The sequence below is a fragment of the Parabacteroides sp. AF14-59 genome (assembly GCF_003479515.1).
GTDB lineage: Bacteria > Bacteroidota > Bacteroidia > Bacteroidales > Tannerellaceae > Parabacteroides > Parabacteroides faecis.
On the sequence record NZ_QUHH01000018.1, the window covers coordinates 1 to 57671 of the forward strand.

General features: G+C 42.7%; 48 protein-coding genes and 5 tRNA genes (1 of these 53 running past the window's edge). 27 read left to right on the top strand and 26 right to left on the bottom strand.

What is annotated here, in order from left to right; all coding sequences use genetic code 11:
- From DWW23_RS17825 to DWW23_RS17845, 5 genes are all read left to right on the top strand, one after another.
- Positions 1 to 1086: BamA/TamA family outer membrane protein (locus DWW23_RS17825; protein ID WP_370449297.1), on the top strand; the 1086-nt coding region annotated here is incomplete at its 5' end.
- 124 nt (positions 1087 to 1210) lie between these two features.
- Positions 1211 to 1726: an OmpH family outer membrane protein gene (locus tag DWW23_RS17830; RefSeq protein WP_122354701.1), complete on the top strand. Its 516-nt coding sequence runs from the start codon at positions 1211 to 1213 to the stop codon at positions 1724 to 1726.
- Between the two features lie 69 nt (positions 1727 to 1795).
- A complete protein-coding gene (locus tag DWW23_RS17835) occupies positions 1796 to 2299 on the top strand; it encodes an OmpH family outer membrane protein (protein ID WP_122354703.1) in 504 nt (167 codons plus the stop codon).
- A 79-nt stretch (positions 2300 to 2378) separates the two neighbouring features.
- A complete protein-coding gene (murI, locus tag DWW23_RS17840) occupies positions 2379 to 3212 on the top strand; it encodes a glutamate racemase (protein WP_122354705.1) in 834 nt (277 codons plus the stop codon).
- Positions 3213 to 3223: 11 nt separating this feature from the next.
- Positions 3224 to 3892: a M15 family metallopeptidase gene (locus DWW23_RS17845; RefSeq protein WP_122354707.1), complete on the top strand. Its 669-nt coding sequence runs from the start codon at positions 3224 to 3226 to the stop codon at positions 3890 to 3892.
- Here DWW23_RS17845 and DWW23_RS17850 read toward each other — a convergent pair.
- Together DWW23_RS17850 and DWW23_RS17855 are read right to left on the bottom strand one after the other, a co-directional pair.
- Positions 3889 to 4257, bottom strand: coding sequence for a YccF domain-containing protein (locus tag DWW23_RS17850; protein ID WP_122354709.1), 369 nt, complete (start codon positions 4255 to 4257; stop codon positions 3889 to 3891). The two genes, DWW23_RS17845 and DWW23_RS17850, sit on opposite strands and share 4 nt — an antisense overlap.
- Before the next feature lie 86 nt (positions 4258 to 4343).
- Complete coding sequence (locus DWW23_RS17855; RefSeq protein ID WP_122354711.1) at positions 4344 to 5606, bottom strand: M23 family metallopeptidase; 1263 nt, start codon at positions 5604 to 5606, stop codon at positions 4344 to 4346.
- 186 nt (positions 5607 to 5792) lie between these two features.
- Here DWW23_RS17855 and DWW23_RS17860 point away from each other — a divergent pair, with 186 nt between their 5' ends.
- Both DWW23_RS17860 and DWW23_RS17865 read left to right on the top strand, forming a co-directional pair.
- A complete protein-coding gene (locus tag DWW23_RS17860) occupies positions 5793 to 6218 on the top strand; it encodes an META domain-containing protein (protein ID WP_122354713.1) in 426 nt (141 codons plus the stop codon).
- Positions 6219 to 6223: 5 nt separating this feature from the next.
- Positions 6224 to 6667, top strand: coding sequence for an META domain-containing protein (locus tag DWW23_RS17865; protein ID WP_122354715.1), 444 nt, complete (start codon positions 6224 to 6226; stop codon positions 6665 to 6667).
- A 56-nt stretch (positions 6668 to 6723) separates the two neighbouring features.
- Here the strand turns inward: DWW23_RS17865 and DWW23_RS17870 are convergent, their stop codons facing one another.
- The 5 genes from DWW23_RS17870 to DWW23_RS17890 form a co-directional block, all read right to left on the bottom strand.
- Positions 6724 to 7356, bottom strand: coding sequence for a hypothetical protein (locus DWW23_RS17870; protein ID WP_122354717.1), 633 nt, complete (start codon positions 7354 to 7356; stop codon positions 6724 to 6726).
- Positions 7357 to 7462: 106 nt separating this feature from the next.
- Positions 7463 to 8206 carry a hypothetical protein gene (locus DWW23_RS17875; RefSeq protein WP_122354719.1) on the bottom strand — a complete coding sequence of 248 codons (744 nt, stop codon included), beginning with the start codon at positions 8204 to 8206 and terminating at the stop codon, positions 7463 to 7465.
- A gap of 19 nt (positions 8207 to 8225) precedes the next feature.
- Positions 8226 to 10208, bottom strand: a complete 1983-nt coding sequence (locus tag DWW23_RS17880; RefSeq protein ID WP_122354721.1) for a RagB/SusD family nutrient uptake outer membrane protein — start codon at positions 10206 to 10208, stop codon at positions 8226 to 8228.
- Positions 10209 to 10231: 23 nt separating this feature from the next.
- Positions 10232 to 13501: a SusC/RagA family TonB-linked outer membrane protein gene (locus DWW23_RS17885; protein WP_122354723.1), complete on the bottom strand. Its 3270-nt coding sequence runs from the start codon at positions 13499 to 13501 to the stop codon at positions 10232 to 10234.
- A 180-nt stretch (positions 13502 to 13681) separates the two neighbouring features.
- Positions 13682 to 14449: a DUF4469 domain-containing protein gene (locus DWW23_RS17890; protein ID WP_122354726.1), complete on the bottom strand. Its 768-nt coding sequence runs from the start codon at positions 14447 to 14449 to the stop codon at positions 13682 to 13684.
- A gap of 531 nt (positions 14450 to 14980) precedes the next feature.
- On the opposite strand from DWW23_RS17890, the gene DWW23_RS17895 reads away from it, so the two are divergent.
- The gene (locus DWW23_RS17895) at positions 14981 to 15748 is read left to right on the top strand and encodes a hypothetical protein (RefSeq protein ID WP_147382627.1); all 768 of its coding nucleotides are present in this window, start codon (positions 14981 to 14983) and stop codon (positions 15746 to 15748) included.
- Between the two features lie 69 nt (positions 15749 to 15817).
- On the opposite strand, the gene DWW23_RS26775 is transcribed toward DWW23_RS17895, so the two are convergent.
- The 3 genes from DWW23_RS26775 to DWW23_RS17915 form a co-directional block, all read right to left on the bottom strand.
- Complete coding sequence (locus tag DWW23_RS26775; protein WP_233564381.1) at positions 15818 to 18481, bottom strand: MG2 domain-containing protein; 2664 nt, start codon at positions 18479 to 18481, stop codon at positions 15818 to 15820.
- 66 nt (positions 18482 to 18547) lie between these two features.
- On the bottom strand, positions 18548 to 20806 hold the full coding sequence (locus tag DWW23_RS17910) for a sensor histidine kinase (RefSeq protein WP_122354730.1): 2259 nt from the start codon (positions 20804 to 20806) through the stop codon (positions 18548 to 18550).
- 151 nt (positions 20807 to 20957) lie between these two features.
- Complete coding sequence (locus DWW23_RS17915) at positions 20958 to 22169, bottom strand: exo-beta-N-acetylmuramidase NamZ domain-containing protein (protein ID WP_122354732.1); 1212 nt, start codon at positions 22167 to 22169, stop codon at positions 20958 to 20960.
- A gap of 155 nt (positions 22170 to 22324) precedes the next feature.
- Here DWW23_RS17915 and DWW23_RS17920 point away from each other — a divergent pair, with 155 nt between their 5' ends.
- The 3 genes from DWW23_RS17920 to DWW23_RS17930 all read left to right on the top strand — a co-directional run bounded on the left by DWW23_RS17920 (position 22325) and on the right by DWW23_RS17930 (position 25980).
- A complete protein-coding gene (locus DWW23_RS17920; RefSeq protein WP_122354735.1) occupies positions 22325 to 22507 on the top strand; it encodes a hypothetical protein in 183 nt (60 codons plus the stop codon).
- A gap of 79 nt (positions 22508 to 22586) precedes the next feature.
- Complete coding sequence (locus DWW23_RS17925) at positions 22587 to 23129, top strand: HDIG domain-containing metalloprotein (RefSeq protein ID WP_122354737.1); 543 nt, start codon at positions 22587 to 22589, stop codon at positions 23127 to 23129.
- 118 nt (positions 23130 to 23247) lie between these two features.
- The gene (locus tag DWW23_RS17930) at positions 23248 to 25980 is read left to right on the top strand and encodes a putative LPS assembly protein LptD (RefSeq protein WP_122354739.1); all 2733 of its coding nucleotides are present in this window, start codon (positions 23248 to 23250) and stop codon (positions 25978 to 25980) included.
- 62 nt (positions 25981 to 26042) lie between these two features.
- Here DWW23_RS17930 and ung read toward each other — a convergent pair whose 3' ends face one another.
- The gene (gene ung, locus DWW23_RS17935) at positions 26043 to 26705 is read right to left on the bottom strand and encodes a uracil-DNA glycosylase (RefSeq protein WP_122354741.1); all 663 of its coding nucleotides are present in this window, start codon (positions 26703 to 26705) and stop codon (positions 26043 to 26045) included.
- Between the two features lie 4 nt (positions 26706 to 26709).
- Positions 26710 to 27747, bottom strand: coding sequence for an aspartate--ammonia ligase (asnA, locus tag DWW23_RS17940; protein ID WP_122354743.1), 1038 nt, complete (start codon positions 27745 to 27747; stop codon positions 26710 to 26712).
- A gap of 228 nt (positions 27748 to 27975) precedes the next feature.
- Here asnA and DWW23_RS17945 point away from each other — a divergent pair.
- Positions 27976 to 28048, top strand: a tRNA-Arg gene (locus DWW23_RS17945).
- A 750-nt stretch (positions 28049 to 28798) separates the two neighbouring features.
- Entirely contained in the window at positions 28799 to 29239 is a 441-nt protein-coding gene (locus DWW23_RS17950) for a DoxX family protein (RefSeq protein WP_122354745.1), read from the top strand.
- 23 nt (positions 29240 to 29262) lie between these two features.
- Here DWW23_RS17950 and DWW23_RS17955 read toward each other — a convergent pair whose 3' ends face one another.
- Positions 29263 to 29661 carry a hypothetical protein gene (locus DWW23_RS17955; RefSeq protein ID WP_122354747.1) on the bottom strand — a complete coding sequence of 133 codons (399 nt, stop codon included), beginning with the start codon at positions 29659 to 29661 and terminating at the stop codon, positions 29263 to 29265.
- A 194-nt stretch (positions 29662 to 29855) separates the two neighbouring features.
- Between DWW23_RS17955 and DWW23_RS17960 the strand changes: the two genes are divergently transcribed.
- A complete protein-coding gene (locus DWW23_RS17960; RefSeq protein WP_122354749.1) occupies positions 29856 to 30236 on the top strand; it encodes a helix-turn-helix domain-containing protein in 381 nt (126 codons plus the stop codon).
- 3 nt (positions 30237 to 30239) lie between these two features.
- Here the strand turns inward: DWW23_RS17960 and DWW23_RS17965 are convergent, their stop codons facing one another.
- A complete protein-coding gene (locus DWW23_RS17965; RefSeq protein ID WP_122354751.1) occupies positions 30240 to 30476 on the bottom strand; it encodes a hypothetical protein in 237 nt (78 codons plus the stop codon).
- A gap of 185 nt (positions 30477 to 30661) precedes the next feature.
- Here DWW23_RS17965 and DWW23_RS17970 point away from each other — a divergent pair, with 185 nt between their 5' ends.
- The 7 genes from DWW23_RS17970 to DWW23_RS18000 all read left to right on the top strand — a co-directional run bounded on the left by DWW23_RS17970 (position 30662) and on the right by DWW23_RS18000 (position 44586).
- Positions 30662 to 31222 carry an RNA polymerase sigma-70 factor gene (locus DWW23_RS17970; RefSeq protein WP_122354753.1) on the top strand — a complete coding sequence of 187 codons (561 nt, stop codon included), beginning with the start codon at positions 30662 to 30664 and terminating at the stop codon, positions 31220 to 31222.
- A gap of 116 nt (positions 31223 to 31338) precedes the next feature.
- A complete protein-coding gene (locus tag DWW23_RS17975; protein ID WP_122354755.1) occupies positions 31339 to 32331 on the top strand; it encodes a FecR family protein in 993 nt (330 codons plus the stop codon).
- Positions 32332 to 32551: 220 nt separating this feature from the next.
- A complete protein-coding gene (locus tag DWW23_RS17980; RefSeq protein ID WP_158583210.1) occupies positions 32552 to 35824 on the top strand; it encodes a TonB-dependent receptor in 3273 nt (1090 codons plus the stop codon).
- Between the two features lie 27 nt (positions 35825 to 35851).
- Positions 35852 to 37537 carry a RagB/SusD family nutrient uptake outer membrane protein gene (locus tag DWW23_RS17985; protein WP_122354759.1) on the top strand — a complete coding sequence of 562 codons (1686 nt, stop codon included), beginning with the start codon at positions 35852 to 35854 and terminating at the stop codon, positions 37535 to 37537.
- Between the two features lie 126 nt (positions 37538 to 37663).
- Positions 37664 to 39664: an FAD-dependent oxidoreductase gene (locus DWW23_RS17990; RefSeq protein ID WP_122354761.1), complete on the top strand. Its 2001-nt coding sequence runs from the start codon at positions 37664 to 37666 to the stop codon at positions 39662 to 39664.
- A gap of 50 nt (positions 39665 to 39714) precedes the next feature.
- Positions 39715 to 42717: an FAD-dependent oxidoreductase gene (locus tag DWW23_RS17995; protein ID WP_122354763.1), complete on the top strand. Its 3003-nt coding sequence runs from the start codon at positions 39715 to 39717 to the stop codon at positions 42715 to 42717.
- Positions 42718 to 42723: 6 nt separating this feature from the next.
- Positions 42724 to 44586, top strand: coding sequence for an FAD-dependent oxidoreductase (locus tag DWW23_RS18000; RefSeq protein ID WP_122354765.1), 1863 nt, complete (start codon positions 42724 to 42726; stop codon positions 44584 to 44586).
- Positions 44587 to 44666: 80 nt separating this feature from the next.
- Here DWW23_RS18000 and DWW23_RS18005 read toward each other — a convergent pair.
- The 3 genes from DWW23_RS18005 to DWW23_RS18015 form a co-directional block, all read right to left on the bottom strand.
- Positions 44667 to 44741, bottom strand: a tRNA-Val gene (locus DWW23_RS18005).
- Positions 44742 to 44769: 28 nt separating this feature from the next.
- Positions 44770 to 44844: transfer RNA gene (locus tag DWW23_RS18010), tRNA-Val, on the bottom strand.
- A gap of 28 nt (positions 44845 to 44872) precedes the next feature.
- Positions 44873 to 44947 (bottom strand) — tRNA-Val (locus DWW23_RS18015).
- A gap of 237 nt (positions 44948 to 45184) precedes the next feature.
- Here DWW23_RS18015 and purB point away from each other — a divergent pair.
- From purB to asnS, 3 genes are all read left to right on the top strand, one after another.
- Positions 45185 to 46528: an adenylosuccinate lyase gene (gene purB / locus DWW23_RS18020; RefSeq protein WP_122354870.1), complete on the top strand. Its 1344-nt coding sequence runs from the start codon at positions 45185 to 45187 to the stop codon at positions 46526 to 46528.
- A gap of 62 nt (positions 46529 to 46590) precedes the next feature.
- A complete protein-coding gene (locus tag DWW23_RS18025) occupies positions 46591 to 48078 on the top strand; it encodes a pseudouridine synthase (RefSeq protein ID WP_122354767.1) in 1488 nt (495 codons plus the stop codon).
- Between the two features lie 67 nt (positions 48079 to 48145).
- A complete protein-coding gene (asnS, locus tag DWW23_RS18030; RefSeq protein ID WP_122354769.1) occupies positions 48146 to 49552 on the top strand; it encodes an asparagine--tRNA ligase in 1407 nt (468 codons plus the stop codon).
- Positions 49553 to 49630: 78 nt separating this feature from the next.
- Here the strand turns inward: asnS and DWW23_RS18035 are convergent, their stop codons facing one another.
- On the bottom strand, positions 49631 to 50101 hold the full coding sequence (locus DWW23_RS18035; RefSeq protein WP_122354771.1) for an Lrp/AsnC family transcriptional regulator: 471 nt from the start codon (positions 50099 to 50101) through the stop codon (positions 49631 to 49633).
- A gap of 145 nt (positions 50102 to 50246) precedes the next feature.
- On the opposite strand from DWW23_RS18035, the gene DWW23_RS18040 reads away from it, so the two are divergent.
- The gene (locus tag DWW23_RS18040; RefSeq protein ID WP_122354773.1) at positions 50247 to 50798 is read left to right on the top strand and encodes a GNAT family N-acetyltransferase; all 552 of its coding nucleotides are present in this window, start codon (positions 50247 to 50249) and stop codon (positions 50796 to 50798) included.
- 69 nt (positions 50799 to 50867) lie between these two features.
- On the opposite strand, the gene DWW23_RS18045 is transcribed toward DWW23_RS18040, so the two are convergent.
- The 8 genes from DWW23_RS18045 to DWW23_RS18080 form a co-directional block, all read right to left on the bottom strand.
- Positions 50868 to 51335, bottom strand: coding sequence for a biopolymer transporter ExbD (locus tag DWW23_RS18045; protein ID WP_122354775.1), 468 nt, complete (start codon positions 51333 to 51335; stop codon positions 50868 to 50870).
- 2 nt (positions 51336 to 51337) lie between these two features.
- Positions 51338 to 51925, bottom strand: coding sequence for a biopolymer transporter ExbD (locus DWW23_RS18050; RefSeq protein ID WP_122354777.1), 588 nt, complete (start codon positions 51923 to 51925; stop codon positions 51338 to 51340).
- Between the two features lie 32 nt (positions 51926 to 51957).
- Entirely contained in the window at positions 51958 to 52431 is a 474-nt protein-coding gene (locus DWW23_RS18055; RefSeq protein ID WP_122354779.1) for a hypothetical protein, read from the bottom strand.
- Between the two features lie 9 nt (positions 52432 to 52440).
- The gene (locus tag DWW23_RS18060; RefSeq protein ID WP_122354781.1) at positions 52441 to 53187 is read right to left on the bottom strand and encodes a MotA/TolQ/ExbB proton channel family protein; all 747 of its coding nucleotides are present in this window, start codon (positions 53185 to 53187) and stop codon (positions 52441 to 52443) included.
- Between the two features lie 80 nt (positions 53188 to 53267).
- A tRNA-Ser gene (locus DWW23_RS18065) sits at positions 53268 to 53355 on the bottom strand.
- Between the two features lie 150 nt (positions 53356 to 53505).
- On the bottom strand, positions 53506 to 54291 hold the full coding sequence (locus tag DWW23_RS18070; RefSeq protein WP_122354783.1) for a TatD family hydrolase: 786 nt from the start codon (positions 54289 to 54291) through the stop codon (positions 53506 to 53508).
- Between the two features lie 3 nt (positions 54292 to 54294).
- On the bottom strand, positions 54295 to 55269 hold the full coding sequence (locus tag DWW23_RS18075; RefSeq protein WP_122354785.1) for a polyprenyl synthetase family protein: 975 nt from the start codon (positions 55267 to 55269) through the stop codon (positions 54295 to 54297).
- An 81-nt stretch (positions 55270 to 55350) separates the two neighbouring features.
- Positions 55351 to 56040 (bottom strand): energy transducer TonB, encoded by a 690-nt coding sequence (locus tag DWW23_RS18080; RefSeq protein ID WP_122354787.1) that lies wholly within the window; start codon positions 56038 to 56040, stop codon positions 55351 to 55353.
- 219 nt (positions 56041 to 56259) lie between these two features.
- Here DWW23_RS18080 and porQ point away from each other — a divergent pair, with 219 nt between their 5' ends.
- Positions 56260 to 57261 carry a type IX secretion system protein PorQ gene (porQ, locus tag DWW23_RS18085; protein ID WP_122354789.1) on the top strand — a complete coding sequence of 334 codons (1002 nt, stop codon included), beginning with the start codon at positions 56260 to 56262 and terminating at the stop codon, positions 57259 to 57261.
- A 21-nt stretch (positions 57262 to 57282) separates the two neighbouring features.
- On the top strand, positions 57283 to 57671 hold the 5' portion of the coding sequence (gene cmk, locus DWW23_RS18090) for a (d)CMP kinase (protein WP_122354791.1). 301 nt of this gene lie beyond the right edge of the window; the window shows 389 of its 690 coding nt (coding positions 1-389); its start codon is at positions 57283 to 57285; the stop codon falls past the right edge of the window.

Sequence of the window (57671 nt, forward strand, 5' to 3'; positions counted from 1 at the left end):
ATGGACCCGTGGTTCGGAGGCAGACGCCCGAATACGCTTTCCGTAAGTGCTTACTTCTCTAAACAGACTGATATCAGTAGTAACTATTATAATAATAGTATGTCTAATTATTATAGCGGTTATCCATATTATGGAGGTTACGGTGGTATGTATGGAGGTTACGGCGGTAGTTATGGTTATGGGTATAACAACAACTACGAATTGGCATACGACCCGGATAAGTCGATCATGATGTTCGGACTTTCTGCCGGTTACGGTAAACGTTTGAACTGGCCGGATGACTACTTCCAGTTCATGGCTACATTGAATTATCAGTTGTATATGATGCACGACTGGGCATACTTCCTGGTACAGAATGGCAATTGCCATAATATAAACCTGGAATTGATGTTGCAGCGTAACTCTATCGACAACCCGCTGTATACTCGTCGTGGTTCACAATTCTCTTTGTCTGTCAGTGCAACTCCTCCTTATTCTTTATGGGATGGAAAGGATTATGCAAACATGAGCGATAATGACGAAAGCAAGTTTAAACTTATTGAATACCATAAGTGGAAGTTCAAAGCAAAGATCTTCTCTCCGTTGGCTCCTACAGCAGTTAAGCGTACACCGGTATTGATGACCCGTGTGGAATACGGCTTCCTGGGATCTTACAACAAACATAAACGTTCTCCGTTCGAAACCTTCTATATGGGTGGTGACGGTATGAGTGGATACTCCAGTACATACGCAACGGAAACGATTGGTTTGAGAGGTTACGAAAACGGTAGTATCGCCGGTAACGGTGGATATAGTTCTTACGGTTATGCTTACTCCCGCCTGGCCATGGAGTTACGTTATCCGTTCTTGCTGGAACCGTCTTCTACGATTTACGGTCTTGTATTTGCTGAAGCCGGTAATGCTTGGAGAGATTTGAAGAGCTTTAATCCGTTTGACTTGAAACGTTCTGCCGGTGTCGGTGTTCGTATCTTCCTTCCGATGATCGGTTTGATGGGTATCGACTGGGCATACGGTTTCGACAAGGTCGATGGTTCACGTAGTGCTGGTGGTAGTAACTTCCACTTCATTATTGGACAGGAGTTCTAATAAAAAACAATGGATTAATCTAAATTTAACAATTCATCGTCAAGCGTTAACCATAATTCGTTGGAACAAAGTAAACCCTCCGCTATATTTGTAGTCAGAGAGTGAAACTATAAAAAGAAAGCGTATGAAGAAGATTATTGTTTTGAGTTGTATGATGCTCCTCTGCTCTTTTGCCGGTATGGCGCAAAAGTTTGCTTTGATAGATATGGAATATATTCTTAAAAATATTCCGGCTTATGAAATGACAAACGAACAGTTGAGCCAGGTGTCGAAGAAATGGCAGAACGAGGTGGAAGCTATTCAGCAGGAAGCGCAAAATATGTATAAGACCTATCAGAGTGACCTGGTGTTTCTTTCTGCCGAGATGAAAACGAAGCGTGAAGAGGAAATTGTGAAGAAGGAACAGGAAGCACAAGACTTGAAACGTCAGTATTTCGGGCCGGAAGGTGAGTTGTATAAGAAGCGTGAAAGTCTGATGAAGCCTATTCAGGATGAGATATACAACGCAGTGAAAGAAATTTCGGATGACAAAGGATATCAAATGGTTGTTGACCGTGCTGCTGCTATGAATATTATTTATGCTTCTCCGAAGATAGATATTAGCAATGAAGTGCTGTTAAAGTTAGGATATTCAAAATAAATGCTTACATTTGTGCGCTTTATGCACAAAAAAAATGATTGATTAATAACAAGTAATATTTTATAGAAAATGAAGAAACTGATTATTTTTTTGTTGATGATCCTCCCGTTAGGAGTTTTTGCTCAGGAAATGAAAGTAGCGATCGTAAATTCTCAGGAAATTATGTCTGTAATGCCGGAAATAACGGCTATGCAGGAAACGTTAAAGCAAATGAATGACAAATATGCCGGCGAGATGAAAACGATGGAAGATGAATGGCAGAAAAAATATGCTGATTATATCGCCCAACAGGACTCAATGACTGAAAATATCAAAGTAAGAAGAATGCAGGAATTGCAGGATATTCAGCAGAGAGTGGATAACTTTACTCAGGTTGCACAACAGGATATGAGTAAAAAACAGCAGGAACTGCTGGCTCCGATCCAGGAAAAGCTCAGAGCTGCTATCAAAGCTGTAGGAGATGAAAAAGGCTATACATATATGCTTGATAACAATCCTGGCATCGTTCTTTATACTGGTAATTCAGCAATCGATGCAACTCCGCTGGTAAAAGCTAAATTAGGTTTGAAATAATAATTCTAATTAGATATATAATAAAGGATGCCTTTCTATGGAGGGCATCCTTTGTTGTATTATAAAAGAAGGAAGAAATATGTTTTCACAACAAACAGGACCGATAGGGATTTTTGATTCCGGTTATGGCGGGTTGACTGTCTTCGATAAAATCCGCCAGGCAATGCCTGAATATGACTATATTTATTTAGGTGATAATGCACGTGCCCCGTATGGGCAACGTTCGTTTGAGGTCGTTTACCGGTTTACCCGTCAGGCTGTATTGAAGTTGTTTGAAGAAGGATGCCAATTGGTTATTTTGGCTTGTAACACTGCTTCGGCAAAAGCGTTGCGTTCCATTCAGCAGCTAGATCTTCCTGAATGGGATGCAGAACGCCGTGTGCTGGGGGTTATTCGTCCGACAGTGGAGATAATGGACCAGATCAGTACAACAAAGCATATCGGCATTTTAGGTACTTCCGGTACGATCTCTTCTCAATCTTATTCGCTTGAGATTGGTAAAATGTTTCCACATATTAAGGTGACGGGGGAAGCATGTCCGATGTGGGCCCCTTTGGTTGAGAATAATGAGTTCGATTCTCCGGGGGCAGACTATTTTGTAAAAAAGCATTTGGATCATATTTTATCTGTGGATCCCAGGATAGATACTCTGGTATTGGGATGCACGCATTATCCTCTTTTAATTGGCAAAATCAAGCAGTATTTACCGGCCGGGATCACAGTGCTCCCTCAGGGCGAATACGTGGCGGAGAGCCTGATAGATTACTTAAACAGGCATCCGGAAATGAACCGGCGGCTTACCCGTGGTGGAGAATGCCGGTTTCTGACAACGGAATCGGCTGCAAAGTTTTCAGATGCCGCCTCTGTCTTCCTGAATGATCCTATAGAGGTAGAGCAGATTTCTATAGATTAAAAAGATTTCCAATGAGTTGGCAAAAACATATTTTCCTGTTGGTAGTATTCCTTTTTTGTGCTCGCGGTAGTGCGGAGGAATTGGATACTTATTTACATAATAAGGGATTGGTGGATATTGCTACATTGGACTCAACAATACGTGTACAGCTGGTTTACGCAACAGCCGATAATTTTATGAAAGAAGCCGTTTATACCGGAATAACACGTGCCTGGCTTCATCCGGATGCTGCAAAAAAGCTTATAGCTGCGCAACGATTATTGAAAAAAGAACAGCCAGGCTTCACTTTGGTCGTCTATGATGCCGCCCGTCCGATGTCGGTGCAACGTAAAATGTGGGCACTTGTCTGCGGAACGGATAAAGTGAATTATGTGAGTAATCCGGCAAATGGAGGAGGACTACATAATTATGGAATGGCCGTAGACGTGACTATTCTGGACGAGACAGGCGAACCTCTTCCTATGGGAACACCTTTCGATTTCTTTGGGGAAGAAGCTCATACGAATAATGAGGATGCCTTATTGAATGCCGGTAAAATAGGCCGTGCAGCATATAATAACCGTCAGCTGTTGCGCCGGGTCATGAAACAAGCCGGATTCCGTATCATTCCATACGAATGGTGGCATTTTAATGCTTGTAGCCGGGCAGAAGCCCGGCAAAGTTATCCGGTACTGGATTAATTGATATTCTTTCCGAAAGGAGTCAGCGCAAGGGCAGCCATTTTGAAATGTTGCCTACCCCAGGGAATACCGATGATTGTAATACATAGCAACAGGCCGAATCCCAGGTGAGTCAAGCAAATCCAGAATCCCCCCAGTATGATCCAGAGTATATTCATAATGATACAAAGACAACCGCCGGAATTCCCATTATCCGTAACCGTACTACCGAAAGGCCACAAGGCCAGTAAAGCCAGTTTCAGTGTCTGTAATCCGAAAGGAATGCCAATGATCGTGATCATCAGTAGCAGACTTGAGACCAGATATTCGATACTGGTGATCAGTCCACCGAATATTAACCAGATGATATTGCCTAAAAATTTCATATATCAATACATTTATCGTGTTTACAAATGTACCATAAATCTCATTAAAAGCAATAGTTATCGGTTCTGAAATCGATAGTCACCCGTCAGTTAGCGGGTAGGCACTCATTGGATAGCTTCTGCATGCTATCCAGTTCGGCAAAAAATTGTTGTTTAGCCAACTGAAAACTGTCACGTAATTCAGGCTTGACAGGAAGAGAGGGCGGTGCTTCCATATTTAAAGGATTTATCGGTTGCCCGTTCTTATGTACCCGGAAATCCAGGTGTGGACCGGTTGAAAGGCCGGTTGAACCGACATAAGCAATGACTTCGCCCTGCTGAACATGGCTACCTACCTGTATGCCTTTGGCAAACCTACTGAGGTGCATATAGGTGGTGGTATATACGGAGTTATGTTGTACTTTCAGGAAGTTTCCTCCGCCATTCTGATATCCTTTGGCTATGACAGTTCCGGCTCCGATACTCTTGACAGGAGTCCCGACCGGTGCCGCGTAATCGACCCCGTGGTGTGCACGATAGCGTTTCAGGATCGGATGAAAACGGGCATTCGTAAAACGTGAGGTGATGCGGAAGATATCCAGAGGAGCTTTCAGGAAAGCCTTTCTCAAACTGTTCCCATCCTGATCGAAGTATTCGAAGACACTGTCCTGGGTAAAGGGAATGGCGACAAAATCTTTTCCCTGATGGGTAAATATAGCTCCCTGAATGCTGCTTATATTTAAAGCGGTTGTATCGTCTATATAAGCAATATCGTATAGTACGCGGAAAGAATCCCCCTCTTTGACATCATAAAAGTCGATCTGCCAGGCAAAAACATCGGCTATATTAATTGCCAGTAACGGGTTTACGCCATTCGATTGCAGTACGTTCCATAGCGAAGAGTTTATAGTACCTTCCACATATTGGCGTTTTAAAGTGATCGGCTTATTAAATTCATAGGCACTGATAGTATCACCGGTAAAATCGATCACGGCATAGTCTGTCTTTGTTTTGGCAAAAGCGATGTATCGGATTTGGGCGGTACTATCTTGCATGCTGAATGTATAATAGTGCATGCCTGCTTGTAATTTGGTAGGATCCAGCACCTCGAGAGACGATCTGCTGATACTGTCGGCCATAAGAGCGGAAAAACCGAGGCTTGAGAATATAGCGGCAGGGTTATCGCCGTTTTTCATCTTATATTCTTTTATATCCAGTGTATCGATGCAGATGCCGTATTGGTATACACGTTGCAGACTGTCGATCCATTCGCTGTCTACTTCTTCTTCGCATTGTTTAGGTGTGTTTTTACAGGAGATACCTAATATAAATAGTAAAATCAAAATAGGTGCAATGCCCGATCCCTTCATTATATCCTCATTTATAGTTTGTTCGTCGGGTGCAAACTTACAGAAAATAATGTAAAACCTCAGAAGGATGAGGGAGGCTATGCAGGAATGGATTGTTAATGTTAACTAAATACAGTACCTTTGGGGAACAATTTAGATGGATTTGGCGTCTTATCTTTGTAAGTGATATAACAAATAGTATAGATTATGAAAAGAGTGATTTTTTATGTATTGATGCTCCCGATGGTACTTGGGATGATGATTTCTTGTTCTGAAGCCAAAACAGATGCCAAGAAACTGGAAGGTAAATGGAATGTAATAGAGGTGAAAGGTGAAAAGATTCTGAAGGAAGGATTACCCTATATGGAGTTTGATATGGCGCAGAATAAATTGCATGGCAATGCAGGCTGTAATATGTTCAATTCTTCTTTTACATTGGATGATAAAGACATTTCTGCAATAACCATTGCACCGGGTGCTGCAACGATGATGGCTTGTCCGGATATGGCTACAGAAGATGCCATTATGCAGGCTATGGGTAATGTGAAAGCGGTAAAAGCCGGTAGTTCCGAGAGTGAAATGACATTGATCGATCAGGACGGTAATGTTCTGCTTGTTTTATCTAAAAACTAACAGAAATGAAGAAGTATTTATATCTATGCCTGGCAGTTGTGGGAATAGCCGTATTTGCTTCCTGTAAATCACAAAAAGCAGTGGTTGCATCTTATTCCGATTTGAATGGAGAATGGAGTGTGGTAGAACTGAACGGTAAAAAGTTAGACCCGTCAGAAAGAAACCAGCTCATAGTCATTGACGTTGCACGCAACCATTTGTCAGGAAATGCAGGTTGTAATCGTATGAATGGGAATATTGAATATTCGGAAGCCAGAAAAAACATCATTAAGTTTCCTCAAGTGGCAACAACACGTATGGCGTGTCCTAATTTGAAGGGAGAACAGGAGTTTCTGGAAGCTCTGAACAAAGTAGTCCGTTTTGAGGCAGAAGGAAATGTGAAACCTGTGAATACGATTGCTTTTTACGGGACCGATAACGGGAAGCTGATGGTTATCGAAAAGAAATGATAATACAAACATTATAAATTAGAAGAGGTGGCCCTGTTGAAGGAGGCCACCTCTTTTCAGTTCAAAGATAGAGCATAGTTGCATAATTTTTTAACTTCGCCAATAGTCTCAAAATCTATCTTATTACCATCAATGTATTGTTTAAGCTGCTCTTTGTGTTTAGAGAATATTTTTAAGAATTGTTTTTCTGTAGAGAAACTCTTAAACCCTTTACCTTTTTCAATATAGAATTTATACTTGATCTTGTCTAAAAAAGTATTTGCTTGGTAATCTCCTGAACCATATATGAGATTGCTATAGCCTTCGACAGAAGCTGTTTCTGTTTTACCACCATATGTCAAATCTTTTTTGATTTTCCTTGTTCCATTGTATTGGACAAGGATTTTAGGTTCAGATTGGATTAATTCAGCTGTTTCTTTGCTTGAAACCGGTAGAAAAGTTCTTTCTCCTATTTTGAGAGAAGTAACCATATTCGGATCGGAAAACTCTTTCTTTATATTATCATTGTCAATGAAGAAAAACTTTCCATTGAATAAATTATAGTTGAGCGGTACATGGAATATTCTTCCGTCTTTGTAATAAACATATCCTTTCGTAAATTCAGGAAAAAGATAAGGTGTATTATCTTCTTGGGAATAAACGTTGAACAATTCGAAACAAGAAATTAAAAGAATTAGAATGTATTTCATTTTTGACTTATTTATGGGGTAAATGAATATAGTCGTATAAAATTCCCGTAAATAGTAATCGAGTTAGTAGAGCTTCACAGCTCTACTAACATAAAAAGTTATCGTTTTATTTTAATAGCTGCACCTGAATTTCATACAACCGTCTTGTTTCAGGAACACCTTCCGGTCTGAAAGTTGTATTAATAACCATATATTGATGTGGTTTGGTGAAATCTCCGGGGGCACCTAAAGTCGGTGCTCCGTTAACCGGTTCCACCCGGCATGCATACATATCTTCCAGGATAAGTTCTATGACTAATGCGTCTTGCCTTACCGGTACGATTGCGGAACGATATTTACCCGTTTCTACTTCTTCAACGAATACGGGGTGTAGATTGTCACCATCAAAAGCAGATGCTACAAACAGATGTCCTTTGTTGGGTGTTGTGTACATCACGTTTGCCGGAGAAAAGACATGGATTATATATTTCTTCCCGTCGGGGGCAGAACTGTCGTCCACAACTTCCAATGTATTTTGTACGAACATCGTTTCTCCTGCTTTTAACACTTTGCCCATGATAGTAACATCTGAACCGGTGTTATTGGTATAATCTATTCCGTTTTGGAAACTTTCACTGATAAGCGTCTGAGCAAGCCAGTTCTCTAACCACTGACCTTTTCCGTCGTTATGGTTTACTTGCCAGATCTTGTTTGTAAACAGTTCACGGACACGGACTTTAGCCAGGCCGGAACCCAAATTCACGTTTGTATAAATGGATTCGGGTACTTCATCGTAGACTAATCCGCTTTGACAACCTGATAGAGCTGTCAGGCAACATACTGCTGCGATTAATATATTTTTAAGTTTCATACTTATTTCTGTTTAAATGTTATTGATAGCTTCTGTTTTCCCAACCCGGATTCTGAACCAGATTCTTGTCACTTTCCAAAGTTGTTTTTGCAAAAGGAAGTTTATAAAACACTGCGTTGTTGAATTTGCGTTCGTAATATGAGTTATCTATCGGACGCACTTCGAAGTACGGAGTGAAATATTTAGGATCTGTTTCCAGTGCCGGATAGCCGTTATCTTCCACTTTTTCGCTTTCGATACCCTTGCGGAAAATAAACATACCGGAAGAAGGCTTGTTTAGTTCTTCGATTACAGTTTTACCTTCTGATTCACCCCATCTGAGCAAATCGAAATAGCGGTGAGACGGCACTTCGAATGCAAATTCAATACGGCGTTGCAATTGGTATTCTTCCCATAAATTATGTCCGACAACAGATGCATCGAAGTTGTCCAAGCCGGCACGATTACGGATCTGGTTGATGGCATCTACAACCTCACTTTCTTTTCCTCCCAGCTTGTATGCAGCTTCGGCCATATTTAGCAGTGCTTCGGCGTAACGTACCATGAAGAATGAAATAGATGTTTGTTTTGCCTCCAGGGTTCCATCTTCCTTAAATTTTCCGGGAACATATTTAGCAGTATAATATCCGGTCATCGAAGACTGGCCGCGGCCTGCTATTTCCAGTTTTTCCGAAGATTTGTAAGTGGTATGCAATGCGCTGTATTTTTCAGTTTTTGTTGGTACCGAATAATCGATCCATACACCAACCAGACATTTTTCAACTCCTTCTTTATCTGCATAATAAGAACCGTCATAAAGTACAGTCGTATAGAAACGTTTGTCTCTGTCGGTATACATCAACTGATAATCTTTCGTTGTTGCTTTTAAAGCTCCGTTTGCTCCGGCTTCAACCCCCATCTCTTTAGCCTGCTGTGTTTTCCACCATTGCATCCATTTGCCTGTTGCTTTGTCTTTCTGGTAATAACAGTCAACCAGCTCCTGAGTAGGATATGTGCCACCGACACCACCGCCCCAGTCTGGGCTATGATCTGTTGTTGCCCCGTACATTCTACCTCCGGGATGTGCATAATTAGCCGGGTTAAATCCGCTTCTGTTGGATTCATTGAACATCATCGGCCAAATAGACTCAACAGAGGTATGACCTGTTGCTCCGTTGAACAGATTCCGGTAATCCGGATCTAACGAATACTTGCCGATAACAGATTTGGCTGCATTGTAGGCAATCTGATAATAATGATTCGCATCTTTGGTGAACCTGTAAAGAGCTTTGCTTTTGTCTGAACCGGCCAACTTGTCATACAGACCTTTAGATGATGCTGCCGCAGCACAGGCAGCAGTCAGGGCGGCACGTGATTTCAACACCTGAACAGCATCTGCATTAATCAGGCCTAATGTCGGTTTGCCGGTCATTTTACCAAAGTATTCCAATGATTTGTCATAATCAGCCAAAACCTGGTCGAAGACTTCCTCACGGGTATTTTGTGCAAGCATTGTCTCATCAAATATGGTCATAGAGTTTGTAACGATAGGTAATCCTCCCCAGTACCTTTCCATATCGAAATAAAACTGAGCTCTGAAGGCATAACTTTCTGCCATTAGTTGATCTCTTGCTTCTTCGGTCATATTCGGAACACTGGGAATTCGTTCGATGGCAAGGTTGACCTGGCGAATATTTTTGTAGCCGTCACCCCATGGAGCTCCTGTCAGACTGGTAATGCCAGTTAATTCATCATACCGCCTATTGTTAAAATCATATTGGCGGAAGGTAGTCTGGTCACGGTCAACATTACCGACTGCGTTGTCAGACCATTGTTCTGATCTGAAAGCATCATTGGCACCGGCAGGCGCCCACAAGTAAAATTGATTGACAAAGGAACGGGACAACTGCGGGTTTTCCCAGAACTGGTCTTCGAAAACGCTGGTAGTCGGTTCGATTCCTAATGGATCGCAACTCGAGAAACATACGGCTGCGAGTAACGCGAATATATTTATTTTCTTCATATTTCTTAATTTGTCTGTTGTGATTACAATGTTAATGTAGCACTGAGTGTGAAAGAGCGTTGGGTAGGATAGCTACCGAATTTATTTCCGCCCCAGATCGAGTTGGCCGGTAGATATTCCGGGTCCGTTAAATTTTTGAACGGATTACTTTTCTTAACCCAGGTATGTACATTGTTGGCAATGAAGTTCAACTGTAAACCTTTGATGTAGCTTACGTTTTTAAGTACTCTCCGTTTTAAATCGTAACTTACGCTGATATTCTTGAGCTTCAGGTAAGATGCGTCATATACCCAGGAATCGACATAGCTGTATCCCCAGCCATAAGTGGAGTTGGTAGGCAACGGCAGCTTGTTTGTGATCGGGTTGCTTGGTGTGTAAGATTCCTGCCACAGGTATTTAGCGTATTTCCAATAGTAATCCTGTTGTGAACGGGCAGGAGAGACTACATCTCCGGTAACGTTGGTGGCTCCCTGCAGGAAGATTTCAAAGCTGAAATCTTTCCAGCCCAGGCCAAGTGTGATACCGTACAGCGTTTGTGGAACTTCGCCGCCTCTTTCATCCCAAACCTGGTCACCGCCGTTCAATACACCGTCACCATTGATATCTTGCATCCTGAATGTACCGAGAGTGTGGTTACGGGTGAAATGCAGGTAGGAATTGTACATATCTTCATAAGATGTGAACAGACCGTTTGTTTGCCATGCTACTGTATAAGTTTTCACTTGGTTTCTTTTACCCAGATCCGTTAAGTTCGGATAGTAATAGTCACTCTCTTCTTTGGTGTGTCTTACCGTTATTTTATCCCAATAGGTATAGTTAGCTCCGATTTTATAAGTGAAATCACCGATCTGGTCATTCCAGTTTAAATTGAATTCAACACCACCTTGATGCGTGGTCACGTAAGGAGCATTCATTTTCGGAGTATTGGGCAAACCCAGGACAGGCGTGTAGGTCAGTTTAGGATTCATATCCATTTCGTCACCTTTGTTCAGATATAAATAAGTATCGAATGAACCGCTTAACCGATCCTTGAAAAATCCGAAGTCAACTCCACCACTGATCTGTTGCGATTCACCCCAGGTCAGATTGCTGGATACGTTACTTTCTTTCCAGGCGGAGCTTGAACTCATGTTTTCACCTGTCAAGATAGTTTTTGACAACTCATACTGGTTCATATAACTGAACGGATCTGAAAGTTCTTTACCAACCACGCCATATCCGGCACGGATCTTGAACATATTGATATAATCCGTGTTGATGATATCCTTGATAAAGCTTTCTTCTGTCAGAACCCAACCGCCTGATACTGCATAGAAAAATCCCCAACGCTTGTCCGGGTGGTAGCATAGAGAACCGTTATAGTTTGCGCTAAATTGCAACAAATATTTGCTGTCGTAATCATATGAGACACGTCCGACCCAACTCGCCGAACCCCATTGTCCTTCTGTACCACTCATACTTTCCATGGTTGATCCGCCGTCTATTTGCGGATAGAAAGTGGTCGGATAACCATATTTTTTGGCCATGGATTTGTTGGTATTTCTTACCTGGCTTTGGTAGTTGGCCATGGCCGACAGATTATGCTTACCGAAAGAACGGTTATAATCCACCTGGAAGATACCGGTTGTCAAAGAATAGTTATTCCATGTCTGTGTCAGATGGGCATCATTCGGGTTGAAGTTATTTTCCTGTGTTGCATACGGATTTGCATATACTCCTTCTTCCGGATGTTTGAAGACTTTGTTCATTGAATAACTGTGGTTGAAGTTGAGGCTTGCGCTGGCTGCCAGACCTTCTACCCAGGGTATATTCCATTTTAATCCCATACTGGCCTGCAAACGGTAGTCGTCTGTATTATTAAAACCATTGCGCAGTCTGGAGTCCAAACCTCCGGCTCTGTCCAAACCGGTTGTCCAGTTACGTGGTATTGAATGGATTTCATCACCTTCAATCAAAACCGAGTTGAAGATACCGTCGCCGCCTTCCGGTTGTTTCTTTTTAGCCATGATCCCATTCAGGTTCATGGTGAACCGCAGGCTTTTGTCTTTAAGCAAAAAGGCTTCCGTATTGACGATGGCATTGTACTGTTCGTAGTTATACGTATCGCTGATACCTGACTGGTTTAAATATCCTAAACTGGAATAGTATCTGACGCGTTCGCCACCACCACGTACACTTATGTTCGTTTGTGTCATCGGCTGTGTGTTGTTGAACCAGTCCCAGGGATCTTCATATGTATAGTAGTTGTTAATATCACCGCCCTGGGTTACAAACGGATTGAACAGATCGTTTACATCTTGTAATGAATATCCCATATTATATTTCTGGTTGACCATATCGGTGATTTCCTGGCGGCCATATCCTTGCTGGCTCAGATGCCCCATATAATATTTGGACATTTGTGTCGTATTGTATGCCGGATTTTCTTCCATATTGGCTGCATACAATTCATTTTTCATATTCACATAGTCCCATGAGCTCATAGATTTAGGTCTGTAAGAAGGGGTCATAAGTGTGAACTTTTGGTTCACCGTGATATCCAGGGAGCCTTCCTGGCCTCTTTTCGTCGTTACCACTACTACACCGTCGCTGGCACGCGGACCATATACGGCTGTAGCCGATGCATCTTTCAGAATAGTCATGGAAGCGATATCTTCCGGACGCAGACGGTTAAAGAATACTTCACCCTGTTCTGTTTCCATTACTACATCGTCGACTACATACAAAATATCGCTACCACCACGGATCCAAATCTTAGAAGTTTCACCCGGAGCGCCGGAACGTGCCTGTGAGATGATACCGGCTACGCGGCCTCCCAAACCGTCGCTGACGGAAGTCACCGGCAATTTGGCAATCGATTCCATCTTTACGGTAACGGCAGAAGCGGTCAATGTCTTGGCTTTCTGTACGCCGCTGAAACCGGTTACGACTACTTCGTCCAAGGTCTGTGAGTCTTCCATTAACTTGACATTAATAGATGCCTGACCTGTGTACTTGATTTCCTGCGTAGTGTAACCGATGAAAGAGATTTGGATGATGTTTCCTTGTTTTACACCCTCTAATGTGAAATTACCGTCCATGTCGGTAATAATACCGTTTGTGGTTCCTTTCACAATGACTGAGGCTCCGGCTACGGGACCGAATTCATCTTCTACTGTTCCTGTCACTTTCCCGTTTTGTTGGGAAATGCTCACACTCGGTCTAATGGGTGTTGTGTCGGCTTTTATGCTCTCGGGAGAACATAATATGCCTGCAAACAGCATTAAACCAATCGGTTTGAAGTTTTTTAGCATAATGTGCGTTTTTAGTTTAATATTAATATGTATAGGTAAAAAAACTCTCTGATTTTGTTTTGGTATTTTTCTGATGGTTGGAAGAGTACGCTTCCACTCATCGGAAGAGCACGCTTCCAGCTATCGGAAGAGTACACTTCCAGTCATCGGAAGAACACTCTTCCGGTCACCGGAAATGATTTATTCTATTTCCGGCCTGTCGCTTCCTCCAACTGTCAGCACGTAGGGGAAACGGTTGCGGCGGGGTTCGCTTACTAAAAATTTTGTATTACCGCTTGACTGGGTTGCAATTTCCAGATAGTAAGTACCGGCTGCCAAAGGCGGAATGATGAAAGAGAAATAGGATGGATCGTTGCGTAACAATGAGGCTACCGGAACCTTTGTCTCTGTTTTGTCTGCTATGGAAATAAAATAGAAACCGACTTCTTTCCCTTCTTCGCCGATAATTCTTACGCGGTTTCCTTCCCCGTTCAGGCCGCCTCCCGGTGTGATCTGATTGTTTACGCTTCCTGTCGTTACATCTGTCACTACTGTTATGACCGGTAGACCCTCAGATGTTCCGGAGATGATGACAGTTATATTGTCGAGATCTTTTTTTAGTTCGGCGAGGGGAACACTTCGTAGAACGACCTTGTTTTTCGTTTGATTGAATTTCGCATCCGGACCGATGAACGGGCCGTCAGCTCCTAATGAGTTAGTCGTAAAACCAAATTCTACGGTAGAAGCATTGTATAATTCGATTTTTGCCTGTTCTTTCAGGGCGTTGTAAGCACTTTCCAGTTCTGAGGCAGAGAATTTACTGTTTGCTGCGGCTAACTGGCAAAGAGCTTTTATGTCTCGGTTTGCCTGATAAACAATATTACAAGTGAAGTCGTCTTCGCGTTCAGTCAATTTGTTCGGTGTTAATTTTCCTGTAATGCTGCGCATTTTAGGTTCTGTTGCTGCCATATTAATATTAGTTTATTTAGTCCTTGGAGAACTAAGTACTTTAACGAGGTTTTATTTACTTTTGAAGTAGATTGAACTCTTAAAATGGTGTTTGACATGAATTAGCATGCACTTATAGAGATGAAATGTTAATTGATTTAGTTAAAAAAACGATATTTCAAATAAATATTATTGTTATTTAAAATTAATCTATATTTTTGCGGAGTAAAACAACCTTAGTTCTCCAAGGACTAGGGTTGTTTTGTTTTGTAATGTAAATGATTCAAAGTGTCTGGTCGCCTTGTTTATTCTAGGGGTAAATATTGTGTTGATTTTATTTTTATAAATAATGTTGTCTGTATTGTGATTTTTTTTATATGTTTGCGAGATTCTTGATTGGAGTTTTGGAATATATATTATGAATTCATTTAGTTACAATAGAAAATTTCTTACCATAGGCTGCATCTAAGAGAATAGGTGGGAAGATGTAGCCGTGTTTTTTAACCACGCATTATATATTCAGTTGTTTTAATCTTCTAATACATTTATACTATGAAATCAAGTGTCTTATATTTTATATTGATTATGGCTGTTTTAGTTGGCTGTACAAATGATAATGAACCAGTATTGGATCAGGTTATTAATCAAAATGAAGTAAATATCAATCAATTAAAGCAGATAGCAGCAAGTTCCGGCTGGCGTGTTTCTCCGAAAGTGGAGATAGGGGATAGGACAACTCCGTTGACGGAGGCGGAGATAAAGAATTTTCAAGAAGATTTGCGCAGCTATTCTGGCTATCCTAGGAAAGAGGAACGGGAGATTGAAATAGTGCTGGTTGGGAATCAGTATACATTTTTATTACCGTTTACATCGGAACTTATAACGAAGGCAACGGGTGGATCTACAATAGTGTATGCTACTTATGGGTATTGTTTTGGAAATACTTGTAATCAGGTTCCGATAAAAGTTTTTTATGATTTGGATGAAAATGGCAATATAACTTATGCTTTCGGTGGTACTAGTTCTGATTATAATCTTTGGAGTAAAGAAGGTATAGAATGTGGCTTTTGTAATAAACTGATACTATATTCAACTGCATATTATGAATGTAGCTGGAGTAATGAAAGCGTTGCTCTTACGATATGGGCAAATCAACAAACGTATTGGAATTGGACAGGTTCGATTTCCCATAGTACTTCAACTAGTCACAAACATTTTATGATAACTGGCTCTGTTAATATAAAAGGTGGCTATACAAGGTTTGAAACAGAAGATGTTGGAGAAGGAGCTTGGTCTCCTATTATTACAACAGGAATATAGTAGAACAAACAAAAGTAGTCGATCAAATTGAAGAATTTTTCGACTACTTTTGTTACTACAATAATAAATCTATTCTTTGACTATCATCTCTTTCTCGAAGCGTATAAGTTTGCCATTTTGAGTACCTCCTTCTATAACTACTGAATAAGGACTATCTCCATCTGCCGTGTAAAATTCGACAAACGCTTTCCCTCGTCTATTGGTTTGGATATAAGGATTCCAGTAGATTGTAGTACGTAAATCGTGACTCTCGCTGTTTTTCAGTTGTGGAGTCTCATACTTGGGAGAATAGAAAGCCACCGGTTTCTGATGGCCCAGTAACTGTACTTGTTGTATGTTTTTGGGCATGTAATCGTATGGTTCTGCTTCTTTTTTTAATGTAATGGCGATAAAAGCTGATCCGGTCATAGGGAACCATGCTAATCCTTCTGCGGCTTCTTTGTTGTAGTCGATTTGTTCAATATCTCGTAATTGTAATGTCTCTAATATCATTTTAGCAGTTTGTGTATCATAAATTGGAAATCCATTTAAAATGATCTGAATAGGCTTTGGAATAGGACCTCCTAGTTCCTTTATTTGGAATAAACCTTGTGGTAGAGCTATTAGTCCAGGTAGTCTGGATGCTAAAAATGTGGGAAGCTCTATCATCGAAGACTGTTTAATATCTTCCTCTTTGATGGTTATAGCACTAGGGATACTTTCATAAGGTGTCTTATATACTTTTTTTCTGGCTGTTACCATAACATCTTCCAAGAATATATTACGTATGCCGTTTTCGTATGTCATTCTTCTGTTTGTCTTGTCCAAAAATTCAACTGATGCCGGAAGATCGGAATAGATGTAGTTTGCTGTACATTGGGCGCTATAAGAATGGACAGGCCATATTTGATCGGCTTCCGGAAAGGTTTCCGGGTCGAGCGACAACAGTACATTCCTGCCATTCTTTTTTGTTGTAGCCTGTATGTTGTAGATCGTGCTGTCCGGGAACTCGAAAAAATCGAACTCGAAGCTACCGTCTTCTCCGGCATGAATCTCTTCCAAAACCCTTTCTTTGGGGATATGGATTTGTATTTTGGCATTGGCAATCGCTTTGTTGCCGACCAGCCGTTTAACGGAGCCGGTAATTCGTTGACTGGCTTCGGGGAGGATAGCCGGTTGCTTGTAGTCGGCTGTCAATGCGTTTTCTACATTATATTTTCGCCATCCTTGCGTCAGCATCAGCAGGTCGAGTCCTTCTTTACGGGCATTATCGTCTCCACAAAAGTACCATCCCGGATCTTCGATATATCCTTTCAGATCGGACGAAAGTAAAAGAGATGTATATATTGTATATGAGGAATCAGGTAAGACATCGGCATTGTCGGTGACGGCGAGAGAGAAGTTCCCTTGAACAGGTTTACCTTCTGCATCCTGTAATGTGATATCCAGATGTACTTTTTCCCTTTGGGTATATGTTTCCTTATCAGTCTGTATATGGGCTGTAACTTGTTTTTCAGATTGAACGAATACCTGGCGTTCGCTGATTATTTGACCTTGTGAAGAGAGTAATAACAAATGTATGATGCCGGGCGAGAATGCCTTCTTATCGATACTGATCCGGTGGGTCTGGCGGAAAGGTTGTACGAATAGCGGGAAACCTCGTTGGTGGATTAGCAAAGTCTGTGTTTCGTCGGTTGCGATTCCGTTGGAGTAAAGGATATTTATATGATAGTCAGAGTAGCTTTCTTCTATATTCAGTGTACTTATGTTCATTTCGGGGGCAGGCAGTTCAAAGCGTTTTTCAACACCGGTTTTAGAGATGCACTCTGCATAATATTTTTTACCTGTTTCCGGAATCCAGCTGAAGTACCCCATACCGGCATGTAGCGTTTGGAAAGAGCAGATTTCTTTTCCGGCTTCGTCTTTAACAGTTCCGGTTATGTCTTCAGATAACCCGTAAGTATTTAGAGCTTTGAAAGCCATTGTCGATGAAACTCCGGCAGGCAGGTTTCCTCCTTCAGGCAGGAAATCGACGTGGTAGTCGTTGGCCGGAAGCGAAACGGGCAGGAACTGCTGGAAGTTTGCTGCTTCCAGTTTGATGACTTTATGTTTATATTTGTCCGGAGATATTTTGAACCGGGATTGTTTTCCCTCTGTCCAGTATTCAATTTTGCCGTTTTCGTCGTAAATGGATACGTTTTCCATTGAAATTTCTTCTTTTGTGAGGGTATTGGTCAGTCCGATCAATCCTTTAATTGGGTTTTGTTGTGGCTTCCCTTCAAAAGTGATGGTTGTTGTCAGAGAGTGGCTGAAAGGGGAAACGATGTGTATAGGTTTGCGGAAAAAGTATTCCTCTCCGCTGTTCGTCATGTAACGGGTATAAGCCCTTATGATATATTCTCCGGCGGGGATATCTTCCTCCAATGGCAGATAACCATAAAACAAGCCGTCTTTATCCTCTCTTATTTTGACTCTTGAGACTACGTTCCCAAAAGGATTGATAAGTTCGGAATAGATATAGCGGCTGGTGGTTTCCGGTTGGTTGTTAACGGCATTCACCAGATATGCCCTGAACCAAATCGTATCACTGCAGGCATAGGCCGATCTGTCTGTATGTACATGAATTTTTTCGTTAGGGAACAGGCTGCTTTGCTGCCAAAGTCTATTGCTGATAGTATCTGGGGATAAATTGTTCTGGGCAACGGAGACGAAGGTTGTCAGAGTAGATAATATAAGGTATACGGCTTTTTTCATAACATTCTTTATTTGCTGTAAATATGCAAATAAATATTTTATTTTGTCACCAATTTACTTGTGACATTATAATTTAACCGGAATCTTTAAAGTAAACCGGCTCCCTTTCCCTTCTTCTGACGAGATTAGGATATCGCCTTCCAAACGTTCGGCAATCGTTTTGCAGATGGAAAGACCCAAGCCTGTTCCCTGGGCGAATTCGTCTTGTTTATAGAAACGTTCGAATACTTTTTCGATGGCTTCCCGGGAAATGCCGATACCGGAGTCTTCTACATAGATATAGACATTGTTTTCTTCTTTTCTGAATTCATATCCCAGTTTGATATATCCTTGTTTGGTGAATTTTACTGCATTATTGATGAAGTTCGTGATCACTTGGGTAAACCTGAAACGGTCGACATAGACATTGATCTCTGCGGAAGGTGCATCTTTAATAAACTGAATATGCGGGGGAATAAGTAACAGGTGCGTCTGGTAGATTTCATCGATCAGATCATTTAACCTGAATGTTTCGAAGTCAAATGTCATGCGGCCCGATTCGATACGGGATAGTTCCAGGATATCATTGATCAGTTTTAAAAGCAGATCGCTGTTTTTATTGATCGTGTCTTTAAATGTCTCTTTCTCCTCTGGTGTAAGATCGCTTTCCTCCTGCAGCAGATTGGAAAAGCCGACGATTGCATTTAAAGGAGTCCGTATTTCATGACTCATATTTGCCAGGAAGGCAGATTTCATTTTATTGGCTTCCTCCGCCTTTTCCTGTAAGACCTTCAACCTGTCTTCTTTATCCTTGAACGATTGTATGTTCAGGCACAAACCTATGACTGTCTGTTCAGCGTCAGCCTTATCTTCTCCATGATTATAGCGTAATTCCCACCAACAATACTCTTTACTATTAAAATTGAACCGGCATTGGATGGTCGTTTCTTCCCATATCCCGGCGTAAATATCCCGGATGTGGCTACGTAAATGTTCCCGGTCGTCCGGATGTGTTATAGCTAATAAATCCGTAAGAGACATTTCCCTGGGATCGATATTATTGTCTATAAAGAAATCATCTTCAAAGATAAAACGTCCTTTTTCCAGTTTCCAGGCGTATGTATTACCTCCTTCCAATGCCAATCGGAGGAAACGTCTTTCCTTGAACAGGTTTGTTTGTATTTGTTTTTTGCGGTTGGATTCCAGTTTATACATAAGTATTAATTGGGCGATAATATATATGATCAGTAGCATGAATAAACTACCCCCGATGATCATCGCTTTATGATAACGCTCATAGAATGGAAGATTATAGATGACGCTACCTTCCGGTAAATCTTCTTTTTTAATGTTGAAACGTTCCATTTCATCCCAGTCGAAAGCATAGATTTTGGGACTTTCAATAATGGAATAGTTGGCAGGTGACGCGCCCTGTAAAATATCGGCGGTTCTTTCCGAAACGATATCTGTTTGGATATCCAAAGTCGTAAAATATCCTCCGGTAATACCTTTGTCATCGTTAAATCCGTTGTTGATGACCGTGAAATTGGGAACATTCGCCAGGCGGCCTATGGTCAGGACATCAAAATCGAGGATAATCTGCAGACAAGCCGTGTAAGGTTTGTTCTGGAAAATAGATAATAAACCTTTAGCTGAGAGGTAGGTCGTTTCTGTAGTGTATAATACAGATTTACCCGGTTCGCCAGGGCAAAGCTCTTCAGGATATTCATTCCTTTTCTGGTGATACAATCCGATTCGTAAGCTTCTGCCTGTGTCTTTGATCTCTTCCTGGATAATTCTGAACGATTCTCTGCTCATAAAGCGGGGATTCTTGAAAAACAGAATATTGGAAGGACCGTATAATTTCTCTATCAGTTCAATAGTCTTCATGTAGTTGGGCTTATCCCAGAAACCGGTAATGTTCGGATGTTGTTCCAGCAAGGACCAGTTAGGAAAGTTTACTCCCGAAAAGACAACAGGTTTAGTTTTTCCCAGCGGGTGGTTGCAAGCCATTAATGTATAAGTGGCCTGATCGTCGTTGACCAGAATGATATCGGGATTCCAGCTTTTAATGGAATCTAAATAATGATACATACGGTCATTCTCCTCCTTCTCATTATAACGCTCGCAATCCAGATAGAATGTTTGTGTATCTATCTGAATATCCTTTTTCTTCAGCTTTTCGGCAATCAGATCACTAAATCTGGAATATGTATTGAGATCCTCCGTATAAGACTGGAGGATGAGAGCTTTATAGGGGGAGTTGCTACCGGCAGCCTCTATATAATCCTTTATTCCAACGGAGAATAAAAGAAAGAACAGCAATATGTGCCAAAAACGTTTCAAGAAATCTTCTATTATTAGCCCTGATAACTGATTAATATGATAACATTACAACAAACAGTGCTATGCCTGCAATAATATAGGACATAACACTGCCGTTCTATTTCTTGTTATGAGTTGGCAAAGATAATTAAAAACCTAATAGAATCAACGCTTATCGATTCTTTGTTGCTTTTTGTGGGTAATCCGGATACAACAAGTACTTTTTTCGCATTTCTTTATACTTATCCAATTCCGGTTGCCAGCTGTCCCGGATCTCTTGCTCTGATAATCCCCTGACAATCTGATAGCGGAGTTCCTTGGTTCCGGCGAGCAAGTCGAACCATTGCGGGCGGGAGAAAAAGAAAGCCTGTTCATTCCCTGCCTTATTATAGAAATCGAGGAAGAAATGGAGTGTCAACCCTCCTTCAAAAGGGTATTCCCGGAGATCGACGCCATAACATTCTTTGTCCTTTTGTAATGGATTGGTATCAAAGCCGGGTAATGAAACAGGGGTGAATGCAAAATCACCATATTTTCTGTCCGGAAATCCGATAACCTGGAACGGATAATAAGTTCCGCGCCCGATACTGATATTGGTCGCTTCGAAGAAACATAACGACGGGTACAGCCGGATTGACTGGTCGTTCGGCAGGTTGGGAGAAGGCTTGACAGGAAGCCAGTAAGGATCGCCATGTTGCCAGTTTTCCATTTTAACGATATGGAGCTTGCAGCTGTCCGGCGAACTTTTCAACCAGCCTTCGCTGTTTATCATCCAAGCCAGTTCTCCGACTGTTAAGCCGTGTAATAATGGGATAGGATCGACACCTACAAACGACTCAAAACCTTTCTGACGGACCGGCCCGTCTACAAAATCATTTGGGTTCGGACGGTCGAGCACGATAAACTCGACGCCATTTTCAGCACAAGCCTCCATGACATAATGCATTGTACTTATATAAGTATAAAAACGGGCACCTACATCCTGGATGTCGAAGACGATAACGTCCAGTCCGCTTAATTGCTCGGCTGTCGGCTTTTTATTTTTTCCATAGATAGAGACGATTGGGACACCCGTTTTCAGGTCGCGGCTGTCTTTTACCTCTTCTCCGGCATCGGCAGTGCCACGGAAACCATGTTCAGGGGCAAACACTTTTTTTACATGGATACCCCGTTCCATCAAAGCATCCAGTAAGTGTTTCTGCTGTTTTTCCAGGATAGATGTCTGGTTCACAACCAATCCGACTTGTTTATCTTTCAATAAGCGGGTGACCACATCCATACGCTCGGCACCCAGAACCAAAGCCCCCTGGGTGGTTGTAGCCTGTAGTTGTGGCATGAGTAATATGCCGATAAACCAAAGTGTAAGCCTGAAAACTGTTTTCATAATCCGTATCCTACTGTTTTATTGCATGCAAAAGTAGCAAATGTTCGCCTTATTAAAGCTATGAAACGATTAAATGTGTTTATATTTAACATGTTTGCCTTGAACTATCACGCTTCTTTTTATGTTGGATAATTACAAACAAAAAGAATAATCATATGGCAACAAGACTTCCAAAAATCAAAGAAAAAGCGAAAACCGAAGCTTTAGTGTTAGATCATAAAGATGAACGGTATCCTGTGCAACAGGTGGCAACGGATGGTAAAGTGACAAAAAAAGAGGTGAAAGAGGCGGTGAAGGAGATCAATCCCGATTTGAATAGCCTGGGCAGCAGAGGATAGTTTTTATTCGCCGGATAATGATAGTCAATATAAAATATCTGTATCTTCGCAGTCGGATTAAGAATAAAGCGTAGATAAAATGAATCCTATTGATATTATCTCAAAATATTATCCGGCAGAGTCGGATGCTTATCATATATTGGTTACCCATAGCCGGAGTGTGACGGATAAAGCATTGAGCCTGGCACACATGCATCCGGAAATGAACCTGGATATTCCTTTTATTGAAGAAGCGGCTATGCTTCATGATATAGGTATCTTTTTGTGCAATGCACCGGAAATAGGTTGCTTTGGCGAGGCCGAATATATCTGTCATGGCTATCTGGGCGCCGATCTGATGCGTAAGGAAGGTTTTCCGCGGCATGCCCTGGTTTGTGAACGGCATACCGGGACCGGTATTACTGCTGCAATGATAGAAGAGAGGCATCTTCCGCTTCCTTCACGTGTAATGGTTCCGGTATCGTTGGAAGAACAACTCATCTGTTTTGCCGATAAGTTTTACAGTAAGACAAAACTGGATAAAGAAAAGCCGGTTGAAAAAGTAAAACAGAGCCTTTCGAAGTATGGAGAGGAGACCGTTATACGTTTTGATAACTGGTGTAAACTCTTTTTAGGGGAATAAAAGCTAAAGGGCTCATTAATTTATTATACATTTGCACGCTGTAACGATTCAGTTGACAGTTGACAGATGACTTCGTTTTCACCTGTCAACTGTCATCTGTCAACTGTCAACTTAATTAATGAGACACAGAGGGCTATTTATCCTATTATATTTCCTCGCCGGGGCTTTGATGATGTATTCGCAGGAGCTGGTTGCCCCGCGGGATACCGTATTGCCTTTAAATGGGGATACGATAGTTCCAGCCGTCACGGACAGTACGGTCCTTGCCGCCGATTCTACCCAGTCCAAAAAGGTCGGGCTCGATGCTCCGGTAGTTTATCAGGCAAAAGACTCTATGGTCATGACTGCCGGAAACTGGGCATATCTGTACGGCGAAGGAGATGTCAAATATCAACAGATCGGGTTGCAGGCTGAGAATATCGAAATGAGCCTGGACAGTAGTCTGGTATTTGCCAAGTTCGGTCTCGACTCCATTGGCGATGAGTTCGGTTATCCCTTGTTTAAAGACGGCGATCAGGAGTACGAATCCAAAACGATGCGTTATAACTTCAATACCAAGAAGGGATATATTACCGATGTGATTACCCAGCAGGGAGAAGGCTTTGTTACTGCCGGACGCACCAAGAAGATGGATGACGATGTCCTGAATATGGTGGGGGGTAAATATACCACTTGCGACGAACACGATCATCCTCACTTTTATATCCAGATGACCAAGGCAAAGGTCCGCCCCAAAAAGAATATCGTGACCGGGCCTGTTTATATGGTGATCGAAGATGTTCCGTTGTATCCTATCGGCTTGCCGTTCTGTTTCTTCCCTTTCTCCAGTACCTATTCCTCAGGTGTGATCATGCCGACCTATCAGGACGATTCCCAGCGTGGTTTCGGTTTAAGGGACGGTGGATATTATTTTGCGTTGAGCGACTATATCGATCTGGCGGTAACCGGAGAAATCTATACGAAAGGTTCCTGGGGGCTTCAGGCGCAGTCTTCCTATAAAAAGAGATATCTTTTCTCCGGTAATTTCAATGCCGCTTACCAGGTTAGTAAGTTCGGAGATAAAGGGCTGGCCGACTATAGTTTGACGAAGGACTTCCGGATAAACTGGACGCACAGCCAGGACCCTAAGGCGAATCCGTACCGGACATTCTCCGCAAGTGTCAATTTTGCGACTTCCAGCTTCGACCGTAACAGTGCAATGGGTATCTATAACCCGAACACGACGAACAATACAAAAGGTTCCAGTATCAATATCACGCAACGTTTCCCGAATAATCCGCTGACTCTTTCGGCAACCATGAACGTGAACCAGAATTCCAAAGACTCGATGATCTCTGTGACCTTGCCTGACCTGACCATTACTTTGAGCCGTATATTCCCGTTTAAGCGGAAGAATCCGGTAGGTAGAGAACGTTGGTATGAAAAGATATCCATGAGTTATTCCGGATATTTCAGGAATAGTATTACGACAAAAGAAAACCAGTTGTTCAAATCGAATATAATAAAGGACTGGAAGAACTCGATGGAGCATAGCATTCCGGTCAGTGCGACATTTACAGCATTCAAGTATATCAATATCTCTCCTTCGTTCAATTATAAGGAAAGTTGGTATACCAGCAAGATCACAAAGCAATTCGATCCGCAGTTGAATACATTGGTAAACCGCGATACGACTTACGGATTCTATCGTATTTACAATTATAATGCCTCTTTGTCTGCCTCTACGACTTTGTATGGTTTTTATAAACCTCTTCCTTTCCTGGGCGATAAAGTACAGATGATCCGTCATCGTTTCGAGCCTTCCGTCAGTATCAGTGCGGCACCCGACTTCGGTGGCAGTATCTTCGGCTTCTATGATCATTATCAGTATATCGATTCCAATGGCGATCCGATCGATTATGTTTATTCACCTTTTGCGCATAATGGTTCTATCCCGAGCGGAAAGCAGGGAAGTTTGAACTTCTCGCTGGATAATAACGTCGAGATGAAGGTCAAGTCGGATGCGGACAGTACCGGTTTTAAAAAGATCAGCCTGATCGATAAATTGTCATTAGGCATGAGCTATAATATGGCGGCGGACTCTTTCAAATGGAGTGACTTATCTGTCGGATTACGTTTGAAGTTCTCAAAAAGTTATACATTGAATCTGAACGGAACATTTGATACCTATACCTATGGTGCGGATAAAAACGGTAATCCGGTCAGATTGGATATCCCCCGTTGGAAAGCAGGTAAAGGTATCGGCCGTTTGCGTTCGACAGGAACCAGCTTTTCCTATACATTTAATAACGATACGTTCAAGAAGTGGTTCGGTGGAAAGACGGACAGTAATATTCCCGAGGAAAATGCGGGTGACGGCGAACTGGAGAACCTGACAGCAGAAAATCAGGAAGGAGAGAATGCCGATGCCGAGGGAACACAGGAAGGCGGACGTTTACGCGGAAAGAAGAAAGATACAGGCGAGTACGATGCCGATGGTTATCTGATCTCTAAGATACCCTGGAGCCTTTCCTTTAATTACAGTATGCAGCTGCGTTATGGCGATTTCGATCCGAACCGGTTGGAGTATAAGTATAAGCTGACCCATGCGTTGAGCTTTAACGGAAATATTCAGCCGACGAAGAACTGGAGTTTTAACTTCAATGCGACATACGATTTCGATAATAAGAAGATTTCGTTCATGACCTGTAACGTGACACGTAACCTGCACTGTTTCCAGATGTCTGCAAGTTTTGTGCCGGTAGGCCCCTATAAATCATATACATTCTCTGTTGCGGTAAGCTCTTCACTGCTGAAAGACTTGAAGTACAACCAGAGCAGCAGCGCCCGTGAAGGACAGGATTGGTATTGATCGGTAGTGCAAAAAGAAATAAAAAAGGCAAGTTCTTCAACCTGCCTTTTTTTGTTATTTTATTACCATTCTATCGGACCTTGTCCTGTGGCTATCAGATAATCATTCGCTTTGCTGAAATGTTTGTTCCCGAAGAATCCCCGATAAGCGGAGAGGGGAGAAGGATGTGCCGATTTCAGGATCAGATTGCGTGAAGCATCGATCACGGCTCCTTTGCGTTGAGCATATGATCCCCAGAGAATGTAAACGATATGGCTGCGTTCTTCCGCCAGGTTCCGGATCACGGCATCAGTGAATGTTTCCCATCCCCGGTTTTGATGTGAGCCTGCCTGATGTGCACGGACTGTCAGGGTGGCGTTCAATAACAGGACACCCTGGTCTGCCCAGCGTAAAAGGTTACCGCTTGGGGGCATCGGTTTGCCCAGGTCGCTTTCTATCTCTTTGAAAATATTGATCAGGGAAGGCGGATAAGGTGTTCCGTCCTGCACGGAAAAGCAAAGCCCGTGTGCCTGTCCCGGCTCGTGATAAGGGTCTTGTCCCAGTATGACAACTTTTACTTTATCGAAAGGACAATGCTCGAAAGCATTAAAGATGTAGGGTCCCGGGGGATATACAGTTCCGTGACTGTATTCCTGTTTTACAAAGTTGATCAACTCTTTGAAATAATCTTTTTCAAATTCGGGGGCTAACCGTTCTTTCCAGCTTTGTTCGATCTTTACGTCCATAACTTTAAATTAAATACATTCCTGCAGCACGGGCTTCCTGACGCATTTCTTCCGGCCAGATACTTGCCTGGATTTCGCCGATATGGGCTTTACGCAGATAAAACATACACAACCGGCTTTGGCCGATACCGCCTCCGATACTTTGAGGCAGTTCGCCGTTTAAGAGGCGTTTGTGGAAGTAGAGTTCTTTTTTCTCTTCTGCATTACATGTCTTCAATTGGCGTAGCAACGCTTCTTTATCTACGCGGATACCCATTGAAGATAGTTCCATCGAGCGGTTCAGGACATCGTCCCAGACAAGCAGGTCACCGTTCAATCCGATCTGTCCGTTTTCTGCAACAGTCGACCAGTCGTCGTAGTCCGGAGCACGTCCGTCATGTTTCTCCCCGTTGCTTAACTGACATCCGATGCCGATGATGAATACTGCTCCGTATTCTTTGGCAATAGCGTCTTCCCGTTCTTTCGGTGTAAAGGTAGGATATTTTTGCAACAAATCCTCGGAATGTATGAAATGAATCTGCTGTGGAAGTGTCGGTCTTATCTGTGGGAACATTTCGTATACGAGATATTCAGTGCGCACCATGGCGGCATAAATGCGGCGTACCGTCTCTTTCAGAAATTCGATATTGCGTTCTTCAGGACTCATTACCCGTTCCCAGTCCCACTGGTCAACATATAATGAATGCAGGTTCCCCAGTTCTTCATCGGAACGGATAGCATTCATATCTGTATAAATACCGTATCCTTCTTCTATATTATAATCGGCTAAAGTGAGTCGTTTCCATTTAGCCAGTGAATGTACGATCTCGGCTTTGGAATCATTCAGATCTTTGATGGGAAATGTAACAGCTCGCTCCGTTCCGTTCAGGTCATCATTGATACCCATCCCTTTAAGAACGAACAAAGGTGCCGTGACACGACGCAGGCGTAACTCCGAAGACAGGTTTTGCTGGAAAAAGTCTTTGATCTTCTTGATTCCCATTTCTGTTTGAGACAGGTTTAGCAAAGCCTTATATCCCGCAGGTTTAATTAAATAGCTCATATACTTGTTGTGCTTTGTGTTTGTTAAATATGAGTCGCAAAGATAATGATTAATGGCAAAATAGCAATGTTTATGCCTTTTTTATTTGCAAAATGGCAGTATATATGCTGAAGTGTGTTGCAAAATATCAAAACTTATGTTGTAGGGCAGAAAAAAGAAAGATAGATAAAACTCTTCGGCCGTTCGTTTGGTTTCTTCCGATATTATATTTACTTTTGCCCCGTCTTTGGCCTGGTAGCTTAGTGAATAGAGCGTCAGATTCCGGTTCTGAAGGTCGAGGGTTTGAATCCCTCCCGGGTCACAACAAGAAAGCGATGTCGTATGATGTCGCTTTTTTTTGTATATGGGATGAATATCATACTTGTTTTTGAAATGCACTATCATACTATCATTATTCAGGATATGCCGTTATATATCAGTTGTTTGACTTATGATAGTTGCTGTTTTTAACTATCATTCAACTCTCATGCATCTATCATAATCCTGTTCTGAAACAGGAGGACAGGTGTATTTTTATCATAAATATATAGTTGAAAGTTAGCGATATAGTGACAAAAGTTGTTTGACACCCGGGTCTCGATACCCTCGACACCCGGGTCTGAGCATCGTCGAGATGGGGGTGTGAAATGGGTTGAAACGGGTATCTTGCTGACAAGAAGCAAGCAGTCCTGTAAAATAAAACAATAGCTTTCAGCTAAAAAAGTAGTAGGATAACAAGTTGGGAGGGAGGATATGCATCTGTTTCAGACCTTTTTTGCCGGAGTAAACGACGATGCCTACAGGGTAAAAATGCTGAAATGATGGTTTTATGATAGTTGAATGATAGTTAAAAACAGCAACTATCATGACTCAAATAATTGATATATAGATGTATATCTTGGAAAATGATAGTATGATAGTTAATTTTGTTTTATTGTCTTGAAGCGGCTGATCGGATCCTTTTATTCGGATTGGATAAGAAAAGAGAGTCCTGTGAACCGAAAAACAATGAACCTTTCATTTTCTTTATTGTTTTATATATAAGTTATTAATTGTAATTAAACAAAATAATATGTTGGCGATATACAGATTTTTATTCCCGTCTAAACCGGACGGCACAGCTATTTCACTGTTGTTATTGGCATTACGTATCCTTTTCGGAGGGTTGTTGTTGTCTCATGGTATCCAGAAATGGACTAACTTTACAGAGATGTCTGCTGTTTTTCCCGATCCGCTGGGGGTTGGTAGTCAGGTGTCGTTAGGACTGGCTATTTTTGGAGAGTTGGCCTGTTCGATCGGTTTCATCTTCGGTGCGCTGTATCGTTTGGCGATGATCCCGATGATTTTTACCATGTGTATGGCCTTCTTCGTTATTCATGGCAATGATGCGTTTGCTGTAAAAGAGTTGGCATTCATTTATCTGGTTGTCTTTATATTGATGTATATTACCGGTCCGGGTAAATTTTCGATAGACCGGATGATATCGATACCGCTATCGAAGAAGAGAAGGTGAAAATCAGACGATGCAGATTAGAGTTACGATCCCTTGTTTTGCCGGATAGGTAATATTAGTAGACTACATTCTTTTGCGTTTGTATGTATCTGAATTATGGTATTCTGTGTGATCCATCCTTCAAGGAGCCGATCACACGGATAAGTTTTACTGCAATAATCGATATAATGAATAAGTTCCGTTGTATCGTCGAGAAAAAGAAATGCTCCTTTGCATATCTTGTTGCGATCAAATAAACAAGTCAGTGTGGAAGACTCAAACCGGACTTCCAGGCTGGTTTCTTTTTGGGCTTTAAATATATAATGTTTTTCATTCTGCTCTCTGTCAACAAAAACCGTTTTTACAAAACTAAGGGGTTTATTGATTGCGAGGCATCCCAGGGTTATTTGCTCTGCATAATTCCTGTTGTTTTTTTGAGTCATATTATTGTCTGTTTAAAAATGATAGGCAAAGGAATAAAATACAAGTCCAATGGTCTATCGGGCAAGCTGATCCCTTATCAAATGTGGTATTAATATTATTGAGAGTTTTATTGGGTGATATTATTCTATTAAATAAAATATTATCAGGATTAATACTTACTTTTGCATTAGGTAAATCATCTATAATAATTAATATGGAGGCAACAGTAAAAAAAAGTAATCATGGGGCGAATGTTCGTCGTTGGAGAGAATGGCGGAATGTTAATCAGGATGTGCTTGCAGAGCAAATAGGTGTTTCACAGGCTACTTTATCAGGTTATGAGAAAAGGGATAAATTGGAAATCGAAATACTTGAAAAGATTGCTAAAGCTTTAAATATTCCTGTTGAAGCCATTACTGAATTAGGGAGTGATGCTTCTATTAATATTGTAAATGCTTATGATAATTCAGGTTCGATCAACTATTCTCCTACCTTTAATCCATTAGATAAAATAGTCGAACTTTATGATAAACTTCTGGAAGCAGAAAAGGAAAAGGTTGCGATGTTGCAAGAAGTTTTAAGGGATAAAAGATAGGCTTTATGTTGGGATGATGAAAGATGCTGATAATGAGCCTGTATAGATCGTATTTTGGTAAACCTGCTGAACGTCCAGATCATCACTACAAGCGACAAGGCAAAAAAGGAGGCAAGCATGCAGCCGCATACAAATTGCCGAATTCATGAAATTGACCGCATCGTTACTAACTCCGACTGACAGGTCGAACACTGCCGGCACAAAGAGAAAAATGATCAGAAAGAGATAGAATGTCTCCATAATTGCTTGTTATGTATTTGGTTGCAAAGGTCTGAAACAAATATTACGCAATAAGGACATAGATGTTACAAGTCGAACTATACCCACACAGAAACAGTTGAATAAAAAAATAATGTTATCGAACTAAGGGATTTTCTTTATATTCGCGACTCTTATTATAAGAACATTGTTAATCTTGCTCACACTTGGGAGAGAATCGGGACGATATCATACAGTGGGTTTGTGAAATGGCCTTATCGGATTCGCAGACCGCTCTAAAATCGCTTTACATGGCCTACTTCGGTCCGCTAATGCGATTTACGGGCATGTATGTCTCATCGCCGGCGGAAGCCGAAGAGATTGTTTCCGATACCTTCTTAGCTATCTGGGACAACCGCAAGCAACTTCCCGGCATCTCCCATTTCGATTCTTACATTTATACGGTAGCCCGCCACAAAGCGATCAGCTATTATCGCAAACAGCACATGGAGCAGGTATCGCTGGACGAAATCTCCATCGACCTTTTCACCTCGACCGAAACGACTCCCGAAGAAGAGCTTATCAGCCAGGAAGGGATCCGCCGCCTGAACCTGGCGATCGACTCGCTGCCCGCCAAATGCAAGATGGCTTTTAAACTCGTCCGCGAAGACAAGCTCAAATATAAAGAAGTGGCTGCCATCCTCGACATCTCCGTCAAAACACTGGAAGCACATTTGGCGAATGCCGTCCGCAAACTGCGGGAAACACTTGCCGACGATTGCATCTGAAAAGCAACACTCCGGCAGGAAACAAAAGTTCCATTAAGTGAAATTTTCTATCTTTTTCTCATTTCGACTAAGGGGATTCTCATTTCCCTGCGACTATACATATAGAAACACACAGAATGGAAAACAGAATAAACCATATAATCGCACGTGTCCTGAGTGGAGAAAGTTCTTCGGATGACATCCTTTCGCTAAGCGAATGGCTGAACGAAAACGAAAAGAACCGGGACGAATTCCGACGGCTCAAGAATTATTGGGATGCGGATGTCGCTTTCAAACATTCCGTCGCCCCTGCTTTCTCGGCCGACAAACTGCAACAAAAGATCAATGTACAAAAGGGGCAGACTTTCCGGCGGCAATTATGGAGAAACGCCATTCCACTAATTGCCGCTGCCTGTTTGCTTTTCATTTTCTCAACAGGCTTTTTCCTTTATAATACAAATGACCGTACATCCGAATACTACACCTTGCTGACGGACGAACATAAGTCTAACTTCACGATGGAAGACGGAACCGTCATCACATTGAACAAGAACAGCCGCCTAAGCTATTCCGACAGATACGGAAAAGACAGCCGCAACGTCAAATTGGAAGGTGAAGCTTATTTCGAAGTGGCAAAAGATTCAGGCAAGCCCTTCCAAATAGAGATGAACGGTGCCTCTATCACCGTATTGGGCACGCACTTCAACGTGAAAGCAGATGCGGAATCCGACGATATCACAGCAACCCTTGTGGAAGGTTCCATCCGTTTCGAAGGTGCAAAACAAAATATCGTGATGACTCCGAACCAGCAACTAACTTTTAGCCGGTCGACAAACAAGGTTGATGTAAAACATGTTGATACAGACCCTTTTACTTCTTGGAAAGACGGTCTGTTGAAATATAAATCGATTCCGTTCATCGAACTTATCAAAGAGCTGCAGAGTACTTATAAAGTAGAAATCCAGATCGACAGTCAGGAACTGAAAAAACCAGCCGTGACCGTCTCCGGGACTTTCAGTCAAGAACAAAGCATCGAGCAGATCCTAAAAGTCATTTCCCGTAGCCTACCTATCCGGTGGCACAATAGCGACGGAGTTTATTACATACAATATGCAACACTAAAAAGATAATGCCTATGAAGTAGCACCAGTGTTAACCTTAATAAACCGGTCATACCAAAGAATACAACCGGTTTAAAATCATTAAATTTAATTTTCCGCTTCGTCCGCTCCGCGACCAAACATTGTGGATGAAGCGAATTATCAATCTTTAAATCAGTACAAAAATATGGAAAATGTTTCGTATTACAAGTCTTTCTTACCCAAAGGTTTAAAAAAACTTTTTACAATTATGAGAATCACGATCATCTTACTATTCGTGGCTCTGTTTCAAACCGTAGCTGTGGAATCGTCTTATTCCCAGTCTGCAACTATATCACTCAAAGCAGAGCAAATGTACCTTACGGATCTATTCTCTCAGATAGAGAACCAAAGTGAATTTCTTTTCTTTTATGTGGATGAAGAAGTGAAAAATGTAAAAGTCAACATCCAGACAAAAAACAAACAAATCGATGAAGTCCTTTCACAAGCATTGGCCGGTACCGACCTGACTTATACGATCAACGATCGTAATATCAACATCACTCGGAAAGCATATGCTGCCCAGCAAAAACAAACAAAACATATTACCGGTAAAATAACAGATGCAAATGGGGAACCTATTATCGGTGCAAACGTAATCGAAAAAGGTACAACCAATGGTATCATCACCGACATTGAAGGTAATTTCGATCTCAATGTCACATCTTCTTCCATACTACAAATTTCCTATGTCGGTTATCTTTCACAAGAAATACAAGTAGGAAACAAAAACTTATTTAACATCAAATTGATTGAAGATACACAAGATATTGATGAAGTTGTAGTTGTTGGTTACGGTACACAGAAAAAAGCAAACCTGACAGGTTCGGTAACATCTGTCTCTATAAAAGATTTGACCAAGCGTCAGGTTGGTCAAACTTCAATGGCCCTACAGGGCCTCATTCCGGGTGTCGCCATCACACAACGTAGCGGACAGCCGGGAGCCGACGGAGGAACGATCAGCATCCGGGGTAAAACGACTTTGAACAATAATGACGCCCTAATTCTGGTGGATGGAGTTGAGATGGGAATCAATGACATCGATCCTTCTCTAATCGAGTCTATCTCCGTATTGAAAGATGCTGCATCCTCCGCTATCTACGGTTCACGTGCAGCCAATGGTGTTATACTTATTACCACAAAACGTGCAGAAGCGGATAAATTCACTGTTTCATATAACGGTTATGTTGGTTGGCAGAGCGCGATCGACCTTCCAGACAAAGTCGGGGCTATCGATCATATGTTGATGACAAATACAGCCTATACCAATATCGGTAAATCTCCTCTCTATTCAGACGAATATATCCAGGAATACCGTCAGGGCATGTTGACAGATCCGGATCGTTATCCCGATACTGACTGGTATGACGAATGTTTGACTAACAGTGGCTTGATGCAAAATCACTTTGTCACATTAAGTGGAGGTTCAAAACGAATCCGTACAAATGCCAGTTTCGGCTATATGGACCAGCAAGGTATCATTGAAAATGCAAATTACAAACGTTACACTTTCCGCATGAATACAGATATGGACATTTCTTCTACTTTGTCCGCCCGTATCGATGCACACTTGAATATGATCGACCAGAAAGAACCGTCCAGAACGGATGCATTCCATTGGATGAGCCGTATTCCTGCCATCCAAGCCGGTGTCCTTAGCACAGGACAATGGGGTGAAGGCTGGAACGGGGACAACCCCATCGCTTTCACCAATGACGGAGGTTTAAAAAAACAACGGAAACCGACCGCAGTTGTCAATGTTGCATTGAACTACCAACCGTTTGAATGGTTAACTTTCCAGGGTAACTATGCAGCCAATTATTGGGAAAACCATACGTCTGATTTCCGAAAAGTAGTTCAGACTTATAAGTACGACGGTTCTCCTTATTACCGTTCTCCACAAAAAAGTACGCTGAACGATCAGACATCGAGGAACTTGAGAAACTTGTTGACAGCTTCTGCAACATTCGACAAACGATTCAATGATCACGGTATAAAAGCAATGGTAGGTTACCAGCAAGAAGACCATCGCTATGATATGCATAAAGGCTATCGTGAAAACTATGCATTCCCCGATTATCCGGTATTGGATGCCGGTGGAGAAGAAAACCAAAAAGCATACGGTAATTCCTACGAATGGTCTCTGCGTTCTATTTTCGGACGTATCAATTATGACTATCAAGGTAAATATCTGTTCGAAGCCAATATGCGTTATGATGGTTCTTCCCGTTTTGCAGAAGGAAACAAATGGGGTATTTTCCCTTCTGTATCTGCAGGATGGCGTATATCGGAAGAAGCATTTTGGGAACCAATCAGAAATATTGTCGACAACCTTAAATTCAGAGCTTCGTGGGGACAATTGGGTAACCAAAACGTAATGAATGCCGACAATTCTGCAATCGACCCATATCCATTCTCCTCCAATGTTAATTTGGACACGAAATATGTATTCGACAAAACGATATCATCCGGTGCAGCAATCACAAATATGGCAAACAGAAAAATCACGTGGGAAACTACGACTTCTACTGATATTGGTATCGATGCAACCCTATTTGGTAAACTGAATATCACTGCCGATTATTTCTACAAAGTGACCGACGACATTTTGATGAAACTAAACGTACCTCTTATCATTGGTATGGATGCTCCCTCACAAAATGCAGGTAAGATGGAGAATAGAGGTTGGGAAGTCTCTCTTAGCTATGCAGACCAGGTCGGAGATTTTAACTATCGTGCATCTTTCAATATATCGGATGTACGCAACAAAATTCTGGATATGAGAGGTGTAAACCAAACAGGTCTAACAGTCAACCGTGAAGGGTACGAAATGTACTCCATCTACGGATTAGAAGCTATTGGTTATATCCAGCCGGAAGATTACGATGCCGATGGAAATTATTTAGGAGCTACTCAATATGGTAACTTCGGCCCTGGTGATATTAAATATAAAGACCAGAATGGTGACGGAGTTATCAATACTTCCGATTATAAGATCATCGGTGGGACAATTCCACGTTACACATTTGGGTTGTCACTTTATGGGGATTACAAAGGATTTGACCTGAGTATGTTATTCCAGGGAGTCGGAAAAGCCGACGGCTATATCAATGGCCAGGGAATCCAGACTTTCATCGAAGGCGGTACAGTCCAGGAACAACATAAAGACTACTGGACTTCTGAGAACAGAGACGCTAAATTCCCACGTTTGGCTTTCAACGAAACAAACAATATGCAGAACTCCTCTTTCTGGATGAAGAATGCAGCTTATATTCGTTTAAAAAACATACAATTGGGTTATACACTGCCTAAAAATGTATTAAGAAAAACTCCAATATCTTATCTACGTTTCTATGTAAGTGGCGACAACCTGTTGACAATAGACAGTTTCTGGGATGGATTCGATGTTGAAGCTCCTATCGGTAATGGAGGATATTACCCACAATTAAAGACAATCAGCTTCGGTGTAGATCTTAAGTTCTAATGTTCAACCTTTAAATTAAATCTGAAAATGAAAAAAGTAATATTATATGCAGCTGCCGTATGTTCTGCTTTATGCATGAATTCGTGTAGCGACTATTTGGATAAGAATCCACTGAACTCTCCTTCGGATCAAACTTTTTTAGCGACCGAAACAGAAATGCAAATGGCTTTGGCATCCTGCTATACAGCTCTATGGACAGACTTCGAGACCATGACATTCTTCCTGTCGTTCGATGAAGCTGCCGATATAGGATATGATCGTAATACAAGTGCCTTACAGACTATGGCACAAGGAGCTGCCGATGCCAATAGCGACCTCGCAAAAAATTATTGGACTGCTTTTTATGCAGGCATCGCAAAATGTAATTATCTTTTACAAAATATGTCCAGAGGTGAAGATAACGTACCCCCGGCAACTTACACACAGATCAAAGCTGAAGCTCAATTCCTTCGTGCCCTTTATTACTCGTATTTAATTGAATTATACGGGGATGTTCCTTTGATCACAGATGTATTGACATTGGAAACAGGGCAACAACCCAGAAATCCCAAAAGCGAAGTTGTAGACTTCATTTTAAAAGAATACACAGAAGCAGCCGAAAATCTTCCTTCGACAAATAACCCGACTTCCGGTCATGCGACGAAAGGCGCAGCTTTAGCTCTAAAGGCCAGAACCGCCCTTTACAATGAACGCTGGCAGGATGCAATTTCCGCATCACAAGCAGTTATGGCAATGGAGGGAACGGAATATATCATCGAAGATGACTATTCCAAACTTTTTAAATATGAAGGCCAAACATCGAAGGAAGTTATCTTCTCCGTACAATATCTGTTAGGAACAAAAGTACATGCCCTTTATCGGTTGTTTGGTTCTCGTAATGCGTTGGCACATACGAATAAGAAACCAGCTTACCAACTGGCCGATACCTGGGAATGTATAGATGGAAAACAAATTGATGAATCTCCGATGTTTGATCCTAAAAATCCATATGAAAACAGAGATCCACGTCTGGGATATACATTAGCCGTTTCCGGTTCGGAGTTTTTAGGTTTCCAGTTCGAAACTCATGGAGACAGTACACAATGTTGGAATTATATGACTAACCAGCGTGTTGACAATCTGGAAGCAACTCATGCTTATGCGACATTTACCGGTATTTGCTGGCGTAAATATGCTAATATAGAAGATAAAGATGCGTTGAACGACTGTGATATGAATACAATCCTGATTCGTTATCCGGAGGTCTTGTTAACATATGCCGAAGCAAAGATAAAAGCAGGAGAAATCGACGCATCCGTTTTGGAAGCGATCAACAAAGTTCGCCAACGTCCTTCTGTTAAGATGCCGCCGATCACGACAACTGATCCGAACGAATTATTCTACGCTGTTGCTCGTGAACGCAAATACGAATTTTCAGGTGAAGGCCTACGTCTGTTCGATATTCGCCGTTGGAAAATTGCCGAGACCGTCATGAATCAACCTCTTTTAGGTAGAATGAAGAAGTCTTATCCTGATAAGGCACCGCGTATCGACGAATGGGGTACAGCTTTTTATGAAGGTATTCCCATTGCTGAAAGTGGAGAATCGGCAGACTTTAAAATGCGTATTGTCGATATCCGTAAATTCGATAAGAACAGGGATTATTTATGGCCAATCCCATATATCGAAAGACAAACCAATCCAAATCTGACTCAGAATCCTAATTACGAATAAATTCGCATCTCTGATATTTACCCCGGATGTCGCTTGGATATCTTTATCAAATCACATTCGGGGTAATTTCCCTATTTCGGGATTATTCGCTCATTCCTTTTTGAACCTATCAATAAAAATAATCACATGAAATATCAAATAATCTTTCTTATTTTCTGTGTCTCCCTATTCTCTTGCCAATCCGGTAAAGAGGACAGCCTAACTTCTATCAAAGAGGTTGACATTTGTATTTACGGGGGAACATCCGCAGGCGTTGTAGCTGCTTACTCTGCAAAAAAAATGGGTAAATCTGTCCTCTTGGTAGAACCGGGTAAATATTTAGGAGGTATGACTACCGGCGGTCTCGGAATGACAGATATCGGGAACAAATATGCAGTTACCGGATTAGCGCGCCTTTTCTATCGTCGCATTGGAGAGCATTATAATAAATTCGAGCAATGGACCTTTCCTCCAAGTGTTGCGACTGCAACCATGAACCGCTTTGTGAAAGATGCAGATTTAGATGTTCTGTATTATCGCCGCATAACAGATGCTCAAGTTCAAAATAAAAAAATAGAATATATCACTTTGGAAGACTCCCAGAAACCCGATGAAAAGACCTTGATACAGGTTAAAGCCAAACAGTTCATCGATTGTTCGTATGAAGGAGATCTGATGGCAAAAGCCGGCGTTTCCTATTTTGTAGGACGTGAAGGAAACGAAGAACAGGATGAAACACTTAATGGAGTTCAGATGTCTTTTTGGCATCAATTCCCAGACGGAGTAGACCCATATCTGAAAGAAGGAGATCCGAACAGTGGCTTATGTTGGGGAATCCAACCTAATACACTGGAAGAAAGAGGAAACGGAGATAAACTCGTACAAGCATACAATTTCCGCCTATGCCTTACCGACAATAAAGAGAATCAACGTCCGTTCGAGAAACCGGAAAACTATGATCCGGCCAAATATGAACTATTGGCACGTGCTATCCGTAAAATGGATTTACATATAGACAATTACCTCTTATTCAACTGGGGTATGATGCCAGATAATAAGTATGACGTAAATAACCGCGGACCGTTATCAACTGATATGATTGGTATGAATTATGAATATCCAGATGGCGACTACACAACCCGCGAAAGGATTTGGCAGGAACATGTCGATTACACAAAAGGATTACTCTACTTCCTTACGCACGATGAAAGAGTTCCTGCCAAACTTCGCGACCAGGTTGCCAGATTCGGATGGGCAAAAGATGAATTTGTAGACAATGATAATTTCCCGACCCAGCTATATGTGCGCGAAGCCCGACGCCTGAACGGGGAATATATCATGACACAAAAGAATTGCCAGGGAGAAGAGACAGTTGGTGATGCTATCGGAATGGCCGCCTACGGGATGGACTCTCATAACTGCCAGCGTATCGTGACAAACGGTATGGTAAAAAATGAAGGGGATGTCCAATATCACGGTTTTCCTCCCTATCCAATCTCGTACAAAAGTATTACGCCCAAACGCGAAGAATGTACTAATCTACTGGTTCCCGTATGTATTTCTTCCACCCATATCGCTTTCGGATCAATCCGAATGGAGCCGGTTTTTATGGTACTGGGGCAATCGGCAGCCGTAGCATCGGCATTAGCGATTGAAGATAATACGGACGTCCAGACAATAGACGTAACCAAACTAAGGAAAATATTGAAAGACAATCCTTATCTGGATGGTTCTACTCCGGAAATATTAGTCGATGACAGCGATATAGACAAAATAGAAAGATCTGGACATTGGCAAAAAAGTTTTGGAGCACATTATAAAAACAGTTTCTTAAAATCGGCGAATCAAAAGAACAATAGCTCTTTCACCTTTATACCTGTTATTAAAAAGGCAGGCACATATGAAGTTTTCTTTTACTGCACAGCTCTTCCCGACCAGGAAATGCCCGAAGTTATGGCTTTTGACATTACTGGCAAAGAAGGAACCAAGCAAGTAGAAATATCTCCCAGATCTCATAAAGGTTCATGGGTGAGCTTAGGCACATACGCGTTAGAGAAAGGAAACTGGACATCTTCTGTCAAGATCGACGGCAGTCGTTCGAAAGGGACCTTATTTGCCGATGCCATTATATTAGTTCCTAAAAAATAAAATTCTTATCTTTATGGCAACCATAAAGACCTGTATAAAAATAGAATACCATGATTACACGACGTGATTTTTTAAAAGTAACGGCGGCAGGAAGTGCATTAGTCTCCTTAGGTAGTGTAACAGAAGCAAAAGCTACAATACAATCAGCCGTTCCCGACGAAGGATTCTGCCATGAAGGGGCGCGTAAGATTCCGGTGATTGCAGAGGTAGACCTTGTGGTTGCGGGCGGAAGTTCGCGGGCAATTGCCGCGGCTGCTGCCGCTGCGAAAACGGGTAGCCGGGTTTATTTAGTTGGTTACATGCCTTATTTGGGTGAAGACATCTGCGGCTCACATCTCTACGAACGGGAAGCAGGAGAAAAATTGCAGACGGCACTTGCACGCAAGCTCTTTCCGGGGAAAAATTTCCCGACCCCGCTGCATATAAAGAAAACATTGGAAGACGAATTGATCGACAACAATGTCCAGTTCCTTTACAGCAGTTATGTAACGAATGTGCTGACGGACCCGTCCGGAAAACCTGCGGGAGTCGTGATCGCGAACCGTTCGGGCAGACAGGCCATCCGTTGTAAAGCGATTATCGATGCGACACACAATGCTTCTGTTGCAGGACTATTAGGAGCGGAACGTAAACCTTTTACCGCAGGTACGCAGGAATTCTGCTATACCGTAGTAGGAAATACCAAAAAAGAAGCACCGGAAATTATCCTGGCCGAAGGATTATCCCAGCCCATCAAGGTTGGCGAGAAAAGCTATCCGGTCACCCGCTATACATTCCGTTTACCACTCAAAGACGACTCGTATGCATCACTGGCCGAGGTCGAACAGATCATCCGCAGCCGGACATGGGATATCGAGCAGGTCGATAGCTCGGATCTGCTCTGGTATATTCCGAAACAAACGATTGACAGTGAGAAAGCATATAACGGGAATCCGGTTTCCTTGCGCAAGTTACCAATGCAAGCGTTTAAATCAAAAAATATTGCAAACCTGTGGGTACTCGGTCCCTGTGCCGAAATACCAAGAGAACTGGCAACCCAAGTGATGCGTCCCGTTCCAGCTTTATTCATAGGAGAGATGATGGGAGAAATGGTTGCCGGACAGATAAAGGATATACCCGTACCGGCTCAGGTCACTGTTCGTCAACTCAAAGTAAATGCTTCGAACTACGGACAAACGGGCGAACTGCTTTCCCCGCTCCGTCCGTCTCAGCAAAAGGGATTCGTCGACTCTCCGTCAGGCGCACTCCCGATTTTAGGCAGCTACGACGTAATTGTGATGGGAGGTGGCACTGCAGGTGCTTCCGCAGGAATATCCGCAGCCAAACAGGGAGTCAATACATTGGTATTGGAATACCTGCACGGGCTTGGAGGATTAAGCACACTGGGTATGATCGGAGTCTATTGGGACGGGTTCCGGGGCGGATATACCGCTCATATAGACAAAAGTGTCTTGGCAATGGCACCCAAAGACCATCCAAGACAACCCAAAGGGGAAGGCCGCTTCCCCGCCGACTGGAAGATGGAATGGCATCGTAAAGAACTGCTACAGGCAGGAGGCAAACTCTGGTTCGGTGTGATGGGATGCGGGGCTTTGACAGAAGGAAACCAGGTAAAAGGAGTCGTAGTCGCCACCCCCTTCGGGCGAGGTGTCATCCTATCCAAAATATTGATAGACAGCACAGGAAGTGCAGACATAGCTATTGCAGCCGGTGCATCATTCGATTATACAGGTAAAAAAACAATCGCCGTACAAGGTGCGGGAACCGGCAAATGGGCACCGGGTGACTATTACAACAATAACGATTGGCTATTCGTTGACGACACAGATATCCTGGATGTCTCACGTGCTTTCGTCCAAGCCAAGACAAAACTGCAAGGACAATACGATCTGGTCAAAATCCCTCAAACACGCGAACGTCGGCGGGTGATCGGAGACTACATCATCTCGGTATACGACGTGATAAACCATCGCCGCTATCCCGACACGATTTCTTATCACAAAAGCTCGTTTGATACACATGGCATGATCATAGACCCGCTCTTCATCCTGAACCCGCCGGAAAAACGGCATATGATCTACGACGCAGATGTTCCGTTGCGCAGTCTTCTGCCTAAGGGATTGGAAGGGATTCTGACAACCGGCCTGGGAGCAAGTGCGCACCGGGATGCCATGCCGGTGATCCGTATGCAGCCCTGCCTGCAAAACCAGGGATATGCAGTCGGCTACCTTTCCGCCCTATGTGTCAAAGAAAATAAATCTCCGCGCAAGATAGATATCAAAAAGGTGCAGCGTCACCTGGTCGAGATCGGGAATCTGCCGCAACGGGTGCTGACGGATAAGGAGTTTAAAGGGTTCAGTAATTCCGAGATGAAGAAGGCCATCGCCAGTGTGACGGATAATTATAAAGGGCTCGAAATATTGTTGACCGATCCCGAACGTTGCATACAGCTCGCCGGCAAACAAATCGCCGGAGCCACTATGCCGGAAGAGAGAGTGATCCTTGCCAGTATCCTCTGTATCTTAGGACAAGGGAAACACGCTCCGGTACTGGCTGATGCTATCCGCCAATATAAAGACTGGGACGAGGGCTGGCACTACACCGGGATGGGACAATTCGGGATGTGTCTCAGCCGCTTGGACGCCCTTATCACCGCGTTGGGATACTCTCGCGAAACATCCGTCCTTCCCACTGTACTGGAAAAGGCAAAGAAGTTGGAACCGGAAGACTATCTTTCTCATTTCCGTGCCATCGCTATGGCCACGGAAGCAATAGGCAGCCGAGAAGCGGTTCCCCAACTGGCAACCATGCTGATGACACCGGGTGTACGGGGGCATTCGATCCTTTCCTACATCGAAGCGCGCAGCAAAGCCGTTCCCGACCTCAACGACACGTCCACCCGTAACCTCGCGTTGAAGGAATTGCATTTGGCAAGAGCCCTTTACCTATGCGGCGACCAGGACGGTATCGGGGAAGAAGTACTCCGCCGGTATGCCAACGGCCTGCAGGGCCACTATGCACGTTACGCACAAGAAATATTAAACAGTAAATAGCACTTTATGAGAAAGAAAACACTTGTATTCTCCCTCCTTTTAGCCTGTGCGACCGCTTTTGGCCAGTCGTCCTACGACCTGGTGATCGTCGGGGGTAATCCCGGAGGGATCATGGCAGCTATCTCTGCCGCGCGGATGGGGAAAAAATCAGTGATACTCGAACGTACCCGCTATGTCGGCGGACTTCCCGCCAACGGACTCGGAGCAACTGACATCGCTACCCGTGCCGCAACGACCGGCCTGTTCCGTGAGTTTGTGGACGCAGTGAAGCAACACTATATCGACACCTACGGTCCTGCTTCCGAGCAGGTGAAAGTATGCAGCGACGGTTACCATTTCGAACCCTACGTCGGAGCACGCATCTTCCAGAAGATGCTCGACGGACAGAAGGACAAGATCACGGTCCTGACCATGCGTCAGTTCGATGCCGAAGATGAAAACATAGTCATGCGCAATAACCGCATCGAAAAGATCCGCATCCTGAACCGGGAAACCGGAGAGATGGAGGAATACACCGGTTCGGTATTCCTGGATGCCACCTACGAAGGTGATCTCGGAGCCGCTGCCGGCGTTCCTTTCCGCGTAGGGCGCGAAGGGAAAGACGAGTTCGGCGAACCTGGAGCCGGACGCGTCTACAAATATTGGGGTGGTCCGGAAGGGGATGGCAGCACGTTCAAGAAAGACAATGCCGTGCAGTCCTACAATTACCGCCTCTGTCTGACCAACGATCCGGAGAATCGCGTGGCCTTCACCAAGCCGGCCCGTTACAACCGTGAAGACTATGCCTCCATTGTGGAGGATGTCTGGACCGGGCGCAACACGGATGCCGCCATGCAACGTGTGACATCCGAAATGATGGAAGAGAACCGGAAGCATATCAAGGCCGGCAACCCCTCCAAACTTCCGGGTGACAAATGGGGGATCGCCAAGATCACCAATATCGTCCATGTCCCGAATATGAAGACGGACGCCAATAACCAGCACGGCGTGTTCGTCTCCACCGACCTGCCTGAGGAGAACTGGCCCTGGCCCACTTCTTCGTGGGAATGGCGCGACAAGTTCGCCCAACGTCTGCGTGAATATACCGAAGGTCTTTTCTGGTTCGTCCAAAACGATCCCGAACTGCCCACCCACTTCCGCAAAGCGGCAAAAGAATGGGGCCTTTCGAAAGACGAATATGTGGACAACGGACATTTCCCACGCCAGGTCTACGTTCGTGAGGGCCGTCGTTTCGAAGGCGCATATTTCTTTACCGCCAACGATGCCATTCCGGTAACGATCGGTAGCCGCCCACCCATCCACGAAAGCAGCATAACGGCCAGCCATTATGCGCTGGATTCGCATGCGGTGCGGAAAAGAGAAAAAGGAAGGGTGCATCTGGACGGCTTCCTGAGCTATCCGTCGGCAGTATATACAGTCCCCTATGGCGTGATGGTCCCGAAAGAGGTGGACAACCTTCTGTTGCCCGTCCCGGTTTCGGGTTCGCATATCGGATTTTCCACCCTGCGCATGGAGCCCTGCTGGATGGCGATGGGACAGGCCGCCGGTATCGCTTCAGCCCTTTCGATCGACGGGAAGGTAAAGGTACAGAACATCGACCTCTCCCGCCTGCAGGACAAGCTAATCGACCAGAAAGCGACGCTTATGTATTTCAAGGATGTGGATTACACGAGTCCTCACTTCCGCATGGTGCAGTATTTGGGACTGCGCGGCTACCTCCCCGAATGGACTGCACGTTTGCAGGAGCCGGTGGATGCAGCGACTCTGGCCGCCTGGAAAAAACTGAGCGGAACGGACCTGCCGGGCATAGAAGCCGGGAAGACGACAAGATTAGCGGCTTTGGAAATGATTTATCGGAAAATAAAATAATCTAAAAGGAAGTGTGTCAAAACCATCTATGGATATAAAAAAAGTCCGTTAATCATTCGACTAACGGACTTCTCTTTTAGTGGGCGTTGACGGATTCGAACCGCCGACCCTCTGCTTGTAAGGCAGATGCTCTGAACCAGCTGAGCTAAACGCCCGAATTGAAATCAAATTGGTATAAAAGAGTGGGCGTTGACGGATTCGAACCGCCGACCCTCTGCTTGTAAGGCAGATGCTCTGAACCAGCTGAGCTAAACGCCCGAATTGAAATCAAATTGGTATAAAAGAGTGGGCGTTGACGGATTCGAACCGCCGACCCTCTGCTTGTAAGGCAGATGCTCTGAACCAGCTGAGCTAAACGCCCTTTCATTACTTCAGTAAGTTTTGTACGCCTTATCTCTCTAAAGCGCTGCAAAGATACGGCTTTTTTTATTACCTCCAAATGTTTCTATGAAAAAGTTGAAAAAAAATTCATTACTACCATTTAATCTGAAGAAATGTAGTAACTTTGCATCTCTATATTATTAATGTATATAAGTATTCGATATCGTAGGTATATCGCCCGGACACTAAGGGATATAGGTGTATAAACTAAATGAGTATGGTATTTTCAACACTAACTGCCATATCGCCCGTAGATGGGCGGTATAGAAATAAAGCCGAGAACCTGGCGGCTTACTTCTCAGAATATGCACTTATCAAATATAGAGTGCGAGTAGAAATAGAGTATTTTATTACTCTGGCTGAGTATCTTCCACAGCTGAATAGCCTGGCTACAGTGGAGAATAAAGAAGCGTTGCGTAAAATTTATCAGGAGTTCAGTCTGGAGGACGCAACCCGTATTAAGGAGATCGAGAGCGTAACTAACCATGATGTAAAAGCTGTTGAATATTTTATCAAAGAAAAATTTGATCTGCTGGCTTTACAGGACTATAAAGAGTTTATTCATTTCGGATTGACTTCGCAGGATATTAATAATACTTCCGTTCCATTGTCTATCAAGGATGCTTTGGATGAAGTTTATTATCCGGGGATTCAGGAAGTGATCGACATGTTGAAAAAGTATGCTGAGGACTGGAGCGATGTTTCTATGCTGGCAAAGACGCACGGACAACCGGCTTCTCCTACCCGTTTGGGAAAAGAGATTATGGTATTTGTATATCGTCTGGAACAGCAGGTGGCTTTATTGAAGGCAATTCCTGTTTCTGCCAAGTTTGGCGGTGCGACAGGTAACTTTAATGCACACCATGTTGCTTATCCGCAGTACGACTGGAAAGCATTCGGAAATAAGTTCGTGAATGAAGTTCTGGGGTTGAGCCGTGAGGAATGGACTACACAGATTTCCAATTATGATAATCTGGCAGCTATTTTTGATGGTTTGAAACGGGTTAATACTATTTTGATCGACCTGAACCGTGACTTCTGGCAGTATATCTCTATGGAATACTTCAAGCAGAAGATCAAAGCGGGTGAAGTCGGTTCATCGGCAATGCCTCACAAGGTGAATCCGATCGATTTTGAAAATGCAGAAGGTAACCTGGGAATGGCGAATGCAATCCTGGCACACCTGGCTACGAAGTTGCCGATCTCCCGTTTGCAGAGGGATTTGACAGATTCTACCGTATTGCGTAACGTCGGTGTGCCTTTGGCCCATATCGAAATCGCATTCAAAAGCTTAACAAAAGGGTTGGGTAAGTTGTTATTGAATGAGAACGCCTTGTACCGGGATCTGGATAATTGCTGGGCTGTCGTTGCTGAAGGTATTCAGACCATTTTGCGTCGCGAAGGATATCCGAAGCCGTATGAAGCCTTGAAAGCCTTAACCCGGACAAATGAAGGAATCACTGAAAAATCAATCAGTGACTTTATTGAAACGCTGCAGGTTAGTGATGCAGTTAAAGCTGAATTAAAGGCGATTACGCCGCATAATTATACAGGTATTTAGTGTGAAGAAAATAGTGTAGCCGTGAGGTTACCAATTAGTTAATTATTTATTAATTTACAACAATGAGCACAGAAGAAAGAGAAGAATCTCAACCGCGTCCTAGAAAGGTGATACCAAGTATCAGACGGGAAAACACAGATCAGGAAGGTGAAAGAAGACCTTACAATCAAGGTTACAGCAGACCTGAGGGAAACAACTATGAACGGAGACCATATAACCAATCAAGCCGGGATGACCGCGGTGGTTATAATTCTTATGGTGATAACCGCTCTTCTTACGGAGACCGTCCGAGTCGTCCTCGTACGTATGACAACCGTGAAGGGGGTTATAATAGCAGACCTTCTTATAACAACCGCGACAACAATCGTGGTGGTTATGGTAATTCAAATCGTGAAGGAGGTTACAATTCAAATCGCGAAGGGGGTTATAACAGCCGTCCTTCTTATGGTAACAATCGCCCTTCTTACGGTAATGACCGTTCGTATGGTGGTGGCGATCGTCCTTTTAACCGTCCTTCTCGTCCTAACTATGACGAAAGACCGGGCAGAGCCTATTCTGCTTCTCCGGAAGGTGAAGCTGGAGGCGACGGTATGAAGAAAAGAAGACCGAGAGTAGGCGACACACGTGTCAATTCTTACGACTCTCGTGATAATCGTGGCGGTGGCCGTCCTTCATACGGTAATAATAACCGTGGAGGTGGTTACGGAAACAACGGAGGATATGGAAACAGACGTCCGGGTGGCCCGCAACGCCGTACGAACGATTACAACCCGAATGCCAAATACAACTTCCAGAAACAGTTGAAGTATAAGGAAGTATTGGCTGACCCTAACGAACCGATCCGTCTGAACAAATTCTTGTCTAATGCAGGTGTTTGCTCACGTCGTGAAGCTGACGAATTTATTACAGCTGGTGCTGTAAAAGTAAATGATGTAGCGGTTACTGAATTGGGTACAAAGATTACCCGTCAGGATAAGGTGGAATTCAACGGTAAACCTGTGCAGATCGAAAGCAAGGTATATATCGTACTGAATAAACCGAAAAACTGTGTGACTACATCTGATGATCCTCAGGAACGTCTTACCGTTATGGATCTGGTGAAAAATGCTTGCCAGGAACGTATTTACCCGGTAGGCCGCCTGGACCGTAACACAACCGGTGTATTGCTTCTTACTAATGATGGTGACCTGGCTTCGAAGCTGACTCACCCGTCATTCAAGAAAAAGAAGATCTATCACGTTTGGTTGGATAAGAACGTTTCTATCGAAGACATGGAAAAGATTGCTAACGGGTTGGAACTGGAAGACGGTGAAATCCATGCAGATGCAATCAGCTATGCCAGTGAAGACGATAAGAGCCAGGTGGGTATTGAAATCCACTCGGGACGTAACCGTATCGTACGTCGTATCTTCGAATCGCTGGGATATCATGTAACGAAACTGGATCGTGTATACTTTGCCGGACTGACTAAAAAGATGCTCGGACGTGGAAAATGGCGTTATCTGAACGAACGTGAAGTTAACGCACTCCGGATGGGTGCTTTTGAATAATATTAAGATTAGCCGGTAGTCAATACCGGCTATCTTGTTTTGATTATCTAAGAATAAACATATAAACATGGAAACAATTACTAGAACAAAAATTGTAGATGTACTGAAAAGCGAAGCTTACGGTACGACCGTTAATGTGAAGGGGTGGGTTCGTACCCGCCGTGGTAGTAAACAGGTTAGCTTTATCGCGCTGAATGACGGTTCTACAATAAATAATGTTCAGATCGTTGTGGATGTGGAAAAATTGGGTGAAGAGTTCCTTAAACCGATTACTACCGGTGCCTGTATCAGTGTGAACGGTGAATTGGTAAAGTCACAGGGACAGGGCCAGAATGTGGAGATCCAGGCAACTGAAATTCAGATTTACGGTACTGCCGATCCTGCTACTTATCCGTTGCAGAAGAAAGGCCATTCACTGGAATTTCTTCGTGAGATAGCTCACTTGCGTCCGCGTACCAATACCTTTGGTGCTGTGTTCCGTATTCGCCACAATATGGCGATCGCTATTCACAAGTTCTTTCATGAAAGAGGTTTCTTCTATTTCCATACGCCGATCATTACAGCTTCCGATTGCGAAGGTGCCGGACAGATGTTTCAGGTAACGACAATGAATCTGTATGATTTGAAGAAGGACGAGAACGGTTCGATCATTTATGATGATGATTTCTTTGGCAAACAGGCGAGCCTGACGGTTTCAGGTCAGCTGGAGGGTGAATTGGCTGCCATGTCTTTAGGTTCGATTTATACTTTCGGACCGACATTCCGTGCCGAGAACTCCAATACTCCGCGTCATTTGGCTGAGTTCTGGATGATCGAGCCGGAAGTTGCTTTCAATGAAATTGCAGAGAATATGCAACTGGCTGAAGATTTTATCAAGTATTGCGTGCAGTGGGCTTTGGATAACTGTATGGAAGATATCCAGTTCCTGAACAATATGTTTGATAAGGAATTGATCGAACGTTTGCAGTTTATCCTGAAACATGACTTTATCCGCCTGCCTTATACGGAAGGTGTTAAGATTCTGGAAGAGGCTGTTGCAAAAGGACATAAGTTCGAATTCCCTATTTTCTGGGGTGCAGATCTGGCTTCAGAGCATGAACGTTATCTGGTGGAAGAGCATTTCAAATGTCCGGTTATCCTGACTGATTATCCGAAAGAAATCAAATCTTTCTATATGAAGCAGAATGATGACGGAAAGACTGTTCGTGCTATGGACGTTTTATTCCCGAAGATCGGTGAGATTATCGGTGGTTCACAGCGTGAAGAGGATTATGAGAAACTGACACGTCGCGCAAAAGAAATGGGTGTGCCTGAGAAAGATATCTGGTGGTATCTGGATACCCGCCGTTTCGGTACAGCACCTCATTCTGGTTTCGGTTTAGGGTTTGAACGTCTGCTATTGTTTGTAACAGGTATGACAAACATTCGTGACGTGATTCCTTTCCCGAGAACTCCGAAGAATGCAGAATTCTAATAAAGTATTCCGGCAGTAGCCGGAAACTTTCATAAATAGAAAAAGGCTTTTGAATCTGATTCAAAAGCCTTTTTCTATTTATTCGTCATCCAGATCGATCGGTATCTGCCTTTTAAATGCTTCTTTAAAGGAGATCAGAGATTCTGTCCGTGCCAAGCCCAACGGCTGTAGTTTGTTGTGGATAATACTTAGCAGATGCTGGTTGTTCTTTGCATATATTTTGATGAACAGATCATATTGTCCGGTTGTATAGTGGCATTCCACTACTTCCGGTATTTTCTTCAATGCTTCTGTTACAGTAGGAAATTGTCCCGGTGATTTTAGGAATAGCCCCATATAAGCACAGGTTTCGTAACCAACTTTTGTATTATCTACGATGAATTCCGACCCTTTGATAACACCGAGATTGGTGAGTTTTTGTATTCTCTGGTGTATAGCGGCTCCTGAAACATTGCACTCTCTGGCAACTTCAAGGAAAGGCATGCGAGCATTCCCTATGATTAGCTTCAATATTTTTTCGTCCAATTCATCCAGTTGATGGTGTGCCATAATTTCTGTATATTTGTATTTCTGTTATTCTATATAATTACATTTACATACAAATATAATCAAACTATAATAATTAGACGATATAATTCGTTCAATTATTTTATTTCGTAAGTTTTCTTTTATTAATCTATCAATTTATAAGAGTATGAGTTCAAGTGCAGTAATCGAATGCAGGATGGTGAAAGATTTTTCCGATCCTTTATTGGATAAAGTAGAAAAAACATATAATGATTCCTTTCCGGAAGCCGAGCGACGGGCGTTTTCCCTGGTGAGAGAATTGGTAAAGGAGGAACCCCGTTTCACCGTTTACACATTATTTAAAGATGGGGTATATGCTGGTTTTATTACAGCCTGGCGTTTTACGGCATTTATATATGTGGAACATTTTGCTATCGATGCTTCCGCCCGTAACGGTGGAATAGGTGGGGAGTCTATGAAGCAGTTTATGGCGCTTTGTGACGCTCCTGTTGTTTTGGAGGTGGAAATACCTGCCGACGAGATGAGTAAGCGCAGAATCGGCTTTTATGAGCGTCTGGGGTATGTGTTGGATAACCATGTTTATTTCCAGCCTCCGTATCGTCCGGGAGAATCCTTGTTGGAAATGCGGTTGATGACTCACGGGCAGATCGATTTGAGTAAGTCGTTTGAAGATGTGAAAGATAATCTTTACCGGCATGTATATGGTGTTCAGGAATAGAGAGTGAATTTACTCCAATAAAAAAGGCAGAACTTAAAGTCCTGCCTTTTTTGTTTATTATTGAATTAATTAGTCTGCACGTTGTCTTGCTGAATAACTAATCTTCAATGCGTATGCTTCACGAAGCGCCTGTTTTACGTCTGTGATAACACCCATCTTCGTTCCTTGGTCGGCTTTGATGGATACAGTCATAAACGGCTGATCTTCCTCTTTCATACTTGACTTTTCCTGCGCGATGTATGTTTCGATTTCGCTTACTTCAGCGAACTGGTCGTTCAACTGCAAACGAGTTTCGGAACCCATCTTGGATCTTAATTCCGGAGTCGGTTTACCTACATAGATGAATGTTACCAATGATTTTTTTTCCAATTTCTGAAGCTCTGTAGCTTGAGGAGCCTGGAAAACAACTTTCAACGTAACTTCACGCATAGATGTAACCATCATAATGAAGAACAAGAAGGCAAATACCAAGTCAGGTAATGATGAGGTATTTAATTCGGGCATTTCTCTTCCGCCCGCTTTACTAAATTTTCCCATTATTATTTACCTCCATAATTTTTAGGTTCTGCTTCCGATATCTTTTGAGGATAAATCATCTGCACAGCCTTTTGTTGATCTTCATCCAAATCGGCGAAAGCTTTGCCAAATTTCTTTTTAGAAACCTCGTCTCTCAGTTCGTTATAGGCTCCTGCCAATTCGTTCTGAACGTCGATGTAAGCCTGATATTCAGTACCACGGTCGTTCTGCAAAGAGATAACATGATTTTTTGTTACCATCTGCTTTCCGAAGAACGGTACGTCCACTTCAGTCTTTTCCGGCATATGCTCGTCGTTGTAAGGATTCTCAATGAAAGTTCTAACCTTTTCTCTCAGTTGCTTAATATCAATGAATTCATTATTACAGAGAATCTGGTTATTACTGTTGATCAGTACGACCAGGATATTTCTCTTTTTGATATCCATCTCTTCATTTTTCTTCTGGTCTTTGGGCACAGGAGGCGGCAAACGTCTTGCTAAACCTTTATCTGTGTCCATTGAAGTAGTAATAAGGAAGAAGATAAGCAACATGAAAGCAATATCGGCTGAAGAAGAACCATTGATACCCGGTGTCTTTCTTTTCTTACCCATTTCTTTCTTGTTTGATCAATTCGTTATTACTATTATCTATTAAGCATTCTTTTTACAGAACCCCAAACCACTGCTGCAACGATTAAAATCATCAGAACAACTGTAGACCAGATCCACATGTCTGTTACTTTTAACCACATAGGTACGTTGTATACCTGAGAATCGGCATTTAATCCTTTTAGAGGAGTTGCATCTCCTATAGAATAAGAGATGAATAGTATTGCAGCAAAAACAACCACAACGATCAAGGATGTTACAGCTGATTTTGCGTTTGTTTTCAATAATGTTACAAATTGCCAGATAGCAAAAAGAATTGTACTGATAATTGTAACAAAGAACAATACCGAAGTCCAGTTAATCAATAAACCGGTATAGATCGGCTCTTTCATTTCTGCAGCAGGGTCAACGACACCTCCTGCATAGAACATACCCAGCACTACGAGACTGATAATCGAAACGATTAACAGTGTCCAACTGGACATTTTTCTTATTTTAGTAACTGCCATAAGTCTGAATTATTTTTTGAATTTAAGGTTGTATTTGATAACCATGTCGATCAAAGTGATAGAAGCGTCTTCCATCTGGTTCAGGATAGCTTCCAGCTTGCTCAACAAATAGTTATAGAATACCTGAAGGATCAAAGCTACGATCAAACCACCTACGGTTGTGATCAAGGCCACTTTCATACCACCGGCAACAACCGTCGGGCTGATATCACCAACCTGTTCGATTTTATCGAACGCCATGATCATACCTACTACAGTACCCAAGAATCCTAATGACGGAGCCATAGCGATAAACAATGTGATCCATGACATATTCTTTTCCAAAAGACCACCCTGTACACCACCATAAGAAACGATTGATTTTTCAACAACGTCGATACCCTGGTCGATTCTCATCAAGCCCTGGTAAGCGATAGATGCGATAGGACCTCTTGTATCACGAGCGATGGCTTTAGCTCCTTCTACATCTCCTTTATCAAGAGCATCTTCAATGCCTTTTAATAATTTGCTTGAATTTGTTTCAGCTAAGTTCAGATAAATAATTCTTTCAAGACAGAATGCTAAACCGAAAATCAAAGCGATAGCAACCAAACTCATGAAGTCTGCACCACCCTCGATAAACTTAGTCTTTAAAGATTGGTACATACCACCTTCAATAACTTGTTCGGCTCCGGCTGCAGCGTCCTGCGCGAATGCTACGGTAGAGATTCCAAGGGCACATAAACCCATGAATGTTTTTGCAAAATACTTTTTCATTGTGTGTTTAATTTTTAAGATTAATAATTCTCTTATTTGTTTTTATTTTTGTTGTTAATAAATTCCTCATGGTACTTATGCGGAGAGAGCGGGATTCGAACCCGCGATACACTTTAGGCGTATACACGCTTTCCAGGCGTGCCTCTTCAACCACTCGAGCATCTCTCCAATTTTCAGCCTTTGTCTCCTCTAAAACGAGCGCAAAATACGAAAAAAATCCCAAATGCAAACGTTTCAGTGCACAAATCTAAAGTTTTTGCTTGACATATACACAATATCTGACGGAATAAATTTTGCTTCCGACCTGAAATTTTGAAACTAAGCCTTTTTATTTGGAATTTTGAATAAATCCAATGCATTTTTTCTTGTAATTTGTACGGTTTCATCAAGGGTAAGGCCGAATGTGTCCGCTACCTTCTCTGCCGTTTTCCATATATACACAGGCTCGTTTCGTCTACCTCTGTAAGGCACCGGAGCGAGGTATGGAGCGTCGGTTTCCAGTACGATGTGATGCATGTCGCTGCATTTTATCGTGTCTGAAAGTTTGGAGTTTTTGAATGTAATGACTCCGTTAATTCCCAGTTTGAACTTTGCTAATTTTTTTATTTCTTCCAGATCATCTATGGTACCGGTGAAACTGTGGAAGACGCCTTTTAATTTGTCTGCACCGACTTTATGGATGCTATCCAATACTTCCGGATAAGCTTCACGGGTATGGATCGCTACCGGCAGATCCAGGTCGATACTCCATTTTAGCTGTTCCTCAAAGACTATTTTCTGTTCTTTCAGGTAGGTTTTATCCCAGTATAGGTCTATTCCGATCTCTCCGATACCACAATAAGGTCGTTTTCCCAGATAAGATTCTGTTATTTTTAGATTCTCTGTGTAATGTTCGTCCACGCTGGTCGGATGCAAGCCCATCATCGGATAGGCAAAATCCGGGAAACGGTCGCACAAATCGTGCATTCGTTCAATGGTTGCGACATCTACATTGGGGAGCAGGATAGTGTCGATGCCTGATTCCCGGGCAATATGAACCAACTCCTCCTGTTCCGGGTCAAATTCTTCCAGGTACAGGTGGTTATGCGTATCTATGAGTTTCATTTTTTAAGACTGGCGGTACATTAAACGGTTACTTACATCTTTCAAAATGGTCAATCTCTCCGGTGTTACGTTGAGTCTCGATAAATGATCCATTGCCTTGTCGTAATATCCCTGCATTTTAACAGTGGTGATATCTTTCAGATGTAATTCATTATATATGGTAGTGACTGCTTCGATTTTCTCCGCAGGAATGAATTGTGTTTTGCCGATCCAGCTGTTGAGGGTCGCTTTTTGTTCGGGTGAAGCCAATTCAAACGCATGTATCAATAAAAAAGTCTTTTTGTTGCAGGTGATATCGCCACCGATGTTTTTACCGAATGTGGCAGTATCTCCGTACACATCCAATAAATCGTCCTGCAACTGGAATGCGAGTCCGATGTTTATACCGAAATCATACAGATTATCGGCATCTTCTTTGGATGCACCACCTATGATAGCTCCGATTTTCAGGCTGCAGGCAAGTAAAACGGCTGTTTTTAAGCGGATCATTTCTATGTATTCCGGTTCGGTTACGTCTGTCCGTGATTCAAATTCCATATCATATTGTTGTCCTCCGCATATTTCAAGAGCAGTCTCGGTGAACAGATCGAATACCTCTTTTAAACTGGAAGGTTCTGTTTTTCCTATCAACTGATAAGCCGCGATCAGCATGGCATCTCCGGAAAGGATGGCCGTATTGTCATTCCATACTTTATGGACGGTCGGTTTGTTCCTTCTTTTGTCGGCTCTATCCATCAGGTCGTCATGAAGCAGTGTGAAATTGTGGAACACTTCAATACCCAATGCCGGATAAATGGCATTGTCTATATTTTCCTGATACAGATTACAGGCCATTAAAGACAGTGCCGGACGGATCCTTTTTCCTCCCAACGATAGGATATATTCAATCGGGTCGTATAAACTTTTGGGGGGATATTCAAAACTCAGTTGTGAAATCTCATGTTCTATTTTCTGTAGGATCTCGTTGAAGGATAACATATTAAATATTAATTAGGAATGAGACGAAATAAAAAAGGCTGCAAATCTACAGCAGCCTTTTTTAGTATGTTTAAAAAATAATTATTGCAATCTGAAAGTAACAGGTACGGTATATTTAACACGTACAGGTTTACCTCTCTGTTTACCAGGAGACCATTTCGGCATGGTGTTGATCACACGGAGAGCTTCTTTATCCAAAGAAGGGTCTACACCACGGATCACTTCTGCGTCAACGATTGAGCCGTCTTTGTTAACAACGAATGAACAAGTAACACGACCTTGGATACCGTTTTCCTGTGCAATAACCGGATATTTGATGGATTTAGCAAGGAACTGTAATAAAGCACCCTGTCCACCCGGGAATTCCGGCATTGTTTCTACAACGGTAAAGATCTGTTGAGCAGATTCTTCTTCTTCTTCAACGACTGCAGGAGCTACATAGGCTTCTACCTGTGCAGAACTCTGGTCGTCCTCAGATGAGATGATATCCACTTGGTCCAGTTCCACGTCATCATCCACGATATTCAGCTGTTCTACGGCAGCTGGTGCTGGTGGGGGAGGTGGAGGCGGAGGCGTGTCCTCCGGTCTTGTAATTTCAATTTCTTCTTCAGCGATGATATCAGCTACGCCTTCACTTTTGACTACCTGAATATCACGGGTTCCCCATTCGAACCCAACGAACAAAACGGCCAAACCAACAACCATACCCATCAGGATACCGAGTGTTTTGCCCTTTTCCAAGTCCGCTTTCGGTGATTTCTTAACTTCCATACTTCTATAATGTTTAAAGATGTGTTTTCCTATGCTGCAAAAATACAAATTATTTTATATCTTGGTTGAAAAAGGGGAAAATACTTCTATATTTTCACTTTTTTTTGAACCAAAATAAAAATAACTGTGTTTATATACCTTTTTTCGGTTTTTTCCGTTTCTCTTTATGGAATATATTATAACTGCATTTTATCTTTGTACGCATTTTGTTAAGAAAATATGAGACATACATTAATTATATTGTTCTTTTCTTTCGTTTTACAATCGGTCGCGGCTCAATCCGGAGATCAGGTATTTGAATTTTTAACATTACCTTCTTCTGCCCGGGCTAATGCTTTGGGAGGGCATACCGTGTCGCTGGTAGAGCGGGATCCGTCCCTTATCTTTCATAACCCGGCTCTGCTTGGCGGTGAAATGGACGGAATGATCAATCTGGACTATATGAACTATATCGCGGATATCAATGTGGGAAGTGCTTTGTTCACTAAAGCATTCCGCGAACGTGGTGCATGGGGGGCCGGAGTCCATTATTTCCATAACGGGAAATTTAAAGGGATGGATGAAAACAATCAGTCGACAGGCGATTTTACTGCGAACGATATCGCATTGAACGGTTTCTTTTCCTATGATCTGTCCGAACGCTGGCGGGGGGGGATTTCCATGAAGTTCCTTTATTCCAATTATGATACCTATACGTCATTGGGATTATGCTTCGATGCCGGATTAAGTTACTATAATTCGGAAAAAGAATTTTCATTCGGTGTTGTATTGAAAAATATCGGAGCCCAGTTGAAACCTTATTATGAGGACCGGCAAAAAATGCCGTGGGATATCCAGATGGGTATTTCAAAAAAGATGAATCACGCCCCTTTGCGTTTGTCGCTGACGGCCATGTACCTGAATCGTTGGAAATTCGATTATATAGATAATGCCGATAAAGATTACAAAGGTGATAATTTTGCCAAAGCATTATTCAAGCATCTGGTGATCGGTATCGATTATATACCCAGCGAGAATTTCTGGATTGGCGTCGGTTTCAATCCGAAGACAAAGATGGATATGAAATTGCAGGGAGGCGGAAGCGGTCTGGCCGGTTTTTCCGCTGGTGCCGGAGTCAAAATAAAAATGTTTGATGTCGGTGTCTCTTTTGCAAAATATCATCCGTCGGCTATGTCGATGATGGTGAGTGTTTCGACGACATTGGCCGATTTTAAACCTTAGGAAATATAAATAAACGTAAGCATGAAAAAGATAGTAATTGCAATAGATGGTGTTTCTTCCACGGGAAAAAGCACTATGGCAAAAGATTTGGCAAAAGAAATAGGTTATACATATATCGATACGGGTGCCATGTATCGCGCCGTTACATTATATTGTATCCAGCATAATTTGTTTAAAGACGGTCAGATTGATGAAGAAAAACTTCAGGCATCGATGGCTGATATTCATATCTCACTCCGTTTTAATCCTGAAACCGGCCGTCCGGACACTTATCTGAATGGGGTAAAGGTTGAAAAGGAAATCCGGGGGATGGAAGTTGCCAAATGGGTCAGTCCGGTGGCTACTTTAGGATTTGTCCGCCGTGCACTGGTTGCCATGCAGCAGGAAATGGGGAAAGAAAAAGGGATTAT

Excerpts from the sequence above, each read along its gene's own strand:
- DWW23_RS17965 (WP_122354751.1), bottom strand. The coding sequence starts at position 30,476 with ATGGAGACATTCTATCTCTTTCTGATCATTTTTCTCTTTGTGCCGGCA.
- murI (WP_122354705.1), top strand. The coding sequence starts at position 2,379 with ATGTTTTCACAACAAACAGGACCGATAGGGATTTTTGATTCCGGTTAT.
- DWW23_RS17850 (WP_122354709.1), bottom strand. The coding sequence starts at position 4,257 with ATGAAATTTTTAGGCAATATCATCTGGTTAATATTCGGTGGACTGATC.
- DWW23_RS17860 (WP_122354713.1), top strand. The coding sequence starts at position 5,793 with ATGAAAAGAGTGATTTTTTATGTATTGATGCTCCCGATGGTACTTGGG.
- DWW23_RS17990 (WP_122354761.1), top strand. The coding sequence starts at position 37,664 with ATGAAATATCAAATAATCTTTCTTATTTTCTGTGTCTCCCTATTCTCT.
- DWW23_RS17920 (WP_122354735.1), top strand. The coding sequence starts at position 22,325 with ATGGCAACAAGACTTCCAAAAATCAAAGAAAAAGCGAAAACCGAAGCT.
- DWW23_RS17880 (WP_122354721.1), bottom strand. The coding sequence starts at position 10,208 with ATGAAGAAAATAAATATATTCGCGTTACTCGCAGCCGTATGTTTCTCG.
- DWW23_RS17845 (WP_122354707.1), top strand. The coding sequence starts at position 3,224 with ATGAGTTGGCAAAAACATATTTTCCTGTTGGTAGTATTCCTTTTTTGT.
- ung (WP_122354741.1), bottom strand. The coding sequence starts at position 26,705 with ATGGACGTAAAGATCGAACAAAGCTGGAAAGAACGGTTAGCCCCCGAA.
- asnS (WP_122354769.1), top strand. The coding sequence starts at position 48,146 with ATGGAAACAATTACTAGAACAAAAATTGTAGATGTACTGAAAAGCGAA.
- DWW23_RS18050 (WP_122354777.1), bottom strand. The coding sequence starts at position 51,925 with ATGGGTAAGAAAAGAAAGACACCGGGTATCAATGGTTCTTCTTCAGCC.
- DWW23_RS18000 (WP_122354765.1), top strand. The coding sequence starts at position 42,724 with ATGAGAAAGAAAACACTTGTATTCTCCCTCCTTTTAGCCTGTGCGACC.
- DWW23_RS17975 (WP_122354755.1), top strand. The coding sequence starts at position 31,339 with ATGGAAAACAGAATAAACCATATAATCGCACGTGTCCTGAGTGGAGAA.
- porQ (WP_122354789.1), top strand. The coding sequence starts at position 56,260 with ATGAGACATACATTAATTATATTGTTCTTTTCTTTCGTTTTACAATCG.
- DWW23_RS17985 (WP_122354759.1), top strand. The coding sequence starts at position 35,852 with ATGAAAAAAGTAATATTATATGCAGCTGCCGTATGTTCTGCTTTATGC.
- DWW23_RS17955 (WP_122354747.1), bottom strand. The coding sequence starts at position 29,661 with ATGACTCAAAAAAACAACAGGAATTATGCAGAGCAAATAACCCTGGGA.
- DWW23_RS17855 (WP_122354711.1), bottom strand. The coding sequence starts at position 5,606 with ATGAAGGGATCGGGCATTGCACCTATTTTGATTTTACTATTTATATTA.
- DWW23_RS17930 (WP_122354739.1), top strand. The coding sequence starts at position 23,248 with ATGAGACACAGAGGGCTATTTATCCTATTATATTTCCTCGCCGGGGCT.
- DWW23_RS18040 (WP_122354773.1), top strand. The coding sequence starts at position 50,247 with ATGAGTTCAAGTGCAGTAATCGAATGCAGGATGGTGAAAGATTTTTCC.
- DWW23_RS17870 (WP_122354717.1), bottom strand. The coding sequence starts at position 7,356 with ATGAAATACATTCTAATTCTTTTAATTTCTTGTTTCGAATTGTTCAAC.
- asnA (WP_122354743.1), bottom strand. The coding sequence starts at position 27,747 with ATGAGCTATTTAATTAAACCTGCGGGATATAAGGCTTTGCTAAACCTG.
- DWW23_RS17915 (WP_122354732.1), bottom strand. The coding sequence starts at position 22,169 with ATGAAAACAGTTTTCAGGCTTACACTTTGGTTTATCGGCATATTACTC.
- DWW23_RS26775 (WP_233564381.1), bottom strand. The coding sequence starts at position 18,481 with ATGAAAAAAGCCGTATACCTTATATTATCTACTCTGACAACCTTCGTC.
- DWW23_RS17960 (WP_122354749.1), top strand. The coding sequence starts at position 29,856 with ATGGAGGCAACAGTAAAAAAAAGTAATCATGGGGCGAATGTTCGTCGT.
- DWW23_RS17865 (WP_122354715.1), top strand. The coding sequence starts at position 6,224 with ATGAAGAAGTATTTATATCTATGCCTGGCAGTTGTGGGAATAGCCGTA.
- DWW23_RS17925 (WP_122354737.1), top strand. The coding sequence starts at position 22,587 with ATGAATCCTATTGATATTATCTCAAAATATTATCCGGCAGAGTCGGAT.
- DWW23_RS18055 (WP_122354779.1), bottom strand. The coding sequence starts at position 52,431 with ATGGCAGTTACTAAAATAAGAAAAATGTCCAGTTGGACACTGTTAATC.
- DWW23_RS18035 (WP_122354771.1), bottom strand. The coding sequence starts at position 50,101 with ATGGCACACCATCAACTGGATGAATTGGACGAAAAAATATTGAAGCTA.
- DWW23_RS18075 (WP_122354785.1), bottom strand. The coding sequence starts at position 55,269 with ATGTTATCCTTCAACGAGATCCTACAGAAAATAGAACATGAGATTTCA.
- DWW23_RS17885 (WP_122354723.1), bottom strand. The coding sequence starts at position 13,501 with ATGCTAAAAAACTTCAAACCGATTGGTTTAATGCTGTTTGCAGGCATA.
- DWW23_RS17995 (WP_122354763.1), top strand. The coding sequence starts at position 39,715 with ATGATTACACGACGTGATTTTTTAAAAGTAACGGCGGCAGGAAGTGCA.
- purB (WP_122354870.1), top strand. The coding sequence starts at position 45,185 with ATGGTATTTTCAACACTAACTGCCATATCGCCCGTAGATGGGCGGTAT.
- DWW23_RS17875 (WP_122354719.1), bottom strand. The coding sequence starts at position 8,206 with ATGAAACTTAAAAATATATTAATCGCAGCAGTATGTTGCCTGACAGCT.
- DWW23_RS17890 (WP_122354726.1), bottom strand. The coding sequence starts at position 14,449 with ATGGCAGCAACAGAACCTAAAATGCGCAGCATTACAGGAAAATTAACA.
- DWW23_RS17980 (WP_158583210.1), top strand. The coding sequence starts at position 32,552 with ATGAGAATCACGATCATCTTACTATTCGTGGCTCTGTTTCAAACCGTA.
- DWW23_RS18045 (WP_122354775.1), bottom strand. The coding sequence starts at position 51,335 with ATGGGAAAATTTAGTAAAGCGGGCGGAAGAGAAATGCCCGAATTAAAT.
- DWW23_RS18070 (WP_122354783.1), bottom strand. The coding sequence starts at position 54,291 with ATGAAACTCATAGATACGCATAACCACCTGTACCTGGAAGAATTTGAC.
- DWW23_RS18025 (WP_122354767.1), top strand. The coding sequence starts at position 46,591 with ATGAGCACAGAAGAAAGAGAAGAATCTCAACCGCGTCCTAGAAAGGTG.
- DWW23_RS18080 (WP_122354787.1), bottom strand. The coding sequence starts at position 56,040 with ATGGAAGTTAAGAAATCACCGAAAGCGGACTTGGAAAAGGGCAAAACA.
- DWW23_RS18060 (WP_122354781.1), bottom strand. The coding sequence starts at position 53,187 with ATGAAAAAGTATTTTGCAAAAACATTCATGGGTTTATGTGCCCTTGGA.
- DWW23_RS17895 (WP_147382627.1), top strand. The coding sequence starts at position 14,981 with ATGAAATCAAGTGTCTTATATTTTATATTGATTATGGCTGTTTTAGTT.
- DWW23_RS17950 (WP_122354745.1), top strand. The coding sequence starts at position 28,799 with ATGTTGGCGATATACAGATTTTTATTCCCGTCTAAACCGGACGGCACA.
- DWW23_RS17835 (WP_122354703.1), top strand. The coding sequence starts at position 1,796 with ATGAAGAAACTGATTATTTTTTTGTTGATGATCCTCCCGTTAGGAGTT.
- DWW23_RS17830 (WP_122354701.1), top strand. The coding sequence starts at position 1,211 with ATGAAGAAGATTATTGTTTTGAGTTGTATGATGCTCCTCTGCTCTTTT.